The sequence below is a fragment of the Natrinema sp. CBA1119 genome (assembly GCF_002572525.1).
GTDB lineage: Archaea > Halobacteriota > Halobacteria > Halobacteriales > Natrialbaceae > Natrinema.
In genome coordinates this window covers 793,915-848,465 of sequence record NZ_PDBS01000001.1, presented here as the reverse complement: position 1 = coordinate 848,465, position 54,551 = coordinate 793,915, and the positions used below count along the sequence as shown (strand labels likewise).

The window sequence follows — 54,551 nt, the reverse complement described above, 5'->3', positions numbered from 1 at the left end:
CCAGCGCGACGGTGAACGCGACCATGATCGGGAGCTCGAACCGGAGCGTCGACGGTCGGACCTCGATCGGTGTGATCAGCGCCACGACCCCCAGCACCGCGAGGACGTTGTAGATGTTCGAGCCGACGACGTTGCCCACGGCGAAGGCCGTTTTGCCACGGACCGCGCCCACGACCGAGGCCGCCAGTTCCGGGAGCGACGTGCCGAGGGCGAGCACCGTCAGACCGATGACGAGATCCGAGACGCCGAGCGCGGACAGCAGGCTCGTCCCGCCGGCGACGAGCCACCGCGAACCGACGACGAGCGCGACCAGCCCACCGACGACGAGCGCGATGTCTCGCACGGACGCCCCCGACGCCGCGTCGGGTTCGTCGACCATCGGCGGGGACTCCCCACTGACGGAGTACAGGATACCCGCCGTGAACCCCGCGAGGACCAGCAGGAAGACCATCCCTTCGAGGCGACCGATCCGTCCGTTCGCGCCGAGGGCGACCAACAGGATCGCCGCGAGCACCATCACGGGAACGTGCCGCCGGAGCACCCGGTCACTGATCTGCAGCGGTTTGATCAGCGCGGAGATCCCGAGCACCAGTCCGATGTTCGCGATGTTCGAGCCGACGACCGTGCCGAGTCCGACGTCGCTCGAAACGTTCAGCGCGCCGATCGTCGAGACGAACAGTTCCGGCGCGGTCGTCGCGAACGCGATGACCGTCACGCCGACGGTCGCGGCCCGGAGCCCGATCCCCAGCGCCAGCCGCCCCGCGCCCGCGACCAGCAACTCGGCACCACCATAGAGGGCGACGATCCCGCCCGCCACCAAGAGGAGATCGAGCGGGGTTCCGGAGAGCATGGCACCGGTTACTCGAGAGGGGTGTAAAAACGACGCGAAACGGACCGTCGTTCGTGTGTCCAGCCCGTTCGAACGCCGTGGAAGCCAGACCGGTTATGGTCCTGCCGCGTCGAGTGACAGGAAACGATGGCTATGGACGTTTACGGTTTACTCGGCAATCCGGTCGGTCACTCGCTGTCGCCGCCGATGCACGAGGCCGCGTACGACGAACTCGGGCTCGAGGCGCGCTACGTGACCTTCGAGCCCGACGAAGACGAGATCGACGACGCGATCCGGGGGGCCGACGCGCTCGGGATCGCTGGGCTGAACGTGACGATCCCGTTCAAACAGGACGCCCTCGAGATCGTCGCCCCCGAGGATCTGGCGACCCGGATCGGCGCGGTCAACACGATCGACTTCTCGGGGTCGGGTCCGCCGACGGGGTACAACACCGATGCCGTCGGCACGTTGCGCGCGTTGCGCGCTCACGACGCTCAGATTGAGGGTGCGCGAGCGGTCGTCGTCGGCGCCGGCGGTGCCGGCCGAGCGGCCTCCTTCGGTCTCGCCGACGCCGGCGCGACGGTCGCGATCGCCAACCGAACCGAGTCGACGGCCCGCGACCTCGCGGCCGAGGTGCCCCGCGCGACCGACCACGGGCTCGGCGAACTCGACAAACTCGTGGCCGACGCCGACGTGCTGGTCAACGCCACGAGCGTCGGAATGGAATCGGCCGAGACGCCGGTCCCCGCGGACGCGCTCCACGACGAGTTAACCGTCCTCGATGCGGTCTACACCCCGATCGAAACGCGGCTCCTGCGCGATGCGGCCGCCGCCGGGGCGACGACCATCGACGGCGCGTGGATGTTGCTCTATCAGGGCGTCGAGGCGTTCGAGATCTGGACGGGCCGGGACGGACCTGTCGATGTGATGAACAGCGCGCTTCGATCGCGACTGTGAGCCGACGCGGTGTCTGCGGCCGCCGGTGTGTCAGTATCAGGCGAATTTAAGTGGTGGAACCGTCTACGACGAGATAATGGCAATCCTCCAGAAACTGAAGTCCCTGTTGGGGTTAGACGAGTCGGAGTCGGAGCGCGGGGGCACTCGAGAGGTCGGAGTAACAGTCGAACGGGAAGGGACGGCGGACGACGGGACTGCCGCCGACGCAGATCGAGACGAAACGGTCGGCGACGCGAATGTCGAGCCGACGCAGTCGGCTGCGACCGGCTTGCAGAGGGACGACTCGACGGAATCGTCAGAATCGACGGACTCGACGGAATCGTCAGAATCGACGGACTCGACGGAATCGTCAGAATCGACGGACTCGACGGAATCGTCAGAATCGACGGCGGCGGAGTCGGCCGACACGAGTGACGAATCGCCCGTCGAAGAAGCCGAACCCGACGTAGCGACGGAACCCGAGCCTGACGCGGAGACCGCCGACAGCGAGCTGACACCCGAATCGACCGCGGCAGCCGAGGCCGAGGCTGACACGGGGGACGCCGAATCCGAGACGGTCGACGACATCGAATCCGAACCGGAATCAGTGGGCGAGTCGGAATCAGAGGCTGAATCCGAATCCGAACCCGAACCCGAATCCGAATCCGAACCCGAACCCGAACCGGAGACGGACGCCGAACTCGAAGAGACCAACCCGGAACCCGTCGTCGAGATCAAGGGAATCGGTCCGGCCTATGCCGACCGCCTCGCCGGCGCGGGCGTCGATACCATCGGCGAACTCGCCGTCGCCGACGCCGCTGAACTGGCCGAACAGACCGACATCTCCGAGACGCGAATCCAGGGCTGGATCGATCGTGCCGAAGTCAGATAACTGACGGCACGTCGCCCGTTACACTTCCCCTCCGCCCTCTCTTTTCACTCTCTGCTGCGAACCCCGATTTCCGCGTCAATTTCGACCGTTCGCGGCGTCAGTTTCCGGCGCTATTCTGTGCCCCGAAACCGCAAGATGATTACCCCAGCCCTCCTCCCGGGGGACATGAGCGATCCGCGCGTCGTGACGACGCTCGATTCGTTTCGCGCCGCCGCTCGCGACCGCGAACGCGGTGGGTCGGAGACGGACCGCGCCGCGTCGCCGCCGACCGCCGGACGCCGCGTCCCCGTCGAGGCCCGCGTGTCCGTCGCCGATCCGTTTCTCGCCTACCGGCGAGCACGCGACGGTGACGGCTCCGCCTTCCTCGAGACGACCGGCGGCCAGCCCGGCTGGGGGTACTTCGGCGTCGATCCCGTCGACCGGCTGACCGTCGGTCCCGACGCCGTGACGCGAACCCGTAACTCGGAGCAGTCGCCGACGCTCGCCGCACTCGAGGGCCTGCTCGCGAGCGATCGGCTCGCCCGCGGAGACTGCGACGTGCCCTTTCCCTGCGGGGCCGTCGGCTGGCTCTCCTACGACGCGGCCCGCGAACTCGAGAGCCTGCCCGACGCCGCGGTCGACGACCGGGGGCTTCCCCGACTCGAGGTCGCGGTCTACGATCGGTTCGCGGCCTGGGAAGTGCCGGCAAACGGCGATGTGACGCTCCGAATCACGGCCTGTCCGCGGATCGGCGATCCCGACTCCGACTCTCCTTCCGACTCCGATCCCGAGAGCGAGGCGGAACCGACCGATACCGCCCTCGAGGCGGCCTACGAGCGCGGCCGCGACCGAGCGCTCGAGCTCGCCGAGGCCGTCCGCGACGGTGATCCCGGAATCGGGGAGCCACCCGTCTCGAGCCCGGAAGCGACGTTCGAGAGCGACTGCGGTCGGGAGGCATTCGCCGATCGCGTGCGGCGGGTCAAAGAGTACGTCCGCGAGGGCGACACCTTTCAGGCGAACGTCTCCCAGCGGCTGGTCGCGCCCGCCGCGGTCCACCCCGTCGCTGCCTACGACGCCCTGCGGCGTGTCAATCCGGCACCCTACTCCTGTCTGCTCGAGTTCCGGGCGGCCGACCTGGTGAGCGCGAGTCCCGAGTTGTTACTTGAGCGCGAAGGCGAGTTCGTCCGAACGGAGCCCATCGCCGGCACCCGCCCGCGCGGCGAGACGCCCGAGGCGGACGCCGCGCTCGAGGACGACCTGCTCGCCGACGAGAAGGAACGCGCCGAACACGCCATGCTGGTCGACCTCGAGCGCAACGACCTCGGGAAGGTCTGTGCGTACGGCTCCGTCGCGGTCGAGGAGTACCGTCGGATCGACCGCTACGCCGAGGTGATGCACCTCGTTTCGAACGTGACCGGCCGGTTGCGCGACGACGAAACGCTGGCCGACGCCGTCGGGGCGGTCTTCCCGGGCGGGACGATCACCGGCGCGCCCAAACCGCGGACGATGGAGATTATCGACGAACTCGAGGCGACCCGGCGCGGGCCCTACACGGGCAGCGTCGGCATCTTCGGCTTCGACGGGCGGGCCACGCTCAATATCGTCATCCGGACGCTGGTCCGCCACGCCGAGGAGTATCACCTGCGGGTCGGCGCGGGGATCGTCCACGACTCCGACCCGGTCCGGGAGTACGACGAGACCCTCGACAAGGCTCGCGCGCTCATCACCGCGGTCGACGAGGCGTTAGGCGAGCGGGCCGAACTGGGACTCGAGGGCGGCGGTGATTCGAATGAATGAGTGCGCGCCGGTCGACGAGACGCGGATCCTCGTCATCGACAACTACGATTCGTTCGCCTACAATCTCGTCCAGTACGTGGGCGAAATAGCGGACGAGGTGATCGTCCGGCGCAACGACGCGATCGACCTCGCGGGCGTTCGCGACCTCGAGCCGACCGGCATCGTCGTCTCGCCGGGGCCGGGAACGCCCGACGCGGCCGGAATATCGATCCCGCTGTTCGCCGAGACGGCGTACCCGATTCTGGGGGTCTGTCTCGGCCATCAGGCCCTCTGTGCGGCCAACGGCGCGCCGGTCGTCCACGCGCCCGACGTCGTCCACGGCAAGCCCTCGACGGTCGAGCACGATGGCGACGGGATCTTCGCCGCGTTGCCCGAGACGTTTCAGGTCGGGCGCTACCACTCGCTGGCGGTCGACCGCGCTGACCTCCCCGATTCGCTGCTCGAGACGGCGCAGACGATCGACGAGCGCGGCGTCCTGATGGGGGTCCGCCACCGCGAGCGGCCCCACGTCGGCGTCCAGTTCCACCCCGAGAGCATCCTGACGCGGGGTCACGACGACGCGGCCGGCGGCGACGGCATCTCGTTGCGAGTCGGGAAGCGCATGATCGCCAACTTCTGTCGGTTCGCCGCGGAGGCGACGGCGGCGGAGGAGACACGAGATGACTGACGGCGACGACCGACTCTACCACGTCGACGGCGACCTCGTCCCCGCCAGCGAGGCGACCGTCAGCGTCGATGACCGCGGATTCCGGTACGGCGACGCCGCCTTCGAGACGCTGCGGGCCTACGGCGAAACGGTGTTCGCGTGGGAGCGCCACCTCGAGCGCCTCGAGCGAAGCTGCGAGCACCTCTCGCTCGAGCACGGCCTCGCCGCGAGCGACCTCCGCGAGCGGATCGACGAGACGCTGGCGGCCAACGACCTCGCGGACGCCTACGTCCGGCTGTCGATCACCCGCGGCGTCCAGCCGGGGAAGCTCACGCCCCATCCCGACGTCGATCCGACGGTCGTGATCTACCCGAAACCGCTTCCCCGCGGCGGGCTCGAGGGAGAACCCGTCTGGGACGGCCCGGCGACGGTGCGGACGGTCGAGACGCGGCGCGTCCCCGACGAAGCGATTCCCGCCGCGGCGAAGACGCACAACTACCTCAACGGAATCCTCGCGCGGACTGAACTGCGCGCCGAGGGCGGAGACGCGGACGGAGCCGCGACGGCCGACGAGGCGCTCATGTGCGACCTCGAGGGCCGCGTCGCAGAGGGCGCGACGAGCAACCTGTTTTTCGCCCGCGACGGCAGGCTCCACACGCCGACGACCGACGGGGACGTGCTGCCCGGGATCACCCGCGAGATCGTCCTCGAACTCGCTCGCGAGGCCGGGCTGTCGGTCCGCGAGGGGCGCTACGAGTCGGCCGACGTGCTCGAGGCCGACGAGGCGTTTCTCACGAACCGCACGTGGGAGCTCCGACCGATCGCGGCCCTCGACGGGCGGGAGATCGGTGGCGGTCCCATAACAGAGCGACTCTCCCGGCTGTACGACGAGCGCGTCGAGCGCCTGTGTTACGAGTGACGCACTCGAGAAGACCGGGGTCCGTCTCGCAAACGCAGCTGTTCCCGTCAGCGCTCGGGTTCGACGGCCGTTCTATCCGGCTCAGTCGATGTAGTCGGTGCATCGATCAGTTTGCGCTCCGTCCCCGACAGCTCGAGGGCGAACTCGTTCCCGAACGCCGACGCCGGCGTCTGGAAGCCCGCGGAAATCCGTCCCCTGCCCTCGAGGACCCGTTCGGCGGCCGTCACCGCGGACTCGGCGGTCAGTGCGTACGGGTTCGGTGTTCGAAGGCGGGCCCGCGCCCGCCGACCGGTGGCATTGTCGGTGGCCTCGCCCCAGACGACGGCGCTGCCGGCCGCGAGTTGTCGTTCGTCGGGGCCGTCGAGACGGGCGTCGATCAGCCGCTTCAGCAGTCCCTCGACGCGCCGGCGCTCGAGGAGCCATCCCAGCGAATCGACGGCCGACAATCCCCTCGTCGCCCACGACGGCGCGGCGGCGTAGACCTCGATCGACTCGATACCGGTGGTGTGGGCCGCGGTGACGACGTCACCCCACGGAATCGTGACGGCATGTTCGGGCCCGTCGCCGAAATCTATCTCGCGCGTCCGGAAGGCGGTCGGCACCCGAATGAGCCGCCCGTTCCGGCGCACGACGCCGCCGCTGCCGAGGTGCTCGACGAGCGTTTTGGCGGTGCCCCGTGAGAGCCCGCCGCCGCCCTTGATTCCGAGCCGCAACTCGTCGGCCTCGGGGAGTTGCTCCGCGAGAAAGGCAGCCAAACAGTCCGACGGCACGACGTCGAAGCCGACGCCGGGTAGGAGGGTACAGCCCGCATCTCGAGCTGGGGCGTCGCGCTGGCGGAGACACTCGAACACCGAGAACTCGCCCGTGATATCCAGATAGTCCGTGTTCGTCTCGAGACAGGCCGTAACCAGCGCCTCGGCGGTGTCGACGAACGGGCCCGCACAGTTCAGGACGGCGTCGAAACTCCCGAGCTGTGCGGCCGGATCACCCGACTCGAGGTCGAACGTCCGCCCCTCGACACCGAGTTCGTCGCTCTGTTCGGCGACCGCGCGACCGTCGCGGCCGGCGACGACGGGTGAGCCGCCGCGCGCGACGGCTTCACGTGCGATTAACCGTCCCGTGTAGCCGTAGGAGCCGTAGATGAGAAGGGAGTCCATAGGCGCCGTTCGTCGGAGAGGGGGTTAAATCTCAGTCAGACATGTGCCACTCAGTGTCGTAACGTTCAGGACCACCGACCGGTAACGGACGCGGTAATGGACGCAGGACGGATCACGGCGCTGTCGGACGTGCCCGACGATTCGACGGTTTGCTTTCGCGTGACCGACGAGTCGGGCGAGAAACGGGAAGCGATTCTCGTCACGAACGGCGTCGCAGCGACGGACGGCGGGGAACGCGCCGAGGACACGACGGACGACGAGTCGGTCGCCTGCTGGCTGAACTACTGCCAACACCTCACCCACATCAAACTGGATAAGGGGTCGGGCGCGCCGATGCGAGACGGCGAACTCATCTGTGCGAACCACGGCGCGTACTTCGAGGCCGACTCCGGCCACTGTACCTACGGTCCCTGCGAAGGCGCCTATCTCACTGACCTCGCAGTTACCGTCTCCGAGGGCGACGTCTACCTGACCGACGAGGACTACGAGTTCGTCGGTCTCGGCCCGATAGAAAGCGACGACCTCGACCGGGCCTCGAGTTCGAACGTCGAGTTCTAGTCGGCGTTCTCGTCGACCGATGACGGGAGTCGGGGGACGATCGAATATCGTAGCCACTGAACGTCACTGCACACCTGATCGCACGATTGCGTTGCGATCAGTGTGTAACTCGTTTCAGTGGCTACTATCGGTGGCGTGAAATCGGATAGCCCCGGGTAACCGACTGTGTGCTGGCTATCAGGGGTTCTAAGAGAGCCCGTTCGGAGTGACCAGATCCCGTTCCTGATCGTACTCGAGCAGGCCGGCGTCGACCAGCCGTGGGAGGTGATCGTGGTAGAGCGAGAGATAGACTTTCTGGACCTGTTCAGCGGGAATGTCCGCCACGTTGTGTCCCGTTTCACGGATCGCCACCTCCTCGGCCGCGTCCGGCAGCGTCAGTTCCTCGCCGTAGGTGTGCAGGACTGACAGGAGGAGTCGCCGACGCTGATCGGCGAGGAGTGCGAACGCGTCGTCGAGCGTTTCGGCCGATGCGTCGGGTGCGTCGTCTTCGTCGAGCCAGTCGAACGCTGCCCGTACGAACTCGATGGGGTCTCGCTCCGGGGGGGATCTGGAAGTCATGTGTGCTCCGTGCTGTGCCGTTCTCGGGCGAACGTGGCGAAAACCGACCGATAGGCGTTTCATCGGCCCGTGACGCCGCCGTTCGCTCGAGGGTTCCTATCGGGTTCTCGCCTGCACCCTAAATATTAGTGTCGAATCCGGCTGACAATTGTCACTATCACTGGACAATCGGGAGCCGGTGACAGTCTGGAACCTCACTCGATCGTGAACGTCGGCTCGTCGATGGACTCGCTCTTGCAGTCGGGACACCGCGAGGGCAGGTTCAGGAGGTCGTCGTAGTCATCGAACCCGCAGTCTCGACACGTCGGCGGCGCGACGAGCAGTTGCTCGTCCGTTCCGTCGACCGACTTCGAGACGTGTTCGACGTGACGGACTATCGCGTGCGGCGTCAGATCGAGTCGAACGGCCAGCTCGCTTGGCGTCGCCGGCTCCTCGCGGAGCGCGTCGGCGAGTTTCTGCCGCGTCGTTTCGTCGGCCTCGCGCATACGTTTGCTCAAACGGCGCTCGCGCTTTTATACCATCGGACGAGAGTCGCCCACGCTCGGTCCCGAGACCGGTCAAGATCTTATGAAAGGGCAAGTGACTTAGACCCCGCAGGTGAACACCGGCCCATGAAGGCCGTCGTCCTTGCAGGCGGGTACGCGACGCGAATGTGGCCGATTACCAAACATCGGCCGAAGATGTTCCTTCCGATCGGCGAGTCGACTGTCATCGATCGCATCTTCGCTGAACTCGAGGCGGACGACCGGATCGACGAGGTCTACGTCAGCACGAACGAGCGCTTCGCCCCCGACTTCGAGGCTCACCTCGCTGACAGCGAGTTCGACAAGCCCCGACTCTCGGTCGAGGAGACGACCGAGGAAGACGACAAGTTCGGCGTCGTCGGGGCGCTCGCGCAACTGATCGACCGCGAGAACGTCGACGACGATCTCCTGGTCATCGCCGGCGACAATCTGATCAGCTTTGCGGTCTCTGACTTCCTCGATTACTTCGAGGACCACGACGCCCCCACCCTCGCCGCCTACGATGTCGGCTCCCGCGAGAAGGCGAAATCCTACGGCCTGGTCGAGCTCGAGGGGGACCGCGTCGTCGACTTTCAGGAGAAACCCGACGATCCCAAGAGCACACTCGTCTCGATCGCCTGCTACGCGTTCCCCCGCCAGTCGCTGGATCTGCTCCCGACCTACCTCGAGGACGGCAACAACCCCGACGAGCCGGGTTGGTTCGTCCAGTGGCTGCAGAATCGCGAGGCCACCTACGCCTACACCTTCGAGGGCGCGTGGTACGACATCGGCACCCCCGAGAGCTATCTCGATGCCGTCTCCTGGCACCTCGACGGCGAGTCGCTCGTGGCCGACTCGGTGACGCTCGAGGACACCTCGATCGGCGAGAACGTCCACGTCATGGGCGACGCCACGCTCGAGGGAACGTCCCTCGAACACACGGTGATCTTCCCGAACGCGACGGTTCGGAACGGCGACATCCGCCGCTCGATCATCGATCAGGGGACCCACCTCGAGGACCTCGACCTCGCCGGGGCGCTCATCGGCGCGCACACGACGATCACGAACGGCGCGGAGCAATAACGCTGTTTTCTGACGGACCGGCGTCGGCGATACAGCTATCAGTCCCCCGTATGATATGTGTGGTGAGACGCATGTGTCCCGACCAGGCGGTCCGGACGGTCCTCGAGGCGTACGCCGACGGCGTGCCCCACGCGGAACTCGCGCGAGACTTTCTCGAGTATCGGCGCTGGAGCGGCGATGAACCGCTGTTGCTCGTCGCCGAGGCCGCCGCCGCGTCGACCGGACAGGGGTTCGTCGACGGGATCAAACCGACCGTCGAGCGGTTTCGCGACGCGTTCGTCGCGACCGATCGGGTCGACTCGTTCGCGGCGCTGGCCGCTCTCGACCGCGAGGACGAGGCCCTCGTCGCGGCGCTGGGCGCGCAGCGAAAGCGAGAGGTCCTTCTCGAGATCGCTCGCGCCCTCGCTGACCGGCCGGAAACAGACGATCTCGCGGCGCTCGTGGGATGGGCCGCGACGGCCGACCACTACCGCTACGACGAGGAGCCGATCGGCTCGATCTCCGGCGTCGGTCTCGCCACGTTTCAGTACCTGCGCCAGCTCGCCGGCGTCGACACGCCCAGACCGGATCCGACGGCCGAACGGCTGCTCGAGGCCGTCGACGCCGATCTCGAGGACTCGCCGATCGACACGTCGACGAACCGCCGGACGATCGCCTCCTGCGAGTGGCTCGCGTTCGTCTCCGACTACGGCCCCCTCGAGATCGACCGGATCGCGTGGTGGACGGCCACCGAGCCCGCGGATCGCGAGGCGATTCTCGAGGCCGCCCGTAACTGACTTCCTCTTTACCGATCGTTCAGTACAAGAAAATCACGTATCACGCCGAACCGGCCAACCGTCTGCGGTGGCGCGCGCTGTCGGCCATCCGAGTGCTAACGAGGGTGGCCGGCGATATTGCGCGAGGGATGAGCGAACGAAGTGAGCGTTAGCGCGGAACCTCTGGTTCCGCGAACCATGCGAATAGTGCGAGACCGGAGGTCTCGCATACCATGCGAACGGCGGCGGAGCCGCCGTGAGCAGACGGACGCTGCGCGCCCGTGAGCAGCAATCGGCTGGGGAGGGCGTGGCGATTCCCTGGTGCCACGATAGCAGGACGCTTTGTCTCACCCGATTTCCATCAGTTACCCACTTCTATCACATCTCGAACAGCACAACTGTATCGCCGGCTTGTCACCGGAGTCACTCCACAGAACTAGTCCACTGGCTCCTTCGACCGCCGTGAGATCCGCGACCCTCGAGGCATTTTCTACCCCGTGGCTGGTTCACTTGAGGGGAGCAGTCCGCTCGTCCGGGTAATTTCGTCTCGGAGAACCGGCATCATGACACGTCACGCGAGATGGTCCGACCCCCCTAGCTTTACCGGGTTCCGGACGACTGCTCGCCTATGCTCCGCACTGAACGCCGCGTTCGAACGGCGGATTCGAAGCCGTCGGCGACGTCGGGTTCGCTGTCCGTCGCGCTCGCCTCTCCCGCGAGCGGCGACGAGACGCGCCCGCCGGTAACGGCCGCGGGTGATCTCGCGTGATCGCAGACCGGGATCGTCTCGCGTCGACCGCGGCTCGCGAGGTCGCGCTCGAGTGTCTCGAGGCCGGGATCGAGGCCGGCCATCCGCGAACGGTTGTCCGCAACGCCGTCTCGCTCGAGGGGGAGACCCTCCGCATCGCGGACGCAACCTACGACCTCGGCGAGTACGAGGAGATTGTCGTCCTCGGCGGCGGCAACGCTGCGGCACACGTCGCCGTGGCGCTCGAGACGATTCTGGGCGATCGGATCGACGGCGGCGTGGTCGTCACGGACGACCCGGTGGAAACCGAGCGCGTCGCGGTTCGCGAGGGGGACCATCCCGTCCCGAGCGAGCGCGGCGTCGACGGGACGCGGGACGTGCTCGAGGCGGCCGACGCGGCGACCGACTCGACCCTCGTGCTGGCGGCGATCACCGGCGGTGGAAGCGCGCTCATGCCCGCGCCCGCGGGAGACGTCTCGCTCGAGGCCCTCCGGACGACCACCGACGCCCTGCTCGCGAGCGGGGCCGACATCGGCGAGATCAACGCGGTCCGCAAGCACCTCTCGGCGCTGAAGGGCGGGCGGCTGGCTCGCTGCGCCGCGCCCGCGACGGTCGCCTCGGTAGTCCTGAGCGACGTCGTCGGGAACGACCTGAGCGTGATCGCGAGCGGTCTCGTCGCGCCCGACGCGTCGACGTTCGACGACGCGCTCGCGGTCCTCGAGCGCTACGGAATCGACGCGCCCGAGGCCGTTGTCGGTCACCTCGAGCGCGGCGCGGCCGGCGAGAGAGCCGAAACGCCGGGTCCCGACGACCCCGTCTTCGAAACCGTCTCGAATCACGTCGTCGCCGACGGGATGACGGTGCTCGAAGCGGCCCGAGACGCGGCGGCCGATCGGGGCTACGAACCGCTCGTACTCTCCTCGCGCGTTCGCGGCGAAGCCCGCGACGCCGCGACGACCCACATCGCGATCGCGGAGAAAGCGCGGGCCACCGGCACACCCGTCTCACCGCCGGCCGTGCTCCTCTCCGGCGGCGAGACGACGGTGACGGTCCGGGGCGACGGGACGGGCGGTCCGAACCAGGAGTTCGCGACGAGCGCGGCGCTCGAACTCGAAGACGGCGGAGATGCGAACGAAAACGAGGGGGGAATCACGATCGCCGCGGTCGACACCGACGGGATCGACGGCGCGACCGACGCGGCCGGCGCAGTGGTCGACGAGACGACGGTCGAAGACCCCGATACAGCGCGCGAGGCCCTCGCCGAGAACGACGTGTACCCGTACCTCGAGTCACGGGACGGGTTGATTCTCACGGGGCCGACCGGGACGAACCTGAACGATCTGCGGGTGCTGGTCGTCGGCTAGCGGGTCAGTTCCAGGGCTCCGCGTCCACCGTGAGCGCGTCGATCACGCGACAGGCGTTCTTCGAGAACGCACGGCGCAGCAGATCCTCCGAGACGTCGAGGGTGAGGATCTCCATGACGGCGACGTTGGGGTGGCAGGCGGGCGCGCCGCTTCCGAAGAACACCCGGTCGGGGTGCTCGCGGAGCGCGCGCTCGAGTTGCTCGCGATACCGGACGAAACTCGTCTCGAGGTAGCAGTCGTCGTACTCGTCGAGCAGGTCGATCATCTCGTCCATCAGCGAGCGGTTCAGAGGGTGGCCGCCGAAGCGGCCGACGACGACGGGGAACGAGCGCTCGAGGAGGGTCTCGGCGAGCGTTTCGGGGGGTGCGTCGACGCCGCCGCGGACGATCACCGGGAGGTCGACGTCCTCGAGCGCCGCGAGGACGTCGTCGTCGGGATAGTCGTCGATAGCGGGGTCGAGGACGAACCCGTGAAAGCGGTCGTCGTACGCGTACTTCTCGATGTCACTCGGCGACGTGTGACGGTCCTCGCGACGACTGACGGCGTTGCGGAGTCGACCGGTCGCGTTCCGGCCCGGCGTCTGGGAGCCGTTGATCCGGGCGACGGCCACGAACGGTCGGTCGACGCTGCGCCTGGCGACGCCATTGTTCGGCGCGATGTAGCTCGTCCCCGATCGCGACGGGGGGTAGACGATCGATCCGGTGATCCCCGCCTGGTGCATCTCCCGCTCGAGTCGATCGGCCGTGATCGTTCGGCTCCGGGGCCCCCCGCTGCCGTCGGCCGCCGGCAGCCGCGTCGCGACGTCGACGACGCGAAACCCGTGTTCCAGCTCCAGCATTCACAGGTGTGTTCCGAGGCGACCCATATTTCCCTACCGGCTCTCGCCGCTACCGGCCTGTCGACGGTTCACACGCGCAATCGCCAGACGGAACGGCGGTAGGAGGGAAAGAATTATATAGAAGTGCTGACGACATGGTTAGTGAGGATCAACGATGGCACAACAGCGACGCATGGGTGGGCAGCCCATGTTCATTATGAGCGAGGATAGTCAGCGAACGCAGGGCCGGGACGCGCAATCGTCCAACATCATGGCCGGCAAGGCCGTGGCCGAGTCGGTACGGACGACGCTCGGGCCCCGCGGTATGGACAAGATGCTCGTCGATTCCGGCGGGGACGTCGTCATCACAAACGACGGCGCGACCATTCTCAACGAGATGGATATCGAGCACCCCGCGGCCCAGATGATCGTCGAAGTCGCCGACTCCCAGGAGGAGGAAGTCGGTGACGGGACGACGACCGCCGCGGTGCTCGCCGGCAACCTGCTCGGCGAGGCCGAGGACCTCATCGAGCAGGACGTCCACGCGACGACCATCGTCGAGGGCTACCACGAAGCCAGCGAGATCGCCCTCGAGGCGATCGCCGAGCAGGTCAACGAGGCCGACGTCGACGACGAAATCCTCCGGCAGGTCGCCGAATCGTGCATGACCGGCAAGGGAACCGGCGGTCTCACGGCCGAATCGCTGGCCGAGACGGTCGTCGAAGCGATCCGTCACGTGGACACCGACGAGGGCGTCGCACGCGACAACATCACCGTCCACACGCAGGTCGGTGCCTCCTCGAACGCGACCGAACTCGTCCCCGGCATCATCGTCGACGAGGAACCGGTCCACGACGGGATGCCTACCGAGATCGAGGACGCGTCGATCGCGATTCTGGACGTCGAACTCGGCGTCCGCACGGGCGACGTCGATGCCGAGTACGCCATCGACTCGATCGACCAGCTCAACGCCGCCATCGACGCCGAGGAAGGCGAACTCGAGGGCTACGCCGAGACCGTCGCCGAGAGCGGGGCGGACGTCGTCTTCACCACCGAAGACGTCAACGACCGCGTCGCCAACTCCCTCGCCAACGAGGGCATTCTCGTCTTCGAGGGCCTCGGCGACAGCGACGCCCGACAGGTCGCCTCCGCGACCGGCGCTCGCCGCGTCGGCGACCTCGAGGACCTCGAGGACGCCGACTTCGGCTCCGCCGACCGGATCCACACCGAGCGCTTCGGTGACGACGATCTCGCGTTCGTCGAGGGCGGTGCGGCCGCCGAGACGGTCACCGTCTTCGTCCGCGGCGGGACCGAACACATCGTCGACGAACTCGAGCGAGCCATCGGTGACGCGCTCGATGTCGTCGCAACGGCGCTGGAATCCGGCGAAGTCGTTCCCGGTGCAGGCGCAACCGAGATTGCGATCGCGGACAAGATCCGCGAGGAAGCCGCCGGCATCGAGGGCCGCAAGCAACTCGCCGTGACGGCCTTCGCCGACGCGGTCGACATCATCCCCCGGACGCTCGCGGCTAACACCGGCCGCGATCCCATCGACGTGCTCGTGGATCTCCGTGCGGGCCACGAGTCCGAAGGTCGAGCCGGTCTGATCACCAGCGGTGACGAGGTTACGATCGACGATCCCTTCGAGTACGGCGTCATCGACCCCGCCGACGTCAAGCGCGAAGCCGTCGAGAGCGCAACCGAAGCCGCGACGATGATCGCCCGGATCGACGACGTCATCGCCGCCGAATAACGTCGCTGTTCGCGGCAGTCGTTTCGTTTTTCGCCCGTTTTCGATGTCTCAGATCCGTAGCGACGGAGCAATGTCAGATGGCCATCAGTGTTAAGTGTTACCAAACGAAATTCCGGGATAGCATGTCCGGAACTGCTCCGAGAGAGAACCTGCGGCCGATCGGAACGACGAGCGATCGGACCGTCTACTACGACGAGGATCGGGGCACCTACCACACGTGGTGTGAAGACGGCGCGTACGAGCCGGTGAGTACCGCCCTGCTCATGACCGTCTCGTCGGTCCTCGGCGTCGAACCCCACGACCTCGAGGCGCTCTCGGAGTGCATCGAGCCGGACGCGTTGAACGCGCTATTCATCCACTGGCGTGGCGACGAGCCCCGCGTCGGTGACGGCTCTATCTCCTTTACGTTCTCGCAATGTTCCGTGACCGTGCGTTCGGACGGAGAGATCGTTATCGACCCGACGCGACAGCAGGGTACACCGGCGGGCGACTGACGGTCGCGCCAGCGGGGACTGACGAGGACGACTACCGGAGACGCCGGCGGGCGACTACCGGAGACGACTCGAGTCGCGGATCGCGGTCACAGTTCGGTCAGTCGCTGTCATTCTCGGTCGGCTCGAGGACGACTCGATCGCCGGGCTCGAGACCGAATGCGTCGTCGCCGCGGCCTCGATTGACATCGAGTTCGACGTAGCCGTGGCTGCCGACGGTCGCCAATCGCTCTCCGGCGGGGACGGCCGCGAACGTCACTCCGACCGGGACGGACTGGCCGTTCGCCAGGATCCGGTCTCGCCCGTCGAGAGACGATCCGGGAACGTTCGTGATGACGTTCCCGAACCCGTCGACCACCAGCACCTCGCCGATCGCTCGCCCGCCCTCGAGTTCGGCCGCCGGAAGTTCGAGGTCGACGGCCCAAGTGCCGGACTCGAGGCACTCGAGCGAACCGAGCGAGTCGATTTCGGCGTCGTGAACCGCGGCGGCGGCGGGGGCGAAGACGTCCCGTCCGTGGAACGTAGTACTCCGGGTTGTCGACGCCCGTTCGCTCGAGTCGGCCGTCGAGTCCGCCGGCGTCGTCGGTTCGACGGGGCCGATCTCCCGTTCGTCGATCAGCGCGGTCTCGAGTCCCTCCTCGCCGGCGAGTCGCCGAGCGGCGGGAAGCAAGACGCCGTTGTCCGGCCCGACGAGCGCGTGGTCGCCGGCGCGAACGACCAGCGCGTTCCGATCGGTACCGACGCCCGGATCGACGACGACGAGGTGGGTCGCGGGCGGAAAATACGGCAATACCTCTCGGAGCCAGAAGGCCGCCGTTCGAACGTCCTGCCGGGGGAAATCGTGGGCCACGTCGACCAGTCTGGCGTCCGTTCGCTGCAGTATCACTCCTTTCATCGCCGCGGGGTACGGCGTGCCGAAGTCCGACGAGAGCGTGATCATGATCGTCGCTACGAATCGACGGCTGAAGTCAGTCGCCGTTCGAGTCCGAGTCGCTGACCATCTGGATCCGCTCGATGCCGTCCATCTCGCCGACGACCTCGATGACGGCTTCGGGGACGAGCGACTCCCAGTCGCCGCCCGTTATCATTCGCTCGCGGACCTCGGATCCCTCGAGTACGTCGCGGTTGAACATCGGCGACTGGCGGATCTCGATGTCGGCCTCCCGAAAGAGCTGAATGACGAGCGGGTTGTTCGAGTAGGCCACGTCGAAGTCGGGACTCATGCTTTGGACGTGACTCACCCACACCGAGTTCCGTTCCAGATCCTCGATCGGAACGGCGTAGGTCACGATATCGAAGTCGACCAGCGACTTCGTGATCATCATGATCCGCTCGCCGGCGGTAAACGGGTTCCGGACCGTGTGGGAATCGTCGGCGCTCCCGATCCCGAGGACGAGCTCGTCGACGTCGTTCGCGATCTCCTCGACCATGCTCCGGTGGCCGTTGTGAAACGGCTGAAAGCGACCGATGTAAAACCCCCGGGTCATGCCGGACACTGCTCGGGCACGGCGCTTAAGCGTGGCGAGTTTTCGCACGAACCGTCACGGTCCGAGTCGCGGCTGGTTGCGCTGACTACAGCCTACCCGTAACGATCACGATCACTGACTGGTCCCGTAACAGTATATTCCGCGCCAGTTAAAAATGCATTAAATATCCGGTAGCTAACGCTTGATTCGCCCCGTCGACCGCTGTTCCCCCGGTATCAGCGACTGACAGCATCCTCCGCATGGAGAAAGTATATCAGTCGCAATCCCTTCGAATCAGGTACTGAACAGAGTTCTATGAGTAACGATACGAACGTTGACGACCCTCCCGAAGACGCCCCCGACGCTGCTCCCGAGGAGGACCAGCCTGCGGAGCAGCCCGAGCGTCAGGGAGATCAGTCGCCGCTCGAGGAGGACGGCGACCGTCGTCACGACGTCGACGATCCGATCGACGAGTTCGAGTCGTCGTCCGACGAGGAGGAGGGAGACGATATCGAGACCGTCGACGATCTGGGGAGTACGGTCGAGGTCGATCCCGGCGTCGAGGTCGACGAGGAGATCGCCGAGGACGATCTGCTGGGCGGTCTGAAGATCGACTCGACGGAGGACATCGAAGTCCCCGATCGACTCGTCGATCAGGTCATCGGTCAGGACGAAGCACGAGATATAATTATCAAAGCGGCGAAGCAACGCCGCCACGTCATGATGATCGGCTCGCCGGGGACCGGCAAATCGATGCTGGCGAAGGCGATGAGCCAACTGTTGCCCAAGGAGGATCTCCAGGACGTCTTAGTCTACCACAATCCGGACGACGGCAACGAGCCGAAGGTCCGAACCGTCCCTGCGGGGAAGGGCGAACAGATCATCGACGCTCACAAGGAGGAAGCCCGAAAGCGCAACCAGATGCGCTCGATCCTGATGTGGATCATCATCGCGGTCGTCCTCGGTTACGCGATCTTGGCGGGCGGGCAGCTCCTGCTTGGCATCCTCGCAGCGGGGATCATCTGGCTGATCTTCCGCTACACCTCTCGGGGCAGCGACGCGATGGTGCCGAACATGATCGTCAACAACGGCGAGCAGCGCGTCGCCCCCTTCGAGGACGCGACCGGTGCCCACGCCGGCGCGCTGCTGGGCGACGTCCGCCACGACCCGTTCCAGTCCGGCGGCATGGAGACGCCGTCTCACGACCGCGTCGAACCCGGTTCGATCCACAAGTCCAACAAGGGCGTGCTGTTCGTCGACGAGATCAACACGCTCGACATCCGGACTCAGCAGAAGCTGATGACGGCGATCCAGGAAGGCGAGTTCGCGATCACGGGCCAGTCCGAGCGCTCCTCGGGCGCGATGGTCCAGACCGAACCCGTCCCCTGTGACTTCATCATGGTCGCCGCGGGGAACCTCGACGCCATGGAGAATATGCACCCCGCGCTCCGCAACCGGATCAAGGGGTACGGCTACGAGGTCTACATGGACGACACCATCGAGGACACCCCCGAAATGCGGCGCAAATACGCCCGCTTCATCGCCCAGGAGGTCGAACGCGACGGCCGCCTCCCCCACTTCACCGACGAAGCGGTCGAAGAGGTCATCCTCGAGGCGAAACGCCGTTCGGGTCGGAAGAATCACTTAACGCTGCTGTTCCGCAGCCTCGGTGGCCTGGTCCGCGTCGCGGGCGACATCGCCCGCGCCGAGGATCGGGATTTCACCACCCGCGACGACGTCTTGCAGGCCAAAGCCCGCTCGCGCTCGATCGAGCAACAGCTCGCCGACGACTACATCGAGCGCCGCAAGGACTACGAGCTACAGGTCAACGACGGCGGTGTCGAGGGCCGCGTCAACGGCCTCGCCGTCATGGGTGAGGACTCCGGTATCATGCTCCCCGTCATGGCCGAGATCGCGCCCGCGCAGGGCGGCGGTCAGGTGATCGCGACCGGCCAGCTCAAGGAGATGGCCGAGGAGTCGGTCCAAAACGTCTCCGCGATCATCAAGAAGTTCTCCGACGTCGATCTCTCGGAGAAGGACATCCACATCCAGTTCGTCCAGGCCGGGCAACAGGGTGTCGACGGCGACTCTGCCTCCATCACGGTGGCGACCGCCGTCATCAGTGCCCTCGAGAACATCCCAGTCGACCAGTCGGTCGCGATGACCGGCTCGCTGTCCGTGCGCGGCGACGTGTTGCCGGTCGGCGGAGTCACCCACAAGATCGAGGCCGCCGCGAAGGCCGGCTGCACCAAGATCATCATTCCCGAAGCGAACGAGCAGGACGTGATGATCGAAGACGAGTACAAGGAGATGGTCGAGATCATCCCCTGTTCGAACATCAGCGAAGTCCTCGACGTCGCCCTCATGGGCGAACCGAAGAAGGACTCGCTGGTCGACCGGCTGAAGTCGATCACCGGCACTGCGTTCGATCAGGGCACCGTCGGCTCCGCCGGCGGCTCGAACCCGAGCCCACAGTAAATGCCGCAGTGGGCGACGTTCGTCGGCATTACGGGCGTCGTCCTCGTATTATTGCTCGTTTTATCGCATCTCACCCAATCCGCGTTCACCGACGGTGAACCCGACGCCAGCGACGGCCCCGGAGCGTCGGCTGACGGGACGACCACCTCGAGTCACCGACCCCTCGAGTCGTCGTCCGAGTTCGACGGCAACCCGGCGGCGACGGATCGAGATTCGACCCGGAACGCACGGTCCGCCGACGGCCCCGCTACCGCCACTCCACGACCGAACGGAAGCACTGCCGGGGTATCCGACGAGAGTGCTGCTGGCGTGTCCGACGAGAGCGCTGCTGGCGTGTCCGACGAGAGCACCGACGGAATCGAATCCGACGACTCGAGTGCATACCGCGAGGCCACCATCGAGGGAGACGAGCGCCGGCCGACCGAGCGCGGCGTCGATCCGGGCTCGCTGTCGACCGGAATGGTCCTCGCGAACGTCGCCTTCTCCCAGGGGCTGTTCGCGCTCGTCCTGCTCGGTGCGGCGGTCTATACGGCGATTCCGGCGTCGGCGCTGGGTATCGAGTTCTCCCTCGCATACCTCGAGAGGGGGCTGCTCCTGGGAGCGGCCGCCGGAGTCGTCTTTTACCTCGCGAACGAACTCGCCGCGGCGGCCGCGACGCGGTTCGGGTTCGACCACGACGAGGCGCTTCGAGAACTGCTCTCGCCCGACTCGATCGGCGGCTGGCTCATCCTCCTGCTGGGCGTCCTGCCGATCATCGCCGTCTTCGAGGAGTTCCTCTTCCGGGCGGCGCTGATCGGCGTCCCCGCCGCCGGCTTCGGTCTCTCGCCGTGGTTGCTCGCGGTCGGCTCCTCGATCGCGTTCGCGCTCGGCCACGGCATGCAGGGCTCGGTCGGCGTCGTCGTCACCGGCCTTCTCGGATTCGTGCTCGCGGCCGTCTACATCGTCACCGGGAGCCTGCTGGTGGTCGTCGTCGCTCACTACCTGATCAACGCCCTCGAGTTCGTCGTCCACGAGGGGTTCGGCCTCGAGTGGGCCGAGACCCTCGAAAGCTAAGGTCCGAGAGCGAGTCGGGTGGAACATGAACGCGACCGCCGGATCGACGGCTCGGTCTCGAGCGATCGTCGCCCTGATTCTGGGCTACTTCGTCGTCTTGGTCTACGCGACGATCGCGAACGATCCGCTGGCGGCCATCGTCGCGGAACTCGGGTTCGGGGTCATCGCGATCGCCGTCGGGGCGATGCTGTACGAGCAGACCGCGAACCCGCGATCGGCGCTGGCCGCGGCCGCGGCCTGTCTCGTCGCGGGCGGCGTTCTCACGTTCGCTGCCGTCCTCACGAGGGCGGCAGCTATCGACCTGCTTTCGTCGCTCTTCGTCTTTCTCGGGGTCGGCTGCTACGTCTACGCGCTCTGGCGTGCGAACTGAGTGGTATCTTCAGTCGAAGACGGAGGGCATCGATCGACAGTTCTCATGTGAATGGTGCAGCCGATTGTAAGAGGGATCAGATGAAGGAGCGTCCTGCTACCGTGGCAGCAGGGAATCGCCACACCCTCCCCAGCCGATTCGCTCGGTCATACTTCCTTCGCTCATCCCTCGCGCAATACCGTCGGCCACTCTCGCTCGGCTCATGGTTCCCTACGGTCACCGTTCGCTTTCCGAGGTGCTCACTGTGTTTGCACCTCGCGACGCTCGGTCGGCCGACAGCGCGCGCCACCGCACGCCGGTTGGCTGGTCTGGAGTGATACGTTGGTTTCACCCCGATACTGCCCACGTCGTCAGCCGCGAGTCCATCTCGAGCGGTTTTCAAAACTGCTCGAGCCCGGTTTGTTCGGCCGCGGCGAGCGCGTCTTCGCAGGTCGACCACGACTCGCGCGCGAACGGCGGGAGTTCGCGGTGCTCGTCGACGTAGGACGCGAGAAATTCGCGAGTGGTCGAATCGCCGGGATAGCCGCTGCCGATCGGTCCGTACTCGTCGGCGAGGGTCGCGATGTGCGCGTCGCGTTCGACCTTGGCGACGATGCTGGCCGCGCCGACCAGCGGCGACTCGTCGTCGGCACCGTGACGCGCGTCGACGGCAACTCCCTCGAGCGAGCAGGCGTCGGCGACCCGCCGAGCGAAGCGCTCGGCGTCGGTGTCGCAGGCGTCGCAGAGTCCCGAAATCGGATCGTTCGCGTCATCGGCGCGCTCGAGGTCGCCGACCGTCCCCTCGATCGCTTCGGCGTGGGCCGCGACCGCGAGCGAGTTCATGTCCGTCTCGGGGTCGTCGATCCGCGCCGGTGTGATCTCGGCGACGCCGATCGCGATCCGCTCGTCGGCCCGCAGGGCGGCCGCCAGTTTCTCGCGGCGCTCGGGGGAGAGCCGCTTCGAGTCCCTGATGCCGTCGGGGAGGGCGGTGGGCTCCTCCGTGTGGACTGCTGCGGCGAACATCGACCCCAACGCGGGTCCCTTGCCGGCCTCGTCGACGCCGAATGGCATACGCTGCCGATCGGTGGCGGAGCGGAAAATCGTTGTGTTATCGCAGTTTTACGGTGTCGGTTGGCATCGCTCGATAACTGGTCTGCTGATCAACAGGGACTATTTCGAAGCGAGGAAGTGCGGAAGAAACTTTTATACTGGCGTGTAGTATTGTGTCCAATATGGTGGAGATACTTTCCAAAATGTCTGGTAAGCTTGATACCAAGCGAGCGTACGAGACGAATCGCGTCACCTGTGGAAAAAGCGCTGGCACGTACTATGAGTGAATCACAACTGAACTTTTCGCGCCAGAGGCAGAAGGGATACGTACTGGTAGCGGGTGCAGTTTTGCTTTTCATCGGCGGGGCTGCGGTGTTTCGGTACTATGATTTCCCGCCGATCGGTTATTTTGGACTCTTACTCCCAGTTGGAATCCTCTTGTTCTTCGGCTATAGAAACATTTCTGCCGGCCGTAATCGAACGGCGTTACAAGACGAACGATCCGTGGAGTTACACAGAAAGGCCGGCCTCGATTCGTTTTGGATTCTACTGTCGATAGTCTGTCTCAACCTCGTAACTTCCGTCTTTCCAGAAGAGGGACAGAGTCAGATTTATTTAACCGGTGGCATGCTGGCCTATGCACTGACGTTCGGATACTACAGATACGTCAACTAAGGGAATGAAAACGGACCTGAAAGTTTACCGTGCCAAACACGATATCACGCAAGAAGAGCTAGCCAACGAGGTCGGAGTCACCCGCCAAACAATCAACGCGATCGAAACGGGACGCTACAACCCATCGCTTGAGCTTGCATTCGAACTTTCCGATTACTTCGAGTGTGAAATAGAGGACCTGTTCTCGCCCGAGTGAGATCTCGTAGTGTTGTATACGATGTTGCTTCGCCGGGTTTCCGTCATCTTGCTATTGCTGGCGATAGTCAGCCGGTGGCGACGATCGCTATGAACAGGGCGTAGCTCCAGAATAGATTTGCGTGGTCAGCTGTAGACGATGGCCCCCTGATCTGGGACGTTGTCGATACCAAACGAGACAGCAGCCACAGCTACCACCAGCATATCTACACGTTGCTACGAGACACAGGGTGCATTGTAGACCGCTGACACACGCAGTAGCACATCCGGCACACGTTACGCTCACGACGCACAGCTCGGACACGGACCGAATAGAGCGAAACAACCGTCTTCTTGTGTTGATACGTTGTGGTGCTCGTATCGTTCAGCGGGTCCGATATCGTTGTGAAACCGACCGATCGTCTGCTGATCGATTCAGTTGACTGTCTCCGCCGTCTCTTCCTCGTGATCTGCCCGCGGCTCGTCCATGAAGTACTCCTCGAGTTCGAACGGCTCGTCTGCCCCTTCCACGCTGGTCACGTCCAGCGCCGTCACCTCGGCGTCGGTCTCGAGTAAGCCCGCCAGACTCGGCTCGGTTCGGCCGTCGTCGCTGCTGATGAGTTCCTTCACGTAGAGGCCGCCCTCGCCGTGGATCCGGACCTCGGCCTCGGCCGACGATCGCAAGTCGCCGTCGATCCCGTAGACCGTCCGCTCGCGGGTCAGCCCCGCCCGCCGGTGGTCCACTCGCTCCGGCGTGTACTGGTCGACGGTCGTCCCCTCGAGTTCTGCGAGCGCCGTTTCGAAGGCGTCCTCGTCGATCGGCTCCGCGAACTCGACGTCCGCGCGGTAGCGCTTGCTCGCGTCGTGTTCCTTGACGCGCTCGACCATTTCGTGAGTCGCCAGCCGGAGACCGTCGACCTCGACGGAGCCCTCGGCGGCCTCGTTGATCTCGGCCTCGAGCGTCTCGGGATCGGGGTCGCGCACGCGCGGTCGCTTCACCTCGAGGACGAACGGTCGGCCGCCCTCGAGCATGCGGGCGTCGACGTCTTCCCGGCCCGCGCCGTGGAAGGTGCCCTCGTCGCCGTCCATCGCGTCGACGACGTGGGGGCGGACGACCTGTTCGACGCTCGTGTCGTACAGGTAGCCCGAACCGCCGCAGTAGTCACAGGGCTCCTCGCCGTCGTCGCCGAGCTGGATCCCGCTGCCGCCACACTCCCGGCATGGCCACTCCGTCTGGGGAATATCGCGCTCGAGTTTGCGGTAGCGGCCGTAGACGAACGCGGGATTGATCTGGACGTCGACGGCGTGGCTCGTGACGGCCCCCGACTCGAGGGTCTCGCGCGGGTCGAACCCCTCGAGGTCGACGATGGCGAGCACGTCGGGTCGGTCGAAGTCGACCTCGGTTTCGGTCTTCGCGCCGACGCGCCGGCCGACCTCCCGGTTGATCTCGCGCTTCATCGATTCGCCGACGTCGGGCTCGAGGTCGGCGTCCTCTCGGAGCAGTCGTTCGTTCTCTTCGACCAGCGGCGGGATGCGGCTGCCGACCTGATAGGTGGCGAACTCGCACCCCTCGAGGGCGCCGACGATCGCGTCCGCGATGGCGTCGAACGTCCCGCAGTAGCCCTCGCAGACCCAGCAGTCCGCGGGCTCAGTCGGATCGAAGTCCTCGTCGTCGGCCAGCGCGACCGTCGTGCGCAGCGCCCGACCGCGCTCGGCGTTGGTCAGCCCGAAACTCCGTTCGGCGAAGGGCCGTCCGAGACAGGAGTCGCAGACGGGGCCCGTCGCCAGCAACGCGCGGGCGTCTTCCGTGATCATGTCTCGAGAGTGGGGGTGCCGCGGGTAACACGTTTTCCCTTCGCGGGGACGACGCGCTCGATCGGCCGCCGTCGGGGTCACCGCCCCGATCGAACTCCCCGACACGGCCGGAATCGGCCGACCGATGGCCCGGAGGTTCAAATGGGTCGGGTCCAATTCCCGGTCATGGACGACTCCCGACTGGATCGCCGTTCCTTTCTCGCGGCCGCGAGCGCCGGGCTCGCCGGTGTCGCCGCCGGCTGCGTGGAGCCTCGAGCCGACGACTCGATCGAGGGGAACTCCTCGAACGAGATCGATCGAGGAGACCTCGCGGACGGCTCGGCGTTTACGGACCTCTACGATGAGATCATCGGCTCGGTCACGCAGATCCGCGTCTTCGGGCTCCGGGATCCGACCACCGGTACCGAGGGACGCGGGCAGGGATCGGGGTTCGTCTACGACGACCGTCACATCGTCACCAACGACCACGTCATCGGTACCGGCACGGCGGCGGACCTTCAGTACACTAACGGTGATTGGACGGGGACCACGCTCGTCGGTCGCGACTACCACAGCGATCTGGCCGTTCTCGAGGCAGATCACGTCCCGAAGACGGCGTCCCCGCTTCCCCTGACCGAGAAACGGCCCGTCGTCGGGCAGGAGGTGGCCGCGGTCGGCAACCCCTACGGCCTCAACGGCTCGATGTCGTCGGGGATCGTCAGCGGCGTCAACCGGACGCTCGACCTCCCCGAGCGACAGTTCTCCTACCCGAACGTCATCCAGACCGACGCGGCCGTCAACCCCGGCAACAGCGGCGGGCCGCTCGTCGATCTCGACGGGGCGGTCGCGGGGGTCATCAACTCCGGTGGCGGCGACAACATCGGATTCGCCATTTCGGCGGCGCTCACCGAACGCGTCGTGCCGGCGCTCATCGACCCGGGGTCGTACGACCACTCCTACCTGGGGATCGGCCTCCACCCCGTCGACCGACTCGTCGCCGAGGCGAACGATCTCGAGGCGGCGTCCGGGGTCATCGTCACCGGTATCGACGAGGGCTCGGCCACCGACGGCGTCCTCGAGCCGGCCACGGGAGCCGTCGAGCGACGCGGGGAACCGATCCCCGTCGGCGGCGACGTCATCCGCACGTTCGACGGGGAACCGATCCCCGACCGCCACGCGCTGTCGACGTATCTCGCGCTCGAGACCAGTCCTGGCGACGCACTCGACATCGGTCTCCGGCGGAACGGGCGCGCGATCACCAGAACGCTGACGCTCGACGCCCGGCCGTCGGTCTAGGTGGTTAGCCGCCGACTCGAGCCGTCTGACCGGGACGGAACGACACGTTAGGTCGTTCGAAACGAGTTATTATGCCGCCGCTTCGCCCGAGTTTCCGGTTTCGATTCGTCATAGCGATATCGTACACATCAGCGCTCATTTAGTTCTTTATCGACGGATTGAACCGTCTGAATCGGGGCGGAACCGATCGCTATGGACCGAATTGATCCGATTAGCAACGTGATAACAATAATATCCCCTCCGGTAGCACAGTCCGGCGCGAGTATTCGTCGCCCGATAGCCCATGACCGATGCCGACTTCCACACGCCGGACACCGAGGGACCGACCGCCGAGCTCGATCACGTCACCGTCGAAAACGACGGGGCCCCGGACGAGTGCGCGATCTTTCCGTCCGAGGCCAGCGAGGAGGAGCTGATGACCGCCTGGATCTCGGCGTACGACGACTCGTTCGTCGGCCTCGAGTCGATGCGCTAGTTCCGACGATGCACCTACGGCACTCCGTCACCGCCGCCGGTTTCTGGCTCGGCACCCTGTTACCGATCGTCTACGTGCCCGTCATTCTCGCCGGGATCGACTCGATGAGCCGGCTGTCGCTGTTCGTCGCGCTCCTAGCGGTCCACGCGCTCGCCCTCGTCGTCGGCCACGACTACTCGGGATCGCGATCCCGGTGATCGCCGCCCCCGGTCTTCCCCTTCGGTGCTCCCTCGACTATTTCCGTTTACTCTTCCTATGGGAGCCTTCTTTCGGCGGATACCAGTCGCGTTCGCGACCGGTCAGCGCTGCACCGAAAAGTGGTATCTGTCGAACCGTGGTAGATACTAGCATGCAGTCCCGCTGTCCGCTCTGCCGACGGTCCGTTCCCGGCGATGCACAGCACTGGTGCCAGTGTGGTCAGGTGATGGACTCGCGCTGTCACGACGCACACCGCGAGTGGTGTACAGTCAGCAGCGGCGACGCCTGGATCGGCGCGCTCGAGTACTAGTCGAGCGACGCCGACCAGACCTGAACGCGCGGCGTCCCGCAGCTATCGCAGACGATCGCCCTGTTGTCCTTGTATGTCCCCCGCTCGAGCTCGCCGTCCGGACAGTGGTGACAGGACCGTCCCTCGAGCATCGCGAGCAACTGTTGTTGCCCGTTCGACTGCGCCGACTCTGATTTCGCCATGTAGTGACTGGATACCGGTGACGAGGGTAACGGTTGGCCATGCCTATGCAGCGGTGCCATCGCGGTATGCAGTCCCACCGTCGTCGCGTCGAGCCGAAGCATCTATGCCCGCGTCCGGCGAACGCTCGAGGGATGTGGCCCTGGGGACACCTCGCCGTCGCCTATCTGCTCTACACCGTCGTCACGCACTCCCGGCTCGGCCGCCCGCCGCGCGCCGTGCCGGCGATCGCGCTCGCGTTCGGCTCGCAGACGCCGGATCTGATCGATAAGCCCCTCGCGTGGAATTTCGGCATCCTGCCCGGCGGTCGCACCCTCGCACACTCGCTGTTCGTCGTCGCCCTCCTCGTGCCGGTCGTCCTCCTCGTCGCGGATCGCCTCAAGGGCCGCGCGATTGGCGTCGCCTTCCTGATCGGCTACTGTTCGCACCTGCTGGCAGACGTCCCGCCGCGGATCCTCTCGGGGGAGTTCGCACACGCCGCGTACCTCCTCTGGCCGGTGCTCGAGCAGCCCCCCGAGGAACCCGTCGCTGGCATCCTCGACGCGTTCCTCCACTACTACGAGCTGGGGACCTACCAGTGGGTCCAGTTCGGCCTCTTCGCCGTCGCCGTCGTCGCCTGGTACCGCGACGGGATGCCGGGGCTCGAGTGGGCCTTCGACTCGCTCGAGCGGCGGCTCGGGATCGGATCCTGAGCGTCCGCGGGAGCGCCGGCCGACGGCGAATCGTGGCGGCTATCCCGTCGGCCCCCCACGCTCCGGTATGCGCCAGTTCGTGCTCATCGGTCACGACGTTCCCACGGAGCCCGACTTCTCGCTCGACGACCTCGCGGGCGGGGCCGGTCGCCTCGACGCGCTCTGTCGGTCGATCACCGCCGCGTTCGTCACTTCCCACGGCATCCGCGAGGACGTGCGGGTCCACCTGATCGCCCAGGACGAACTCACGATCACCTTCGACGGCGGGACGCTCCAGCGGCTCAACCCCGACGAGCGGAGCACCGCCGCGCTAGTTCGCAAGGCCCTCGAGCACCGCGAGGACGCCATCGGCGCGCTGCCCGCCGAACCCAGTCCGGGGATCGAGGTCTATCGCCGCGGGTTCGAGGGGACGCTCGAGGAAATCGCCGACGACGGCCCGATCGTCCAGTTGCACGAGGACGGCGAGGCGGTGATCGACGTGGGTGCCGAGACGCTGGGGGACGCGATTTTCGTGCTCTCGGATCACCGGGACTTCACCGACGAGGAGGCGGAGTTGCTCGAGGCGTTCGCCGATCAGCGGCTCCGGCTCGGGCCCGAGTTGTTACACGCGGATCAGGCGATCACCGTCGCGCATCACTACCTGGATACGGACGGCTACGAGCGGTTTTGAGGCCGGTTTTGGTGGGAGGTGGCTCGAGAGATCGGGCCTCCTGCTGGCGGTTCGACGCCGGCATTCGGAAGCGTTAAACGACCGGATCCGTTCACTCAGCATGTGCGGGCCGGTGGGGTAGCTTGGTATCCTTCGGCCTTCGGGTGGCCGTAACCGCAGTTCGAATCTGCGCCGGCCCACTTTCTCCCGCATTTCACGACGACGAGCGGAGCGAGGAGTCCGTAATGCGGGAGAAATGGACCCAAGCAGATTCGAATCAGGGAGGAGCTTTGCTCCGACCGTGGTTCGAATCTGCGCCGGCCTCTACTATTCCCACTAAGATTCAAATATGCAAGCCGCAGCGCTCGAGCGTAGCGAAACCGACCATCTCGCGACTGTTCGACATCTGCGCTGGCCTACTTTAGTCTATCCCCATTTCGAATCCGGGAATAATCGCCACACAGCGACGGGTTCGGTATAACATTCGCGCTCCCGCTGGGGTTGAACTGAACTGCATCGCAACCACGGGTTCCCAATGTCATGTGATTCCTGCTGGAGTCGAGTAGCTGTCGCGCGCCCCTCAAAATAAAACCTCGAACTAGCCGAACAGCCGCGCGCGCCACCGCACAGTCCAATACACTCTCGCATGACGTGGGAGCCACTCCAAAACCTATCAGGAGAGGATGAACAATCTTATTACCGGTATAGACGCCAAGTTCAAGACAGAACGCAGCACGACCCACAGATACACTCGCTACCACGGAGTACAATTTACATGGACCTTGACCCCACCTCCCTCGAAGGAAAAACCACACGGGAGGTACTTCACAAACTCATTGACTACGTCGTCAAATCCGACGAGGAGATGGATGAAAAGACGACACGAAGCGGGGATCAAACCGACCTCAACATCTACATCTGCGATAACGAAGGATACGAGATCGGTACTCTTGACGAATGGGTCACGCATCTCGCCGAAAGCGACCGCATCACTGGCCACGCCGCGAATTACGTCTCCAACCACACCTTCAACGAGGAAGTCGCTGACGACAATGTCTCTCTCGTCACTATCACAACACCGAGCAAAGGCCGAGAAGACGAGTTCGTCTTCGTCACGAACGACGGCTATCTTTGGATACTAACGACCATCCATTCCGATTGGCGAGAGAAAACAATCGAGAATTTTATCAAGTACCTTCCGTCCGTTGAACGTCTCTACCTATCGGCAGACCACTTAGAGGACCTCACAGAACGCATTCGCGATTCCCGTATCAGTGGATTCACTGCAAAATACCATGCTCCGAACAGGGAGCGAGACGCAACTCTCACATTCTCCGGTGCAGAACCTGGCGACCTCCAAAAAGCCGAAGACACCTTCGACGCGAAACCAACACGCATTGAATTCGACCAGAAGAATAGCCCTACCACAGCTATCCAAGGAGCGAATACAAACAAAGGCCGGCTGACAATGCGTTCAGTTCGCGACGGCTCAGAACCCAAAGCGGTCGATACTCTACTCGGTCTCACGGAAGGCTATCAAGAGCTGGATCGGCAGAGTTTCAGCGTCGAACACCCGCCAGTACACGACAATCTCGGCAACGGATTTACTGTCGATGGATTCACTGCCGTTGAACTCACCAACCCCGACCGTAATACCGCAGAAGACCTCGTCGGAGAAATCGAGGAGTCAGTGTTAAACGGAAATCAATACCGCTACGGTATCCGTGACGGTGGACGGAAAATCCGCGTGTTCGACACCGAATATGACGAAGTATTCGATGTCGCAATAGAGGAGCCAGATATCATTCTGTATGCTCGAGACAGCACAACCGCGCTAAGTCTCCGTAGCTTTGTTCGCCAAGTGTACGATGAACTCGACTCGACATACTCGCTAAGTAAATCGCAGAGCCCGGTGGCTATCCAATAGACATGGTAGGGGGAGAGCTGACGGAGGGGGAGCGCCAACGCCGCGAAGTCAATACTTACAACTTGTTTTACTCTGCAACGACGGCCCGTGCCGATCCGCCTCTTGCTTCCCATGGTGTGCGTATCCCTGTGATGTTCCCGGTCATCGAAGACCGGTCCGATGGTGTGCGTTCGGAGCCCGATTTCGTTTTATACGATAGTGAGACATGTGTACTCGCGGAAATCAAGAGTGGGAACAACATCAACGCTCATGACATCAAGCAGATGCGCAAGTGTGCTGATGTCGATATTGAGGCTGCTGAGGATGCGCTCAAGGCTGCGCAGGTTCGTGAGAAAACTGGATATGACGGTACGGTGTCTTCGGTTGAGCCGGTTATCGTCTACCAGGATCTTGACGAAGAATATATTGAGGAAGCGTGTGCGGAGTCTGATTCATTCCAAGATGTGTGGGACGAGCTCACGGAGTATGCGGTTGTGATGACACAGGATTATGGCGATGAGTTGCGTGTTCTCGGTGGCGAGTTCGTCGATAGTGGGAACCTTCAGTCGCTTCTTCGGAATGGTGTCGAACTGCCAGAGAATCCGCCAGACGAGATTATGCTCACAGAAGGGATGGAACATGAGGTCCTTGCCATCGCAATCTGCGATATCTGGGGTGAGCAAGCTGTTGACCATGATGATGGAGTAGAAGTGACTCGGACCCAGGTGCGTGACTACTTCGCACCACGACACAACGTCGATCTTAGCGATTTAGACTTCGTTTTCAAATTCTTAGTTGAGTTCGAAGCATGCGATCATGTTGAGAACCAGCACTACAGATTCAAACGTGAGCATATGAGCAATATCCTTAGTGTTGAGTCGCAAGTGATGGGTGAGTCTGTAGAGGACTACTTACACGGTCCAGATCAGTCATCACTTGATGACCATTTCGGGGATAATTCAAACAATTCAGATGGTTCAGGCGACTCTGATATCTCAGACGACCAGTAACTGCGGTACCGTTGCGAGTTGACGCCGCCCCGTGGTTCTCCGACAGGGCTTGTTGTTTCAGCTGTACTCTCCCAACCCTTATCCCTGCACCCTTTCTTTTTGACTTAATGGATGGCCCAAAAGAAATTGGAGATGTACTCTTAATCGAGGACAATCCCGGCGATGTTCGTCTCACGAAAGAGCTACTCGAGGAGGCGGGTATCCACAGTACCATCCATACCGTTACCGATGGCGGTGAAGCCCTAGACGTCCTCCAGCAGCAAAATGGCTACGAGGACGCACCCCGTCCCGACTTGATCCTCATAGATTGGCATCTCCCAAAAATGACCGTCGGAGAGATTTTGGCCGAGGCGCGGGAGGCCACCGATCTATCGGATATTCTAATAGTCGTGCTAACTGGTTCGGGAGCGAGGGTCGAGCGCATCGAAGAGGAGACAGCGGCGGCAGACGAGATCCTCACGAAACCGATCGACCCGAGCGAGTTCCCCGAAACCCTGGAATCCCTGTAGCGGCGGCTATTGTCCGTTTCCGTCTCTGATGGGTCCAGCCGTGATTTGGCAACTCAACTTTCGCCTGGCTCGAGGCCGTCCGCATCCAACTCCCCAGCCAGATACTGTTCGCCGGCGGCCGTAATCTCGTAGTATCCTCGTTTGACTCGGGTAACGACTCCGTATTCAACCAGTATCGAGAGCCGTCGGTTCACCTCGTCTCGAGACTTGTCGATATTGATCGCGATAACCGCGGGAGACAGGATCATCCCCGACGACTCGAGCGACTCGAGAATCCGGTCATCGATTGGCAACTGCATCCACGACCCGGGTTGTCGCACTCGCCTTGACACCTTGTCTACAGTCATTCGTGCTCCAATATATCAGATTTGAATAATGAATATGGGTGGATAACCACATTAATTCATGTGAACAATTATGGTGACACAGTCACGATAGAGTACATGCGGAAGTTCCGTGCCGCTCTGATCGACTAACAGAGTCGCACTGAGAAGCGGGCCGATGTCACTACCACCGGCCCGCGCGGCTTCCGTAACCCGCAGAAAGCCATGTCAGACGACGATTCGCGGGACCTTCAACATCCCGCTCGAGCAGACGCATCGCTCCCGAGTCACCTCGCGAGGAACGGCCGCAGCGCCTGGGTCGAACTCACCGCCTTCCAGCGCGACTGTCTCGAGGCCGTCGCCCGCCGCGAGCGCGACGACCGGCCGTGCGACGAACTGGGGATCATGTGCACGCTCGGGTGCACGTATCCCACCGTCACCCGCACCCGACTCGAGCCGAACCTACGAGTCCTCGTCGGGCGCGGCCTCCTCGACGACCGCGACAATTCCGACGGGGCGAGCGAGTATCGGCTCACCGACGCCGGGCGCGCGCTCCTCCTCCAGCGCGCCGAACGCGTCGCCGACAGCTGCGGGATCAGTGCGGCCCGCACCGGCGCGGACGAGGCGACCGCTCGAGGGAACGGGACCGAAGACGGATAACCGGGGCTCGAGCCAAGGCGTCCGAGCGGTCCGAGACGCCGGTTACAGCTTCTCGGCGTCCCGTGCCTGCTCGGAGCGCCGGTCGGCCTGCTCGAGTCGCTTCTCCGTCGCGTTCGAGAGCGACGGCGGAACGTCTCCCTTCGCCTCGGCGAGCCGGTTCTCCGCCCGCTCGAGGCGCTCGCGGACCACCTCCAGTTGCCTATCGGCGTTCCCGCGCTCACTCGAGCGCGCCCGCTCGGCGGCTCGCCGCGCGGATTCGACGACGGCCGCGAGGGACTGCTCGAGTCCCGTGACGGCGTTCGACGACCCGTTCTCCGCGTCATCGCCATCGCCGTCGGTCTCACTGTCGCCGACCGCCGCGACCGCCGCCCTGGTCTCCTCGGAGACGGCCGCCACGAACTCCGCGAGCGATTCCTTGCCGGTCTCGGGCCGCTCGATTTGAACCGGCGATTCGGCCGCGGGATCCGGGTTGACCCGATAGGCTCCGACGGCGTCGTCGCCGTCCCGAACCTCGGTCGTGTAGGCCCCGCCGCCGTGCACGTAGACGACGTCGGACCCGTCGACCGCCGACTCGTAGAGCCGCCCGGCGAAGTCGTCTTCGACGGCCACCGACGCGAGGTCGGTCGCTCCCGTTTCGTCGCCGAGTTCCAGCTTCGTTGCCCGGTCGCGGGCGACCAGCGGGATTTCGCCGTCGACGCCGGCCGCCGTCGCGGCTCCGTCATCTGAAACGGTGACGCGCTCGCTGTGTGGCGCTCGCCCCGCGCTGTTGACTGTCAGTCGATGGTCGCCGGCCGGAACGTCCTGCGCGACGGCGACGCCGCCGAACGTCGGGACCGCCTCGGGATCGCTCTCTAGCAGGACGACCGACTCGAGGTCGCTCTCGATCGTGGTCAGCCCTTCGTCGTCCGGCGCGTCGTCGGTCGTCACCGCTTCCGTGACGCGGCTGATGACGGTGTTGATCGGTGCCGCATCACCGATCGCGTCGTAGCGATCGGCGAGCGTCGTCCGATGGTTGGGAACGGAGATATCCGCCGCCGGATTCTCGTAGCGGGACTGGTCCCACGGCGTCCCGGTCGTCGTGATGTGTCCGGCGACGGCGTCCTCGAGGAAGTCGGGGACGCTGAACTCGAAGCTCAACTGCGGCCCGGTGAACGCCGTGATGTGCTCGAGTTCGCCGCTCGGAACGAGATCGTACTCGACGTCGGCGTCGGACGCCCGCTCGCGGTGCCGGAAGACGAGCCCCGTTTCCCGCGTCGGGAGGTCCGATGGTGGCGCTGTCAACGCGTCGAACGACCGGACGGTTAGCTCGTTGGGGATCAGTGACTCTCGGCTGACGGAGGGTAACCGCTCGTGGTCGTAGAGCGGTTCGCCCTCGTACTCCGGAACGAGATAGGGGAGCGTCGACCCCTCGTCTCGCGGCAGTCCGTACGCCAACGGGATGTCGGCGAGGTCCTCGACCCCTTCGATGGCCGTGTTCGTGATGTCCGCGAGCAGGTTCTCGACGGCGACCCGCTGGAAGCGGTCGGGAACATCGTTGACCGAGAGCGTACTCGAGTGCGAGCCGAGTTCGGAGAGGATACGGGGAACCGTCTCGGAATCCGGATCCAGAAATTCGTTATTGGGGACGTTCCGGGAGTGTGAACTGGCGACGTACAGCTGTGGCTCGTCGGTCTCCGTATCGACGAAGACGTGCATCACTTCCCAGTCGTGCCAGTGAAAGTTGGTCGTGAACTGATCGAAGACCGAGTAGAACCAGAACTGGACCACGGCGAGGGGCGATTCCTCGTACTCGACGGCCCGATAGAACACCGTCGGCTCGGGCGGACTTCCCTCGCGATACCGTTCGTGGTAGCCGTCGAGCGCGTCGAAGCCAGTGACGATGGTCTCCCCGTCGCGCTCGCTGGTGTACGACTGCGGATCCGTCGGAAACCACGGCTCGCGCGCGTCGAAGTACAGCGTCGGGGCGAACCGCGTCGCCAACGCTCGAGCCCTGTCGTCGTCCACCTGATTCGTCTGACCGTCGCTCTCCCGTTCGAACGCCGAACAGCCGGCGACGGCGGCCCCGCCGACGCCGGCGAGCGCGCCGAGTACCGCCCGCCGGTTCACGCCGTCCGTGGCGTCGCCGGTCACGATCCGTCACCGCTTATCGGGTACTCCGGTACCAATACGCGGACGATCACTCCCGTGCTGGTCATACCCCCCGATGCGGCTATCCGCTCAAGAAGCTTCTGTCCGCGCCGTCCGATCGTGATCTCCAGGCGACAGCTCTCACAGCCCGTCAGTAACGGTTCTTCACACCTGGCGTCTCACAGTCAAACGATGACGTCCCCGTGCGTTTCCCTGCAGTGTTCGTCCGGAGTGTGTGACGAGAGCGTCCACCGGCCGATGGAGGCTCACCGCTCGAGCAGACGCATACTTCCAAATCACCTCAGACGGAACGGCCGACGCGCCCGGATCGAACTCACCCTCTTCCAGCGTGACTGTCTCGAGGCCGTTGCCCGCCGCGAGCTCGACGACCCGTACCGACTCACGGACGCCGGGTGCGCGCTCCACCTCCAGCGCGCCGAACGCGTCGCCGACAGCTGCGGGATCGGCGCGGGCCACGCCGGCGCGGACGGGGCGACCGCTCGCGGGGACGGATAATTGGGTCTCGCCGCTCACTCGAGGCGGCCTGTCCAATCGTACGCTCCGGTACCGGCCGACCCGTGCCGACCGTTCGAGGCTACGGCGGCTGGAAGCCGCCCGGATCGGTCGTCTCGTTTTCCGCCGGCGTCACTCGCGGGACCGCACCGGGGTCGGTCGTCCACGTCGCCGAGGTGTTGTTGTACGTGATCGTCACCTCGGGAGTCTCGGTCGCCTCGATGGTCCCGACCACCCACCCCGAGATCGTCGCGTCCGGAGCGATGCCGGGTCGCGTCTTCGCAGCGGGGTAGGTCTCGAGGTCGCGACCGCCCGCGCGGAGCTCGTAGTTCCCGTTGTCGACCGCCATTCCCAGCTCCGTGCCCACGGACGGGAAGTAGCCGGCGTCGCCGGAGCCGACGACCATGATGTCGTTGACGCCGGTCGTCGTGACGACGTCGTCGCCCTCCTCGAGCACGTCGTAGTTGGACGGATTGAGCGTGGGCCCCTCCCGGACCGATCCGGCCGTATTGTGGGCCCGCACCAGGAACAGCGCGTGCACCGATCCCGCCGCGGGAGCGACCGCCTCGCTGTCGTCGACGGTCGTCCCGACGAGCGTGATCCGCTCGGTCCGCATCGCGCTCACGACGGTGATGTCGACGTCGCCGTAGCCGACCGTCTCGCCGAGCGACTGCGCGCCCTTCGACCGCGATAGCAACGGTGTCGAACAGCCCGCGCCAAGTACCGCGCCGGCGACCGTCACGAACGTCCGTCTCCGCATTAGTATCGGACACTAGCGTGTAGAATACTATATATCTTCTCGAAACCGGGTCGCCGACGTCCCGTCGGCCCGACGACTCGAGGACCGCTGCGGTGGCCCCAGTCCGGTGCCGACAGCGTGGGATCCTCTCCCTCGAGCGACGCCGATCGCAGCGTTCTCGCCGGCTCGCCGATCGCAACGAATCGGCCCATCCGGTTCGATGAACCGGCGCGAACCTCCCGTCCGAATCGTCCGCGGGCCTCACTCGAGCCGAACCTCAATCAGCGATAACTCGTCGGACGGCACGGCCTCGTCGAACGCCGACTCGATCTCGTCCCAGCCCTCGGGCCGGTAGGCCTCGAGCCCGAAGCTCTCGGCGAACGTCACCAAGTCGGGGTTGGTCAGCTCGGTACCGGTGTGCTCGCCCCGATGATCCTCTTGCTTCTCGGAGATCAGCCCGTAATCGTCGTCGTTGAAGACCACGGTCGTGAAACTGCAGTCCAGCCGACTCGCGGTCTCGAGCTCCGCCGCGTTCATCAGGAAGCCGCCGTCACCCGTGCCCGCGACCACGTTCCCCTCGACAGCCAGATCAGCCGCGAGCGCGCCCGGGACGGCGATCCCCATGCTGGCCAGCCCGTTCGAGATCACGCAGGTGTTGGGCTCGTAGGTCGGGAACGACTGCGCGATCGCCATCTTGTGGCTGCCCACGTCCGAGACGAGCACGTCCGAGTCGGCCATCGCCTCGCGCAGGAGGGGCAGGGCGTTCCGCACCGTCACCGGATCGTCGTCGGCCGGCGGCTCCGTCACCGCCTCGAGCAGCCGCTCGTGCAGATCGCCACACCACAGCGAACAGGCCCCGTCCGACAGTTGCTCGTCGATGGCCTCGAGCGCCGCGCCCACGTCGGCGACGATCTCCACGTCCGGGTTGTAATGGCGGTAGACCTCCGCGGGCTCGTAGTCGACGTGGACGATGGTCTTCTCGAGATCCGGGTTCCACCCCTGGGGGTCGTGCTCGGCGATGTCGTAGCCGACCGCGACGACGCAGTCCGCGCGCTCGATCGCCCGCGCGGCCTCGCTCTCGGGTCCCGAATCGAGCGTCATCAGCGAGGCCGACTCGCGGTCCGAGATCGCTCCCTTCCCCATGTACGTCTCGACGACCGGAATCCCGATGCGGTCGACGATGGCGCGGATGTGCTCCGACGCGCGCGTTCGGACCGCGCCGTTGCCCGCCAGCAGGATCGGTCGTTCGGCCTCGGTGATCAGCCGCGCCGCCCGTGCGGCCGACTCGTCGTCCGGGTCCGGTCGCCGAACCGGATCGCGCGTCTCGATCGGCTCGCTGTCGACCGCCGACGCGGCGACGTCCTCGGGGAACTCGAGGTGGGTCGCGCCCGGCTTCTCGTACTCGGCGAGTTTGAACGCCTTGCGCACCGACTCCGGTGCGATCTCCGGCTCGGCGATCTGGGTGTTCCACGCGACGATCGGCTCGAAGACGTCGACCACGTCCAGCGCCTGATGGCTCTCCTTGTGGAGTCGCTTGCGGCCGCCCTGGCCGGTGATCGCGACGACCGGGCTCTTGTCCAGTTGGGCGTCGGCGACGCCCGTCATGAGGTTCGTGGCGCCGGGGCCGAGCGTCGAGCAGCAGACGCCCGCTTCGCCGGTCAGCCGGCCGTGGACGTCGGCCATGAACGCCGCGCCCTGTTCGTGGCGCGTCGGGACGAACCGGATCGGTGACTCCCGAAGCGAGAACAGCAGGTCCTCGATTTCCTCGCCCGGGACGCCGAAGACGCGCTCGACGCCCTCGGACTCGAGACAATCGACCAGCAGATCCGCGGTGGTAGCCATGGATGTCTCCTCTACACCGCTGGCATTAATGATCACCCCTGCTGGGTCCGGAAGCTGGTCTCGAGCCGGACGCGGCGGTCTCGGTTCCCCCGACGTTCCCGCAGCGGCGTTCGAACCACCGTCCGATCCGACGAACGAGCGATCGTGATCCGTGACTGGCGGTCTGCGTTTCGAACGGACGGGAGCGGTTAGTTCGTGACGGAAAGCGATCTAGGTCCGTCGATCTTGCCGGCGAGCCAGCCACCGACGAACCCGCTGAATCCACCGACGAGCCCGAAATAGACGATATACAGTCCGACAACGAGTGCTGTAGAGAACCCTGCGAGAACGGACGTACTGAGACCGAACGAGTACTCGGGAATAAGCGTTAGAAATCGAAACCCGCCCCATGACAGCGCGAGTCCACCGATCAACCCCGCTCGCCAACCGGCGCGACGACTCGATATCGGCCGCTCGGCAACGAGGTATCCAGCTATCACGCCTGCGGAAAGCACGGGCGCGAGAACGTAGTCCCCGATTGAAAGCCGTTGAAAGAGGAGCGTGACCGGGATCGATCCGAGTCCGACAGCAATCGGATAGAGCCACGAGGGTTCGGCGATTGGTTTCCCTTGCTCCATACTAGATTCTATCCACATTCGAATATAAAACCCTCCATACTGTGCTACTGAACGCCTCTCACTGTCTTCCGTAGAAATCCCTCTCATCCCCGTCGAACCGGGCTGACCGGCGCTCGAGACGGATGCGAGAATCGGCTCAGACGCCGGACAGGATCCAGCGCTGCGTCGGATGGCCGTTGGCGGACCACTGCTGGACGTTCGCGCCGTCCGCCGTCGAAGCGTTCGCTACCTCGAGGCGCTTCCCGCTGTTGACGTTGCTGAGTTCGTACTCGCCGTTACCCAGCTCTCGAACCGTCCAGCGCTGCGTGGGATGGCCGTTGGCGGGCCACTGCTGGACGTTGGCACCGTCGGCCGTCGAGGCGTTCGCCACTTCGAGGAGCTTCCCGCTGTTGACGTTGCTGAGCTCGTACTCGCCGTTGCCCCGGTCCTGTACGTCCCAGTGTTGTGTCGGGTGGCCGTTGGCGGGCCATTGTTGAACGTTGGCACCGTCCGCCGTCGAAGCGTTCGCCGCTTCGAGGACCGTGCCGCTGTTGACGTTCTCGAGGACGTATCGGCCGTCAGCCACGCCGCCGGACGCTCCGTCGTCCGGCGGTTCCTCGCCCGTCAGCACGTTTCCGCGCGTCTCCGTGCTCGAGGCGGAGACCTCGAGATCGGTGACGGTGCCGGCGTTCCTGAGGTCGTTGTTCAGGATGGCGTTGTTGGCCGTACCGGGGCCGGTCTCGCGGATCCCGTAGGGCTGCTGTGGCGTCGCTCGATCGTCGACCACGCGCAGGTTCTGGACCGTCACGTTCTCCGCGGCCGGGTGGGAGCCGCCATCGCGCGAGTCGATGCGGACCCCCTCGCTGTTGCTGTTACGGATGATGCCGCCGTTGATGGCGGCGTTCTGGCAGTCCTGAAGCAGGATCCCCTGGCTGGTGGTGCCCTCGATGTCGACGTGTTCGACGGTGAAACCGCTGCTGCCGGAGACGCCGAAGACGCCGCGGGCACCGCCGCGGACGATGACCTCCCGGACGGTGACGTTCTGGCCGCCGCCGTTTGCGACCCGGAACCCGGCGTACCCGCCCCCGGGGTCGGGGTTCGTCGCGTCGACCGTCCCCACGGTCGCGTCGGTCGTATCGTTCAAGAGCAGGCCGCAGCCACCGGTGTCGGCGGTCGTTACGGTGCCGATGCCGACCCCGTCGACGCCGTAGGTTTCGATCGCGTGGTGGGCACAGCCCTCGATGGTTGCCGAATTCAGCGAGACGTTCCGCGAACGGTCGCCGTCGTCGTCGTCGATTCGGACGCCGAGACCGATGCTGCTGGTTTCGTAAAGCGCCATCTCGACGTTCCCCAGCGTCACGTCTGCACAGCTCTGGACCCAGATTCCGTATCGCGGATTTCCGTTTACCGTGATGTTCGGGATCTCGATCGACTCGACGCTCCGGGCGCGAATCGGAACGACGAGGTCGTCGCCAGTGTCCTCGACGGTGATCGGTCCGCGAACGTCGAGCGTCGTGTAACTGGGTAGGTCAACCGCATGGACCTCGCTCGTTGGGCCGACCGTCCCGCCGTTTTCGACCACGACCGTCTCCTTCGTCGTTCGGCCCGGCGTGAGCCCGTCGACGGCGGCCTGAATCGCGTCGAGCATGTCGCCGCCCGCGTAAACGCCCGAGCCGTGAGCGTCGGCGTACCACGTCCCGCCCGACGACCAGACCGCCGCGTCGTGGCTGCTTGCGTTGACAGGTGCGCCGAGTCCGGCGACAGCACCCGCACCGAGTGCCGTCAGAGCGGCTCGTCGGGTCCAGTCAGTTGTCTTCGATTCGTCGCGTTCGTCCGTCGCGGGTACCGCATCTGGCTGTGACACGATCGAACGAAGTCGATGCGCCCACCTATCGTTTCATCCTCATTTGTGATGCAATCTAAACCCCATCGGACGGCGGTCCAGTTCGAGCGACCATCACGCGGCGCTCGTCGGATCGACGGCACGCTCGCGTGCCGGCACCCGTACTAGCGGCGTCAGAGGACCCGGTCCGGCCGAATTCGCAGGATGACACGCTCCGATTCGATCGGCGTCTGATACTCGTCGTTGTCCGTGTACCGCCGCGCGAGCTCGTCGATGTGTTCTCGAGCGCCCTCGGTCGTAATCTCGTCGACCTCGCCGATCACCGAGAGAAACCGGTAGGGGTCGTCGGGATCAGTCATGCTGACGCCGACCGCGGAATTGCGTTCCGCGTTCCGCGCCTTCTGGCGGTGGCGTTCGGTGTTAACCAGCAACCGGTTGTCGTCCGCGTCGTAGTCGATCCAGACCGGCGTGACGTGGGGGAGGCCCTCCTCGGTCAGCGTCGCGACGTGGGCGAACGTTTCCGTCTCGAACAGGTCGTGGAACTCTTCGGGTATCGGAGCCATGGGTGTCGTTCACCGGCCCTCGGTTTGGATGTGTCGCCTACACTGATCGCGAGCGAGCGAACACCTCGTCTGCCGGAATCGATCCCGTGAAGTCGAAAGTTAGCACGTGCCACGGGATGTCAATCCCCACGCAGCTGACGGCTGACGGCTTATGGATATTGACAGTGTCCTCACCTGTATGACCGATCAGCAGCGATCGACTCGCCGACGAGTACTGCAACTAACGGGTGTCGCGGCGTCGACTGCGCTCGTCGCTGGCTGTGGCGGCCCCGGTGGCGACGACAACGACACGGGTAACGGAGACGACGAGACCGAAACCGAAGAGGGGACCGGAAACGGGCAGGACACCGAAGACGAACCGGTCGGCGAGAACGAGACCGAAAACGAAACCAACGAGACTGGAAACATGACTAACGAGACCGGAAATATGACCAACGAGACCAACGAGACCGGAAACGATAGCGAGAACAACAGCAGCATTTTCGACTGACTTGCCTCTCGTCACCGTCCGACGACGGCTGCGCGTTCCCGTCGTGATGGCGTAACCGTTACCGGGTCTCGCCCCCTTCCTCGAGTGATGACCGACGGACTCGAGGCGGACGTCGAGGAGATGGACGAAATCGCCGAGCGGCGGGACGAACTGGCGGCTCGCGTTCGCACACACGCCGGCGAGATCGCGCGCGAACTCGCCGTCTTCCAGGGCGGTGACTACGGGCAGGAGACGTTCAACACCGACGGCGGGAGCTGGACGCTCAAGTACGAGGCCGGCGACGTCCAGTACCTCAGATTCGACCCGAAATCGGGGTCGGAAATCTACGTCGTCTCGAGCAAGCAGCCGCCCGAACCCGAGGCCCTCGAGACGGCGATGGCCGACTACGGGGCGTTCGTCGCGGCCTACAACGAGTACGTCCGCTCGTTCGAGGGGATTCTCGCGGATGTCTCCGACGAATTCCCGGAGGCCGAATCGACGGCAGAACTGGTCGCCGAGCGGGACCGAATCGTCGAGCGCATCCGCGACGTCTGCAACGCGATGGCGAGTCAGCTCCACCGCTACGACGGCGAGTACGGTACCTACGCGACGACGATTTCGGGTACCCGATGGGAACTGAAGTGGGAAGAAGACCTCGCCTCGTATCTGCGGGTCGGCGGCTCCGACGGCGTCTACCTCCTCTCGCAGTACGGCCCGCCGGCGGCACCGGAAGTCCGCCGACTGGCCGGCGACGTTCCCGCGTTCGTCGCCGACTTCAACGAGCACGTCGCCGACCTCGAGGCGGATCTCGCGCAGGTCAGCTTCGGTGACGATTAGCCGTTCGTCGACCGGACGGTTCGGTTCATCTGTGGATACCCGACGACTCGAGTCGATCTCGTTCGACGGCTCCGGCGCCGGTCGATCGTAACCGCCAGTCAATTGCCACTGCCAATCGATCGCCACCGCGAGCCGGCTCGCGTAGCGGTTCGGGAGCGGTACACAGTCGACCCAACCGCTCTATATGACACCTAGCAGTCGTTTTGTACCGGTCGCGCCTACGTGACGGTGGCGATGACGCTCGCCTGGACTACTATGGATGGCTCTGCCGACGGGATCGACGACGGAACTGCCCACGAGGACGCTGCTCCCACCGACGAGGCCGATGCGGTACTGTTCGACGCCGTCGTCGTCCGATACGAATCCGGCGACGATCGCTGTACGCTCGTCCCATGCGACGGCACCACGACGGAGAAACTGAACGCCTGGCTGACCGCGGATCTCGAGGCGGTCGTCGATCTCGACGACGCCCGGTGACGGCGGTCGCGTGCGTTCGCAAACCGGCTCCCAACGCAAGCCGATCCCACCGCGAAGCGAGGCGCTACCGGTGAAACCCTCTCGAGAGGAGGCCGCCCGGAGTTACACGTCGACGTACTGGTCGACCCACTCCTGGCGACGCTGGAGCGCGCGTCGGCCCTTCGGCGTCAGCGCGTAGTAGTTCGTCCGCCGGTCGAGTTCGCCCTTCTCGACGAGTTCCTTCTCGACGAGCGTGTCGAGGTTCGGATACAGTCGACCGTGTGTGACGGGCTGGTCGATGTAGTTATTGATGTCGTCGAGAATCTCCTGCCCGGACGGCCGGTCTTTCCCTGCGATCACGTACAACAGGTCGCGCTGGAAGCCAGTTAGCTGATCCATGGATCACCCTCTGAGTGAGGACGTTCACCGCTCTGTGGCTTTGTTATAGAGCGGATACGGCGTCGCTCGAGCCGGAATGCGACCCGTAGGACCGCTATCGACCGAGCACGCTCGGTGCCAATAGTCCACCGTCGACCGCGCGTGACGCCGTAGCCGTGACGCCGCGTTTTTGACGTTCACCGCCGTATCGGCCGCTATGCCAACCGATCCACTGGCCTGGGACACTCGCGATCGTCGAGTAGCCTACTCCTGTCCGGGGTTCGATATCGTTAACGAATCCGTTCGACTCCCCGACGGCACGGAATCCGAGTTCGACTACCTTTCGGACGCCCCGAGCGTCTGCGTCCTACCGTTCACGCCCGACGGCGACGTCGTCTGCATCGAGGAGTGGCGACAGGCCGTCTCGCGAATCAGCCGCGGACTTCCCGTCGGCGGAGTCGAGCCCGATGACGACGATCTCGAGGCCGCGGCTCGGAGAGAACTCGCCGAGGAGACCGGGTACGAGGCCACGGAACTCGAGGCGCTGGTGACCGTCGAGCCGGCCAACGGGATCGCAGACTCCGTGCTACACTTCTTCGTCGCCGACGGCTGCCGACCGACCGCCGAGCAGCGACTCGACCACAACGAGAGCATTCGTCCGATGGAACTCCCCCTCGAGGAACTGACCGACGCCGTGGTCACCGGCGAGATCCGCGACGGTCGGACGGTGCTCGCCGTCTCGTATTATCGACTCATCAATCCGGATCGCGGTATCGACTGATCGATCCGGATCGCGGCTCGACCCGAAACGAACTGATCGCGTTGGAACGCGGCACTCGACCGGCTCGAGCCGGTCACGCCGCTCGGTTCCTCACGGCGTTTGGTTCGGTGCGTCGGCCTCGATCGTCACCCCGTTGTGTTCGTCTCGTTGTCGGTCTCGTTCGTAGTCGCGTTCGTTTCATTCCCGGTCGCGTTCGTTTCGGTTGCCGTTTCGTTCGCCGCACCATCGGCCGGTTGTCCGAGCGCTCCCTCGAGGCCCTGTATTTCGCCGAGGGTGAGGGTATCGACGGAGCTGTTCTCGACCGTCATCGCTCCCGCGGAAACCGACGAGACGGTTTCACCTGCCGCCGTTTCGTTGCCGCCCGCCGCCGTTTCGTTCGCGGTCACATTGTCACCCGTTTCGTTCGCGGTTTCGTTTTCGGTCGTCTCGTTCGCAGTCGCGTTTTCGCTCGTCGCGTTGTCCGCCTGCTGACTCTCGAGGGAGCCGACGGTCATGGATTCGAACGTGATCTCGCCGACGTCGAACTGCTCGATGGTCAGCGACTCGATCTCCTGGACGCTCTCGTTCCCGTCGGTTGCGGTCTGATTCTCGCCGTCACCGTCACCGCCGTCATCGTCACCGCCGAACAGGTCCCCGATGGCGTCGGAGATGCCGGAGAGGATTCCACCGCCATCGCCGCCTTCGCTGACGGTCAGGTCATCGATCGTCAACTGGTCGGCGTTCATGGACTCGATCGTCATGTTCTGTACTATCACGGTGCTGGCGTCCTCGTCGATCACTTGCTGGAGTCCCGTCGACGATTCGTTTCCGGTCTCGTTGCCCGTTGCGGACTCGTTTCCGGTCTCGGTGGCGGCCATGCCCTCGTTCCCACCGCCGAGTTCGTCGAGGCTGACGTTCTCGAGCGCCAGCGATTCGAAGGCAACGTTCGAGAGTATCACCTCGCCGGACTGGTTCCCCACAGATTGGTTTTCGGTAGACTGGTTCTCGCCGGTCTCGTTCAGTTGTTGCTCGAGTTCGGCTTCGCCGCCCTGCACGTCTAGCTGCTGGACGGTCAGTTCCTCGATTGTCGCGTTCTGGACCGTCACGTTCTCGAGTTCCAGCGTGCCGACCTGTACGTTCTGCAGTGTCGCGCTCGGTTCGCTCATGTCTTCGGCGTCGTCGGTCGCGGCTGTTGTCGTTGCGCCGACGAGGGCGGGACCCCCCGAGAGCATCACCAACAGCGCGACGAACGCGACACCGATCGTTTGCGGTCGTGAAACCATACGAACCGAGAGACGACGGTTTCCGGGCTAAAACTGGCAGACTGTTACGAGATTAGATCGAAGAAAACGGCCGTTGTGACCGGCCGCACGTCCCGTCCCGACTTTCTGTCCGGGTCCCCTGCGATTCCGGTACTCTGCCGGCTTCCTAGCAGTTGATTACCTGCCATTTCGCGTCGAAACCGTCGATTGGTGGCCCGAAAGATCACTGCGCTCTCGAGTCGTCGACGCCGCTCGCGCTGCCACGCGCGTGCGGGTCGTCGCGCGATCGCGGACACGTCACTGCTCAAGTCGTAGTTCCCGCGTCTCGACCGCGTCGCAAGCCGGACAGACGAACTGATAGCGGACCCGTCCGCCCGAAGTGGTCACGCGCCAGCCACCGTCGGTATCGACGTAGCCACACGCCGGACACCGGAGCTCTGATTCGTCGAACTTCTCCCGGAGTTGCTCGAACGGCGAACGGTATACTGACATGTGTTACCCTACACCGTGGCAGACTATAACATTCTAGCCCCTCGGCGAATCGCGTTCAGAGACGGACGGCCGAGAGCAGCGTTTATCGATCCGAATCACCGGTTCGTCAAGCACGACGTGATCCGGAACCGCGTCAACTGCCGTCTGTAGATCACACTCGAGACCCACTCGTGGACCGTTTTTCGACTGCAATCGACACCGAACGGTTCGAGTTCTCGAACGGTATCCGAACGCGATGATGCAGCGAGAGGGAGCCGATACCGAACGCCAGCAGCCGACGCGGTGTCCGCTCTCACTCCACGAAACGCGAGCGGATCCAGTTGTGACAACCGCTGGGGCGGTCGAGTGATGACAGACCGAACCAGAAAGTCACCCCGTCTCACTTTGGCGGTCTCGTGAACCAGTACTCCTGTGGAAAGCGAAATACGCACCCTTATTTCGACTCGAAGGAGAGATGTTCACATGCCTCGAGAGTACGATCGATCCGAGATTCCGTCAGTGTACAACTTACGAGACATCGATCCGTATCGCGAGGAACCGGGACTGAGTCAGGTGATCTTCCGCGGCATCGATCAGATGATCGGGTTTACGCGGATCGATCCCGAGAAACCCGACAGTGAGCCCCACACGCACCCGTACGAACAGACGAATATGCTCGTCGACGGCGAGCGAATCGAACTCGAGCCCTACGATACGCTGACGATCCCACCCGAGATTCCACACACTTCGCGAACGGTCGACGGAGAGACTGCGACGCTGCTGGCCTTCTGGCCGCTCCGAGAGGATCGACTCGAGGGAACGGCCTATCAGCGGGAGTTCCCCGACCTGTAGTCACTGCAGCGAGCGATCGAGACGGCCATCGGTACCCCGTTCGAACGGGGGAGTTCTACGGACCGGGCCGCCAGCCTGCTGTCCACTCGTTCGATCACAACGATTCTTAGTCGTCACCACGTAGAGGAGACTATGGATGATGTCGACGCGAAGCACGGTCGAACCGTCGGCGACGCCGCCGGAGCGGCGCGTGCGCTCGAGCGCGTGGTCGATCCGGTCGTGGCGGTCGCCGACGGCACGATTACGTACGCGAACGCCGCCGCCCGCGACGCCTTCGGGCTCGGCGACGCCGACCGCGACGCGGCGACCGCACTCGGCACCCGCTGGGATCGGCTCGCGGCGGCGATCGACGAGACGGCGGTCGGGACCGCCAGACGGATCGATCTCGAGGGCGACGATGACGGTGTACGAATCCACCGGGATGCCGACGGCGCGACGATCACGTTCGATCGCAGTGTGGTCGGCCCCCAGACGGATGCCGACGAGACGGACGGCTCGCTGACGGACGCGAGCGACCGACTGATGAAAGACCGCGCGATCGAGGAGGCGCCCGTCGGGATCACCATCTCCGATCCCGACCGCGAGGACAATCCGCTGGTCTATGTCAACGAGGCCTATCAAGAGATTACCGGCTACGAGTTCGACGAGGTCGTTGGTCGGAACTGTCGATTCCTGCAGGGTCCGGAGTCGGACGAGGACACAATCGCCGAGATGGCGGCTGCGATCGACGAGGCGCGGCCGGTCACCGTCGAACTGCAGAACTATCGAAAGGACGGCACCGAGTTCTGGAACGAGGTGACGATCGCCCCCCTCCGAGACGAGAGCGGCCGCGTGACCAACTACGTCGGCTTCCAGAACGACGTCACTGCACGCAAGGAAGCGGAACTCGCGCTCGAGGAGCGGACCGCGGAACTCGAGTACATCCTCGATCGCGTCGAGGGACTGATTCAGGACGTCACCGACGTCGTCGCCGGTTCGACCAACCGCTCGGCGCTCGAGTCCGAGGTCTGTGACAGAATCGCGGCCGAAGACGCCTACGAGGGGGCCTGGATCGGCGAACGCAATCCCGCGACCGGTGCGATCAACGTTCGCTCGAGCGCCGAGACCGATCCCGAGCGTGGCGGGATCGAGACGGACGGCGACCATCCCGCTGCTGCGGCGCTCGCGACGGGCGAGCCGGCAGTCGGCACCGTCGAGGGGGCGACTCACGCCGCGTTCCCGCTGACGTACAACGGGATCGAGTACGGTGTCCTGACGATTCGAACGAATCGGGATCGAGCCATCGACGACCGCGAAACGGTGATCCTCTCCGCGCTCGCCCGCGCGGTTGCCAGTGGGGTCAACGCCCGCGAAACCAGCCGAGTGCTCGCGACCGACGCCGTCGTCGCCGTTGAACTCGACTTGACGGATCGAGTCCTCGCACCCGTCGCCCTCTCAGCCGAGGCCGACTGTCGGCTCGAGTACCGCCGGTCGGTCCACCGGACCGACGACGAGACGGCCTCACTGTTTACCGTCACCGGCGCGAGCGCGGACGAACTCACCGCAGCCGGCGCTGAGTTGCCGGACGTCGATTGCCGAGTCATCGTCGAACGAGACGAGGAGTGTCTGATCGAACTGACCGGTTCGGACGACCTCGTCGGCTGGCTTTCCGAACGCGGTGCCCGCACCCAGGCGATCGAAAGCGAGGACGGGCGAGCGCGCGTCACCCTCGAGATCCCCCGGTCTGCGAACGTCCGGTCGGTCGTCGAAGCCGTCGAGGATCGCTACGCGGGAACCGACGTCGTCTCGTTCCAGCAGCGCGACCGCGACGGCGAGACCCGCGAGGAGTTCGCCGCCGGACTCGAGGCGGCGCTGACCGATCGCCAGTTCGGCGCGTTACAGCGGGCCTACCTCGGCGGCTACTTCGAGTGGCCCCGACCGACGACGGGCGAGGAACTCGCCCAGACGATGGGCGTCTCGCGGCCGACCTTCCACGAGCACCTGCGGACGGCCGAGGCGAAACTCTGCCGAGCGTTCTTTGGCGATGCATAGTGCCGATCCCGTGACAGTCGCGCCTCGAGACCTGTAGTTCCGGCTTAGCCTCGAGAACGGCCGTGGACGGTCGCCGACGTTTATGTGGTCAGTCGTGGGAGTCGGTGGTATGCTCGCGCTCGCAACGCCGCTCCAGACCGGTGGTGGGTTCCTGTACTGGGCGATCATCTTCTTCGTCCTCGCGATCGTCGCCGCCGCGGTCGGTGCCCGCGGCGTCGCCGGGATCTCGATGGAGATCGCGCGGATCTTCGTGCTGATCTTCATCATTCTCGCGGTGGTCGCACTCCTGTTGTGATCGTCGACGCCGACCGGCGGTTGGACGGCCACGCGCTCGCAGTGAGTCGCTGCCCGGTCGGCCCGCTATGAAACACCAGACGTGAATGTCGACGGTTACAGGTCCGCAATATTTGACAGATTGTGCAGGTAAGATATCCGAATTAATCGCGCTTCCCTCCTGCGGTTATCCGAGCGATTCTACTCCGGCGACGAAACCGAAACCGGTTTCGTGCGGATGAGAATCACTAACACTCTGGGCGTCGTAGATAAGGGTGAGCACTTACCATGACTGAACTCGGCGGATTCCAAGACAGGGTCGCCCGCATCGATCTCTCGGACGGGGATGTCGCGTACGAGTCGATCGACGACGAGGACGCGGAGAAGTATATCGGTGCGCGGGGACTCGGGGTAAAGTACGTCTTCGACCAGGGGCCGGACGTCGAGCCGATGGGCCCCGAGAACCTGCTCGCGTTCATGAACGGGCCGCTGTCGGGCACGCAGGTCACGATGAGCGGTCGGATCGCCGTCTGTACGAAGTCGCCGCTGACCGGCACCGTCACCGACAGCCACCACGGCGGCTGGTCGGGTGCCCGGCTCAAGTGGGCCGGTTTCGACGGCCTGCTGTTCGAGGGCGAGGCCGACGAGCCGGTGTACGCCGTCGTCGAGGACGGCGAGGTCGAACTGCGGGACGCCTCCCACCTCTGGGGGGAAGGGTTCCACGACACGCGCGACGCGATCGAGGAGGAGGTCGAGGGCTCCTACGGCAAGAACCTCAGCATCATGGGGATCGGTCCCGGCGGCGAGAACGGCGTCAAGTACGCCTCCATCATGAACGAGGACGACCGGGCCTCGGGCCGGGGCGGCACGGGCTGCGTGATGGGGGCGAAGAATCTCAAGGCCGTCGTCGTCAAGTCCACGACGAAGATGCCCAAGCCGGCCGATCCGGAGACCTTCAAGGAAGGTCACCAGCAGGCGATGCAGGCGATTCAGGAATCGGAAGTCACCGCACCAAACGAGGGTGGACTTTCGATGTACGGGACGAACGTCCTGATGAACATCGGTGAGGAGATGGACGGCCTTCCGACGAAAAACGGGCGCTACACCTCGACCAAAGCCATGCGCGACGCGGAGGATGTCGACATCGACGCCGAGCGCGTCTCCGGCGAGAACGTCCGCGAGAACATCCTCGTCGACGAGCCGACCTGCCACTCCTGTCCGGTCGCCTGCAAGAAGGAAGTCGAGGTGACGACGATGCACAAGGGCGAGGAGATGAACGTCCGCACTGAGTCCTACGAGTACGAGTCGGCGTACGCACTCGGGCCGAACTCCGGCCACACCGACCGCGACGCCGTCGCGCTGATGATCGACCGCTGTAACGACATGGGCGTCGACACCATCGACGCGGGTAACATGATGGCGATGGCCATGGAGATGTCCGAGGAGGGCAAACTCGAGGAAGGCAATCTCGAGTGGGGCGACTACGAGACGATGATCGACATGATCGAGCGGATCGCTCACCGCGAGGACGACCTCGCGGACCTGCTCGCGGAGGGACCGCGCCGGGTCGCAGAGGCAAAAGACGCCGAGGAGAACTCCCTCGCCGTCAAGGGCCAGACCATCGCGGCCTACGACCCGCGCTGTCTGAAGGGGATGGGCATCGGCTACGCCACCTCGAATCGCGGGGCCTGCCACCTGCGAGGGTACACCCCCGCTGCCGAAATTCTGGGCGTCCCAGAGAAGGTCGACCCCTACGAGTACGAAGGCAAGGGCGAACTCACCGCCCAGTTCCAGGATCTCCACGCCATCAGCGACTCCTTCGACATCTGCAAGTTCAACGCCTTCGCCGAGGGAATCGAGGAGTACGTCCTGCAGTACAACGGGATGACCGGTCGCGACGTCACCGAAGACGAACTGCTCGAGGCCGGCGAACGCGTCTACACCCTCGAACGATACTACAACAACCTCAACGGTTTCGACGCGGCGGACGACTCGCTGCCCGCGCGCTTCCTCGAGGACGGCATCCGCGGACAGGGCGCGAGCGAGGGCGAGTACTGCGAACTCGACGAGATGAAAGAAGAGTACTACGACTACCGCGGCTGGGTCGACGGCGTCGTCCCCGACGAGAAACTCGACGAACTCGGGATCGATCTCGGGCCGGGCACCGGCGTCAGCGGCGACACCGGTGCAGCGGTCTCGAGCGACGACTGATCGCGGACCCGTTTTTCACGGTCGTCTCCGTATCGTCGGCGATCGATCAGACGAGCCCGATTCCCACGGCGAGCAACGCGACGCCGCCGAGACCGATGACCGCCGCGGCCGCGTATGCGAATCGATACGCGCCGAGTTCCGAGACCAGTTCGTCCTCGGATCGGTCCGAGACGATCGCCGAGCCATCGCCGCTATCGGGGGCCGTCACGACCACGTCGTCGGGACCCAGCGGGTACGTCGCGTCCGACGCGGCCTCGGCCGTTCCGAGGAGGTAGACCTCCCGTCCGGGTTCGATCGTTCCCTCGTAGTAGCGCCGCTCGCCGTGTGCGGTGCCGACGTCGATGATATTCGTGATCGAGTCGGTCTGTTCGGAGACGCCGGACTCGCCCCGGACGAAGTCGGCGATGTGATCGGGGGGCTCCGCGTCCGGCGGCACCGTCGTCTCCACGGAAAAGTCCTCGAGCGAACAGAGGACGTTGTCGACGGAGACGCCGCTCGAGAGCAGTCGATCGAGATCCACCGCGCCCAGTTCGATATCGGTGTGCCCCCCGTCCTCGCCGGTGACGCGGGTCTCGAGGTCGACCCGGACGTCGCCGGTTTCGTCCGAGAGGACGAACGGGGCCGCGTAGATACCGGTCGCGCGCGTCTCCCACATGTCGGTCGTCCCGCTCTCGTCCCACTCCTCGATCTCCCACACCGAGAGGACGCTCTCTTCGTCCCGGATCGGCGATCGGAACGTCTCCTCGGCGTCGACGACGCCCTTCAGCTCGACGAGCCCCTCGTCGTCGAGCGTCCGGATCTCTGTCGTCGGCGTCTCCGTGACGAGCGCGCGACGCCGGTGCTGTCGTCGGCCGCGTCGACCGAACAGTCCGGCGAATCCGAGCAGTACGATCCCGATGAACAGCGCGGCCACGTTCGACATGTTGGATAAAAACCATTACTGCAGTAGACACTTAAATTACCGGCACTCGCCGGGGTCCACCGGCGAACGCGCTCGACTCAGTCGTCGGCAGTCACGGGCGACGACGCGTAGCCGGACCCCGGTTCGGCGTCGGCCGCTGGTTTCGTCATCTCGATCTCGATCCCCCCGCCGGCGACGGAGACGAGCACGTTGTCGAAACTCTTGCAGTACTCGGTCGCGTGCTTGCCGGAGGTGTTGATCCGGACCCGTTCGTCGACCAGATCGGCCTCGGTCAGCATTTCGACCTTGCGGTAGGTCGTCGACATCGGAATGTCACACTGCTCGGAGAGTTCCGTCGCCGTGAGAGAGTCCTCGTCCGTCGCCTCGAGGATAGCTCGACAGTCGTCGTCATCCAGCGCGGCAATGACGGTCTGCGGGTCGACGGCGTCGTCGTTTTGCCCCCCTCGGTTTCGAATAGTGGAGTTCGTCGTGGACATCTGTTATACACCATAGTACTGGCCCCGTCACCTCCAAATGAGTCCCACTAAATACAGGGTGCTTTATATGCGGTGGCGAAAACCACCGGTTCGAACCGGTATCGAGCGTCTTTTCGGATGGCACACGGGCCGACCTCACATCCCAAATCGTCTCTTATTGCACACCGTGAGCACCATTTTTGGCGTACCTCGCAGGCCGTGGGCGGTGGGTTTAGGAGGCCGGCACCCCCAGCAGTGACTGATGGCTTCGGGGATACGCGCAGAGGTAAAGATCGACGACCCGCCCGACTGCGTCGTCGCGCAGGCCTCCGCCGAGACGGGCGGTCGGGTCCACTCCGTCTCGCGGAGCACCAACCCCGCCGCGCCCGAGCGCGTGATCGAGGAGTTCATGCTCGAGGCGGAGTCCTATCCCGACGAGTTCGATGTCGACGCGGACCTCTCGCCGATCTTTTCGTACGGCTCGAGCACGGTCTACCGCTTTGAACGCACACTCGGCCGTGGCTGCCCCCGCGAGTGTATCGAGCGACACGACTGTCCGGTGGTCGACATCCGAACGCGGGGTGCGTCGCTGTATCTGACCTTTCACGCGCCGGATATGCACGGACTGCAGGCCGTCATCGGCGAGCTGCGCGAGCGCTACGCGAATCTCGACGTCCAGCGGCTACTGCAGTCCCAGCAGGACCACGACGAACGAAACCTCGTCTTCGTCGACCGGAGCATGCTGACCGACCGCCAGACCGAGGTGCTGGAGACGGCCCACCGGATGGGCTACTTCGAACACCCCAAACGGGCCAACGCCGGCGAGGTCGCCGCGGAACTCGGGATCACCGGGACGACGTTCACCGAACACCTCGCGGCGGCCCAGACGAAGCTCCTGGACGCAATTTTGGATCATGAGTGACCGACCGCGATCCGGGGAGTCGACGATCGAGGATGAGCGGACTGTGGCGGCCGCCGTCGACTCGAGCCCCATGAACGTATCGGGTCCTACGGGCCGATGGCATCGAACCGCAACCCTATATATACTGCCTCCACTGCTAGACGGTAGACAATCGACGGCTCACCGACTTGCCCCCCGATATGAGTAGATACGAGTTCACGTGCCCGGAGTGCGGGCAGGAGATCGAAGTCAACGAATCGATGCGCGAGGCCACGCTCACACACGGCTGTCCGGTCTGTGCGGCGTCGGTCACGGACGCGGACTTCATCGCAGAACAGCAGACGAACTGAACGCACGCCCTGCGTTATCGATGGCGTCGACTCGACTCCGTTCTCACTCCTCGCGATCGACTTCCGTCCGCCGCCCGTTGAGCGTCGTCGGCGTGAGCCGGTAGAGTTCGATATTTAGCGCGTCCTTCCCCTCCGCCCAGATTTCGAATAGCGGCCGCTTCGCGTTCCCGTACTGGGCGATTTCCTCCGGCGTCAGCTTCGACGGCTCGATGCTCTCGAGGCTCCCCGTGGCGATGACGCTCCGGTAGGTCGAATCCGCTTCGTCGTAGACGACGAGTCGCGCTTCCGGCGCGGACTCGAGGAACTGCCGCTTCTCGCTGTCGGGCGTCGACACCATTCGCATGTAAAATTCCCGCTCGCCGTCGTCGTAGCCATACGAGATAGGGATCGCATAGGGTTCGTCCGTCCGTGCGAGCGACAACACCCCGGTCTCCCGACGACTGAGGAAGTCGTCGATCTCCGCGTCCGTCATCTCGGTCTCCTGGTCGATAGCCATCGTCTCAGTAGTTTGCCAAAGGTGCAACGTGATCTTTATAGTTGCCATCGACAGCGAGGGGCGTCGCCGATGCGTCGGCGGCGGTGAGAGCCGTCCGGCGTCGCGTCCTATCGGCTCGGCGACTCGTGTTCGCCGTCGATGTCGTCGGTGTGTTCGCCGTCGGTGTCGCCGG

The 54,551-nt window shown here is 64.8% G+C and carries 62 protein-coding genes and 1 tRNA gene (2 of these 63 only partly in view); 39 read left to right on the top strand and 24 right to left on the bottom strand.

Annotation, left to right across the window (positions count from 1 at the left end):
• Positions 1–850: the 5' portion of a calcium/sodium antiporter gene (locus CP556_RS04115; protein WP_098724471.1), read on the bottom strand. It extends 95 nt beyond the left edge of the window; the window shows 850 of its 945 coding nt (coding positions 1–850); the start codon lies at positions 848–850; its stop codon lies off the left edge, out of view.
• A 132-nt stretch (positions 851–982) separates the two neighbouring features.
• Between CP556_RS04115 and CP556_RS04110 the strand changes: the two genes are divergently transcribed.
• The 5 genes from CP556_RS04110 to CP556_RS04090 all read left to right on the top strand — a co-directional run bounded on the left by CP556_RS04110 (position 983) and on the right by CP556_RS04090 (position 5,998).
• A complete protein-coding gene (locus CP556_RS04110; RefSeq protein WP_098724470.1) occupies positions 983–1,786 on the top strand; it encodes a shikimate dehydrogenase in 804 nt (267 codons plus the stop codon).
• A 76-nt stretch (positions 1,787–1,862) separates the two neighbouring features.
• Positions 1,863–2,657, top strand: coding sequence for a helix-hairpin-helix domain-containing protein (locus tag CP556_RS04105; protein WP_098724469.1), 795 nt, complete (start codon positions 1,863–1,865; stop codon positions 2,655–2,657).
• Between the two features lie 165 nt (positions 2,658–2,822).
• Positions 2,823–4,433: an anthranilate synthase component I family protein gene (locus CP556_RS04100; protein ID WP_098724468.1), complete on the top strand. Its 1,611-nt coding sequence runs from the start codon at positions 2,823–2,825 to the stop codon at positions 4,431–4,433.
• A complete protein-coding gene (locus CP556_RS04095; protein ID WP_098724467.1) occupies positions 4,426–5,100 on the top strand; it encodes an anthranilate synthase component II in 675 nt (224 codons plus the stop codon). Before CP556_RS04100 ends, CP556_RS04095 begins: the two co-directional genes overlap by 8 nt.
• On the top strand, positions 5,093–5,998 hold the full coding sequence (locus CP556_RS04090; RefSeq protein WP_098724466.1) for an aminotransferase class IV: 906 nt from the start codon (positions 5,093–5,095) through the stop codon (positions 5,996–5,998). The genes CP556_RS04095 and CP556_RS04090 overlap by 8 nt, the downstream gene beginning before the upstream one ends.
• 47 nt (positions 5,999–6,045) lie before the next feature.
• Here the strand turns inward: CP556_RS04090 and CP556_RS04085 are convergent, their stop codons facing one another.
• Positions 6,046–7,155 (bottom strand): saccharopine dehydrogenase family protein, encoded by a 1,110-nt coding sequence (locus CP556_RS04085; protein WP_098724465.1) that lies wholly within the window; start codon positions 7,153–7,155, stop codon positions 6,046–6,048.
• A 96-nt stretch (positions 7,156–7,251) separates the two neighbouring features.
• Between CP556_RS04085 and CP556_RS04080 the strand changes: the two genes are divergently transcribed.
• A complete protein-coding gene (locus CP556_RS04080) occupies positions 7,252–7,713 on the top strand; it encodes a Rieske (2Fe-2S) protein (RefSeq protein ID WP_098724464.1) in 462 nt (153 codons plus the stop codon).
• Positions 7,714–7,899: 186 nt separating this feature from the next.
• Here the strand turns inward: CP556_RS04080 and CP556_RS04075 are convergent, their stop codons facing one another.
• Complete coding sequence (locus CP556_RS04075) at positions 7,900–8,271, bottom strand: DUF7344 domain-containing protein (protein WP_098724463.1); 372 nt, start codon at positions 8,269–8,271, stop codon at positions 7,900–7,902.
• 194 nt (positions 8,272–8,465) lie between these two features.
• The gene (locus CP556_RS04070) at positions 8,466–8,756 is read right to left on the bottom strand and encodes a transcriptional regulator (protein ID WP_098724462.1); all 291 of its coding nucleotides are present in this window, start codon (positions 8,754–8,756) and stop codon (positions 8,466–8,468) included.
• A gap of 126 nt (positions 8,757–8,882) precedes the next feature.
• Between CP556_RS04070 and CP556_RS04065 the strand changes: the two genes are divergently transcribed.
• The 4 genes from CP556_RS04065 (at position 8,883) to CP556_RS04055 (ending at position 12,724) form a co-directional block, all read left to right on the top strand.
• The gene (locus CP556_RS04065) at positions 8,883–9,857 is read left to right on the top strand and encodes a nucleotidyltransferase family protein (protein ID WP_098724461.1); all 975 of its coding nucleotides are present in this window, start codon (positions 8,883–8,885) and stop codon (positions 9,855–9,857) included.
• Between the two features lie 71 nt (positions 9,858–9,928).
• A complete protein-coding gene (locus CP556_RS04060; protein WP_098724460.1) occupies positions 9,929–10,633 on the top strand; it encodes an ATP-binding cassette domain-containing protein in 705 nt (234 codons plus the stop codon).
• 607 nt (positions 10,634–11,240) lie between these two features.
• Entirely contained in the window at positions 11,241–11,381 is a 141-nt protein-coding gene (locus CP556_RS25785) for a hypothetical protein (RefSeq protein WP_176548116.1), read from the top strand.
• Positions 11,378–12,724: a glycerate kinase type-2 family protein gene (locus CP556_RS04055; RefSeq protein WP_098724459.1), complete on the top strand. Its 1,347-nt coding sequence runs from the start codon at positions 11,378–11,380 to the stop codon at positions 12,722–12,724. The genes CP556_RS25785 and CP556_RS04055 overlap by 4 nt, the downstream gene beginning before the upstream one ends.
• Before the next feature lie 4 nt (positions 12,725–12,728).
• Here CP556_RS04055 and CP556_RS04050 read toward each other — a convergent pair whose 3' ends face one another.
• Positions 12,729–13,562, bottom strand: a complete 834-nt coding sequence (locus CP556_RS04050; RefSeq protein ID WP_098724458.1) for an amidohydrolase family protein — start codon at positions 13,560–13,562, stop codon at positions 12,729–12,731.
• Positions 13,563–13,749: 187 nt separating this feature from the next.
• Between CP556_RS04050 and thsA the strand changes: the two genes are divergently transcribed.
• Positions 13,750–15,294 (top strand): thermosome subunit alpha, encoded by a 1,545-nt coding sequence (gene thsA / locus CP556_RS04045; RefSeq protein WP_098724457.1) that lies wholly within the window; start codon positions 13,750–13,752, stop codon positions 15,292–15,294.
• Between the two features lie 122 nt (positions 15,295–15,416).
• On the top strand, positions 15,417–15,788 hold the full coding sequence (locus tag CP556_RS04040; RefSeq protein WP_098724456.1) for a HalOD1 output domain-containing protein: 372 nt from the start codon (positions 15,417–15,419) through the stop codon (positions 15,786–15,788).
• Between the two features lie 97 nt (positions 15,789–15,885).
• Here CP556_RS04040 and CP556_RS04035 read toward each other — a convergent pair whose 3' ends face one another.
• On the bottom strand, positions 15,886–16,725 hold the full coding sequence (locus tag CP556_RS04035; RefSeq protein WP_098724455.1) for an SAM hydrolase/SAM-dependent halogenase family protein: 840 nt from the start codon (positions 16,723–16,725) through the stop codon (positions 15,886–15,888).
• Between the two features lie 28 nt (positions 16,726–16,753).
• The gene (locus CP556_RS04030) at positions 16,754–17,272 is read right to left on the bottom strand and encodes a nicotinamide-nucleotide adenylyltransferase (protein WP_098724454.1); all 519 of its coding nucleotides are present in this window, start codon (positions 17,270–17,272) and stop codon (positions 16,754–16,756) included.
• Positions 17,273–17,566: 294 nt separating this feature from the next.
• Here CP556_RS04030 and lonB point away from each other — a divergent pair, with 294 nt between their 5' ends.
• Genes lonB through CP556_RS04015 form a run of 3 tightly spaced genes read left to right on the top strand, consistent with a single transcriptional unit; the run spans position 17,567 to position 21,152 of the window.
• Complete coding sequence (lonB, locus tag CP556_RS04025; protein WP_098724453.1) at positions 17,567–19,729, top strand: ATP-dependent protease LonB; 2,163 nt, start codon at positions 17,567–17,569, stop codon at positions 19,727–19,729.
• The gene (locus tag CP556_RS04020; RefSeq protein ID WP_098724452.1) at positions 19,730–20,782 is read left to right on the top strand and encodes a CPBP family intramembrane glutamic endopeptidase; all 1,053 of its coding nucleotides are present in this window, start codon (positions 19,730–19,732) and stop codon (positions 20,780–20,782) included.
• A 25-nt stretch (positions 20,783–20,807) separates the two neighbouring features.
• Complete coding sequence (locus CP556_RS04015) at positions 20,808–21,152, top strand: hypothetical protein (protein WP_098724451.1); 345 nt, start codon at positions 20,808–20,810, stop codon at positions 21,150–21,152.
• A gap of 378 nt (positions 21,153–21,530) precedes the next feature.
• On the opposite strand, the gene rnhB is transcribed toward CP556_RS04015, so the two are convergent.
• The gene (rnhB, locus tag CP556_RS04010; protein WP_098724450.1) at positions 21,531–22,202 is read right to left on the bottom strand and encodes a ribonuclease HII; all 672 of its coding nucleotides are present in this window, start codon (positions 22,200–22,202) and stop codon (positions 21,531–21,533) included.
• Between the two features lie 258 nt (positions 22,203–22,460).
• Here rnhB and CP556_RS04005 point away from each other — a divergent pair, with 258 nt between their 5' ends.
• Together CP556_RS04005 and CP556_RS04000 are read left to right on the top strand one after the other, a co-directional pair.
• Positions 22,461–22,856, top strand: a complete 396-nt coding sequence (locus CP556_RS04005) for a hypothetical protein (RefSeq protein ID WP_098724449.1) — start codon at positions 22,461–22,463, stop codon at positions 22,854–22,856.
• Positions 22,857–22,860: 4 nt separating this feature from the next.
• Complete coding sequence (locus CP556_RS04000; protein ID WP_098724448.1) at positions 22,861–23,052, top strand: helix-turn-helix transcriptional regulator; 192 nt, start codon at positions 22,861–22,863, stop codon at positions 23,050–23,052.
• Positions 23,053–23,465: 413 nt separating this feature from the next.
• Here CP556_RS04000 and CP556_RS03995 read toward each other — a convergent pair whose 3' ends face one another.
• Positions 23,466–24,845 (bottom strand): tRNA pseudouridine(54/55) synthase Pus10, encoded by a 1,380-nt coding sequence (locus tag CP556_RS03995; RefSeq protein WP_098724447.1) that lies wholly within the window; start codon positions 24,843–24,845, stop codon positions 23,466–23,468.
• A 165-nt stretch (positions 24,846–25,010) separates the two neighbouring features.
• Between CP556_RS03995 and CP556_RS03990 the strand changes: the two genes are divergently transcribed.
• The 4 genes from CP556_RS03990 (at position 25,011) to CP556_RS25780 (ending at position 27,103) form a co-directional block, all read left to right on the top strand.
• Positions 25,011–26,120, top strand: coding sequence for a S1C family serine protease (locus tag CP556_RS03990; RefSeq protein ID WP_098727276.1), 1,110 nt, complete (start codon positions 25,011–25,013; stop codon positions 26,118–26,120).
• Between the two features lie 283 nt (positions 26,121–26,403).
• Positions 26,404–26,595 (top strand): DUF7511 domain-containing protein, encoded by a 192-nt coding sequence (locus CP556_RS03985; RefSeq protein ID WP_098724446.1) that lies wholly within the window; start codon positions 26,404–26,406, stop codon positions 26,593–26,595.
• A gap of 8 nt (positions 26,596–26,603) precedes the next feature.
• Positions 26,604–26,792 (top strand): DUF8028 family protein, encoded by a 189-nt coding sequence (locus CP556_RS03980; RefSeq protein WP_098724445.1) that lies wholly within the window; start codon positions 26,604–26,606, stop codon positions 26,790–26,792.
• A 152-nt stretch (positions 26,793–26,944) separates the two neighbouring features.
• Positions 26,945–27,103, top strand: coding sequence for a hypothetical protein (locus CP556_RS25780; protein ID WP_176548115.1), 159 nt, complete (start codon positions 26,945–26,947; stop codon positions 27,101–27,103).
• Here CP556_RS25780 and CP556_RS03975 read toward each other — a convergent pair.
• Entirely contained in the window at positions 27,100–27,285 is a 186-nt protein-coding gene (locus CP556_RS03975) for an HVO_A0556 family zinc finger protein (RefSeq protein WP_098724444.1), read from the bottom strand. The genes CP556_RS25780 and CP556_RS03975 overlap by 4 nt on opposite strands.
• Positions 27,286–27,417: 132 nt before the next feature.
• Here CP556_RS03975 and CP556_RS03970 point away from each other — a divergent pair, with 132 nt between their 5' ends.
• The 6 genes from CP556_RS03970 to CP556_RS03945 all read left to right on the top strand — a co-directional run bounded on the left by CP556_RS03970 (position 27,418) and on the right by CP556_RS03945 (position 32,049).
• Positions 27,418–27,975 carry a metal-dependent hydrolase gene (locus CP556_RS03970; protein WP_098724443.1) on the top strand — a complete coding sequence of 186 codons (558 nt, stop codon included), beginning with the start codon at positions 27,418–27,420 and terminating at the stop codon, positions 27,973–27,975.
• A 67-nt stretch (positions 27,976–28,042) separates the two neighbouring features.
• A complete protein-coding gene (trmY, locus tag CP556_RS03965; RefSeq protein ID WP_098724442.1) occupies positions 28,043–28,645 on the top strand; it encodes a tRNA (pseudouridine(54)-N(1))-methyltransferase TrmY in 603 nt (200 codons plus the stop codon).
• Positions 28,646–28,751: 106 nt separating this feature from the next.
• Positions 28,752–28,824 (top strand) — tRNA-Pro (locus CP556_RS03960).
• A gap of 575 nt (positions 28,825–29,399) precedes the next feature.
• Entirely contained in the window at positions 29,400–30,551 is a 1,152-nt protein-coding gene (locus CP556_RS03955; RefSeq protein WP_098724441.1) for a hypothetical protein, read from the top strand.
• Positions 30,552–30,553: 2 nt separating this feature from the next.
• Complete coding sequence (locus CP556_RS03950; protein WP_098724440.1) at positions 30,554–31,540, top strand: hypothetical protein; 987 nt, start codon at positions 30,554–30,556, stop codon at positions 31,538–31,540.
• Between the two features lie 107 nt (positions 31,541–31,647).
• Entirely contained in the window at positions 31,648–32,049 is a 402-nt protein-coding gene (locus CP556_RS03945; protein WP_098724439.1) for a response regulator, read from the top strand.
• Positions 32,050–32,102: 53 nt separating this feature from the next.
• Here CP556_RS03945 and CP556_RS03940 read toward each other — a convergent pair whose 3' ends face one another.
• Complete coding sequence (locus CP556_RS03940) at positions 32,103–32,348, bottom strand: helix-turn-helix domain-containing protein (RefSeq protein WP_098724438.1); 246 nt, start codon at positions 32,346–32,348, stop codon at positions 32,103–32,105.
• A gap of 249 nt (positions 32,349–32,597) precedes the next feature.
• Between CP556_RS03940 and CP556_RS03935 the strand changes: the two genes are divergently transcribed.
• The gene (locus CP556_RS03935) at positions 32,598–33,032 is read left to right on the top strand and encodes a PadR family transcriptional regulator (RefSeq protein ID WP_176548113.1); all 435 of its coding nucleotides are present in this window, start codon (positions 32,598–32,600) and stop codon (positions 33,030–33,032) included.
• A gap of 42 nt (positions 33,033–33,074) precedes the next feature.
• Here the strand turns inward: CP556_RS03935 and CP556_RS03930 are convergent, their stop codons facing one another.
• The gene (locus CP556_RS03930) at positions 33,075–35,162 is read right to left on the bottom strand and encodes a hypothetical protein (RefSeq protein ID WP_098724437.1); all 2,088 of its coding nucleotides are present in this window, start codon (positions 35,160–35,162) and stop codon (positions 33,075–33,077) included.
• A 189-nt stretch (positions 35,163–35,351) separates the two neighbouring features.
• Between CP556_RS03930 and CP556_RS03925 the strand changes: the two genes are divergently transcribed.
• Positions 35,352–35,675: a hypothetical protein gene (locus CP556_RS03925; protein WP_141551627.1), complete on the top strand. Its 324-nt coding sequence runs from the start codon at positions 35,352–35,354 to the stop codon at positions 35,673–35,675.
• Between the two features lie 79 nt (positions 35,676–35,754).
• Here CP556_RS03925 and CP556_RS03920 read toward each other — a convergent pair whose 3' ends face one another.
• From CP556_RS03920 to CP556_RS03895, 5 genes are all read right to left on the bottom strand, one after another.
• Positions 35,755–36,432 (bottom strand): hypothetical protein, encoded by a 678-nt coding sequence (locus CP556_RS03920; protein ID WP_098724435.1) that lies wholly within the window; start codon positions 36,430–36,432, stop codon positions 35,755–35,757.
• Between the two features lie 240 nt (positions 36,433–36,672).
• Positions 36,673–38,253, bottom strand: a complete 1,581-nt coding sequence (locus CP556_RS03910; RefSeq protein ID WP_098724433.1) for an acetolactate synthase large subunit — start codon at positions 38,251–38,253, stop codon at positions 36,673–36,675.
• A gap of 188 nt (positions 38,254–38,441) precedes the next feature.
• Positions 38,442–38,870, bottom strand: a complete 429-nt coding sequence (locus CP556_RS03905) for a DUF5518 domain-containing protein (RefSeq protein ID WP_098724432.1) — start codon at positions 38,868–38,870, stop codon at positions 38,442–38,444.
• 136 nt (positions 38,871–39,006) lie between these two features.
• Positions 39,007–40,713: an RICIN domain-containing protein gene (locus tag CP556_RS26540; RefSeq protein ID WP_255291400.1), complete on the bottom strand. Its 1,707-nt coding sequence runs from the start codon at positions 40,711–40,713 to the stop codon at positions 39,007–39,009.
• Positions 40,714–40,865: 152 nt separating this feature from the next.
• The gene (locus CP556_RS03895; protein WP_098724431.1) at positions 40,866–41,255 is read right to left on the bottom strand and encodes a pyridoxamine 5'-phosphate oxidase family protein; all 390 of its coding nucleotides are present in this window, start codon (positions 41,253–41,255) and stop codon (positions 40,866–40,868) included.
• A 178-nt stretch (positions 41,256–41,433) separates the two neighbouring features.
• Here CP556_RS03895 and CP556_RS03890 point away from each other — a divergent pair, with 178 nt between their 5' ends.
• From CP556_RS03890 to CP556_RS03880, 3 genes are all read left to right on the top strand, one after another.
• Positions 41,434–41,745, top strand: coding sequence for a hypothetical protein (locus CP556_RS03890; RefSeq protein ID WP_098727274.1), 312 nt, complete (start codon positions 41,434–41,436; stop codon positions 41,743–41,745).
• An 87-nt stretch (positions 41,746–41,832) separates the two neighbouring features.
• Positions 41,833–42,561 (top strand): profilin-fold protein, encoded by a 729-nt coding sequence (locus tag CP556_RS03885; protein WP_098724430.1) that lies wholly within the window; start codon positions 41,833–41,835, stop codon positions 42,559–42,561.
• A gap of 228 nt (positions 42,562–42,789) precedes the next feature.
• Positions 42,790–43,038: a DUF7511 domain-containing protein gene (locus CP556_RS03880; RefSeq protein ID WP_098724429.1), complete on the top strand. Its 249-nt coding sequence runs from the start codon at positions 42,790–42,792 to the stop codon at positions 43,036–43,038.
• Positions 43,039–43,140: 102 nt separating this feature from the next.
• Here CP556_RS03880 and CP556_RS03875 read toward each other — a convergent pair whose 3' ends face one another.
• Positions 43,141–43,416 (bottom strand): PadR family transcriptional regulator, encoded by a 276-nt coding sequence (locus CP556_RS03875; protein WP_098724428.1) that lies wholly within the window; start codon positions 43,414–43,416, stop codon positions 43,141–43,143.
• 196 nt (positions 43,417–43,612) lie between these two features.
• Here CP556_RS03875 and CP556_RS03870 point away from each other — a divergent pair, with 196 nt between their 5' ends.
• Complete coding sequence (locus CP556_RS03870; RefSeq protein ID WP_098724427.1) at positions 43,613–44,176, top strand: NUDIX hydrolase; 564 nt, start codon at positions 43,613–43,615, stop codon at positions 44,174–44,176.
• 125 nt (positions 44,177–44,301) lie between these two features.
• Here the strand turns inward: CP556_RS03870 and CP556_RS03865 are convergent, their stop codons facing one another.
• A complete protein-coding gene (locus tag CP556_RS03865; RefSeq protein ID WP_098724426.1) occupies positions 44,302–45,438 on the bottom strand; it encodes a hypothetical protein in 1,137 nt (378 codons plus the stop codon).
• Between the two features lie 276 nt (positions 45,439–45,714).
• Positions 45,715–45,909: an HVO_0649 family zinc finger protein gene (locus CP556_RS03860; protein WP_098724425.1), complete on the bottom strand. Its 195-nt coding sequence runs from the start codon at positions 45,907–45,909 to the stop codon at positions 45,715–45,717.
• 462 nt (positions 45,910–46,371) lie between these two features.
• Between CP556_RS03860 and CP556_RS03855 the strand changes: the two genes are divergently transcribed.
• The 4 genes from CP556_RS03855 to CP556_RS03840 all read left to right on the top strand — a co-directional run bounded on the left by CP556_RS03855 (position 46,372) and on the right by CP556_RS03840 (position 51,255).
• Entirely contained in the window at positions 46,372–46,740 is a 369-nt protein-coding gene (locus tag CP556_RS03855; protein WP_098724424.1) for a cupin domain-containing protein, read from the top strand.
• 132 nt (positions 46,741–46,872) lie between these two features.
• Positions 46,873–48,771: a bacterio-opsin activator domain-containing protein gene (locus CP556_RS03850; protein WP_098724423.1), complete on the top strand. Its 1,899-nt coding sequence runs from the start codon at positions 46,873–46,875 to the stop codon at positions 48,769–48,771.
• Positions 48,772–48,880: 109 nt separating this feature from the next.
• Positions 48,881–49,066, top strand: a complete 186-nt coding sequence (locus CP556_RS03845; RefSeq protein ID WP_098724422.1) for a DUF1328 family protein — start codon at positions 48,881–48,883, stop codon at positions 49,064–49,066.
• 266 nt (positions 49,067–49,332) lie between these two features.
• A complete protein-coding gene (locus CP556_RS03840; RefSeq protein WP_098724421.1) occupies positions 49,333–51,255 on the top strand; it encodes an aldehyde ferredoxin oxidoreductase family protein in 1,923 nt (640 codons plus the stop codon).
• Between the two features lie 46 nt (positions 51,256–51,301).
• Here CP556_RS03840 and CP556_RS03835 read toward each other — a convergent pair whose 3' ends face one another.
• Positions 51,302–52,177 (bottom strand): hypothetical protein, encoded by an 876-nt coding sequence (locus tag CP556_RS03835; protein ID WP_098724420.1) that lies wholly within the window; start codon positions 52,175–52,177, stop codon positions 51,302–51,304.
• A 77-nt stretch (positions 52,178–52,254) separates the two neighbouring features.
• Complete coding sequence (locus tag CP556_RS03830; RefSeq protein ID WP_098724419.1) at positions 52,255–52,653, bottom strand: winged helix-turn-helix domain-containing protein; 399 nt, start codon at positions 52,651–52,653, stop codon at positions 52,255–52,257.
• Positions 52,654–52,894: 241 nt separating this feature from the next.
• Between CP556_RS03830 and CP556_RS03825 the strand changes: the two genes are divergently transcribed.
• Together CP556_RS03825 and CP556_RS03820 are read left to right on the top strand one after the other, a co-directional pair.
• Positions 52,895–53,554, top strand: coding sequence for a helix-turn-helix domain-containing protein (locus CP556_RS03825; RefSeq protein WP_098724418.1), 660 nt, complete (start codon positions 52,895–52,897; stop codon positions 53,552–53,554).
• Between the two features lie 179 nt (positions 53,555–53,733).
• Entirely contained in the window at positions 53,734–53,883 is a 150-nt protein-coding gene (locus CP556_RS03820; protein WP_098724417.1) for a DUF7560 family zinc ribbon protein, read from the top strand.
• A 43-nt stretch (positions 53,884–53,926) separates the two neighbouring features.
• On the opposite strand, the gene CP556_RS03815 is transcribed toward CP556_RS03820, so the two are convergent.
• Positions 53,927–54,379 carry a pyridoxamine 5'-phosphate oxidase family protein gene (locus CP556_RS03815; protein ID WP_098724416.1) on the bottom strand — a complete coding sequence of 151 codons (453 nt, stop codon included), beginning with the start codon at positions 54,377–54,379 and terminating at the stop codon, positions 53,927–53,929.
• A gap of 107 nt (positions 54,380–54,486) precedes the next feature.
• On the bottom strand, positions 54,487–54,551 hold the end of the coding sequence (locus CP556_RS03810; RefSeq protein WP_098724415.1) for a DUF8048 family protein. It continues 370 nt past the right edge of the window; the window shows 65 of its 435 coding nt (coding positions 371–435); its start codon lies off the right edge, out of view — the gene reads right to left on this strand; it ends in the stop codon at positions 54,487–54,489.

Bases quoted from the DNA above. Each gene is read 5' to 3' on its own strand.
- CP556_RS04110 (WP_098724470.1), top strand. From the start codon at position 983: ATGGACGTTTACGGTTTACTCGGCAATCCGGTCGGTCACTCGCTGTCG.
- CP556_RS04105 (WP_098724469.1), top strand. From the start codon at position 1,863: ATGGCAATCCTCCAGAAACTGAAGTCCCTGTTGGGGTTAGACGAGTCG.
- CP556_RS04100 (WP_098724468.1), top strand. From the start codon at position 2,823: ATGAGCGATCCGCGCGTCGTGACGACGCTCGATTCGTTTCGCGCCGCC.
- CP556_RS04095 (WP_098724467.1), top strand. From the start codon at position 4,426: ATGAATGAGTGCGCGCCGGTCGACGAGACGCGGATCCTCGTCATCGAC.
- CP556_RS04090 (WP_098724466.1), top strand. From the start codon at position 5,093: ATGACTGACGGCGACGACCGACTCTACCACGTCGACGGCGACCTCGTC.
- CP556_RS04085 (WP_098724465.1), bottom strand. From the start codon at position 7,155: ATGGACTCCCTTCTCATCTACGGCTCCTACGGCTACACGGGACGGTTA.
- CP556_RS04080 (WP_098724464.1), top strand. From the start codon at position 7,252: ATGGACGCAGGACGGATCACGGCGCTGTCGGACGTGCCCGACGATTCG.
- CP556_RS04075 (WP_098724463.1), bottom strand. From the start codon at position 8,271: ATGACTTCCAGATCCCCCCCGGAGCGAGACCCCATCGAGTTCGTACGG.
- CP556_RS04070 (WP_098724462.1), bottom strand. From the start codon at position 8,756: ATGCGCGAGGCCGACGAAACGACGCGGCAGAAACTCGCCGACGCGCTC.
- CP556_RS04065 (WP_098724461.1), top strand. From the start codon at position 8,883: ATGAAGGCCGTCGTCCTTGCAGGCGGGTACGCGACGCGAATGTGGCCG.
- CP556_RS04060 (WP_098724460.1), top strand. From the start codon at position 9,929: ATGTGTCCCGACCAGGCGGTCCGGACGGTCCTCGAGGCGTACGCCGAC.
- CP556_RS25785 (WP_176548116.1), top strand. From the start codon at position 11,241: ATGCTCCGCACTGAACGCCGCGTTCGAACGGCGGATTCGAAGCCGTCG.
- CP556_RS04050 (WP_098724458.1), bottom strand. From the start codon at position 13,562: ATGCTGGAGCTGGAACACGGGTTTCGCGTCGTCGACGTCGCGACGCGG.
- thsA (WP_098724457.1), top strand. From the start codon at position 13,750: ATGTTCATTATGAGCGAGGATAGTCAGCGAACGCAGGGCCGGGACGCG.
- CP556_RS04040 (WP_098724456.1), top strand. From the start codon at position 15,417: ATGTCCGGAACTGCTCCGAGAGAGAACCTGCGGCCGATCGGAACGACG.
- CP556_RS04035 (WP_098724455.1), bottom strand. From the start codon at position 16,725: ATGATCACGCTCTCGTCGGACTTCGGCACGCCGTACCCCGCGGCGATG.
- CP556_RS04030 (WP_098724454.1), bottom strand. From the start codon at position 17,272: ATGACCCGGGGGTTTTACATCGGTCGCTTTCAGCCGTTTCACAACGGC.
- lonB (WP_098724453.1), top strand. From the start codon at position 17,567: ATGAGTAACGATACGAACGTTGACGACCCTCCCGAAGACGCCCCCGAC.
- CP556_RS04020 (WP_098724452.1), top strand. From the start codon at position 19,730: ATGCCGCAGTGGGCGACGTTCGTCGGCATTACGGGCGTCGTCCTCGTA.
- CP556_RS04015 (WP_098724451.1), top strand. From the start codon at position 20,808: ATGAACGCGACCGCCGGATCGACGGCTCGGTCTCGAGCGATCGTCGCC.
- rnhB (WP_098724450.1), bottom strand. From the start codon at position 22,202: ATGCCATTCGGCGTCGACGAGGCCGGCAAGGGACCCGCGTTGGGGTCG.
- CP556_RS04005 (WP_098724449.1), top strand. From the start codon at position 22,461: ATGAGTGAATCACAACTGAACTTTTCGCGCCAGAGGCAGAAGGGATAC.
- CP556_RS04000 (WP_098724448.1), top strand. From the start codon at position 22,861: ATGAAAACGGACCTGAAAGTTTACCGTGCCAAACACGATATCACGCAA.
- CP556_RS03995 (WP_098724447.1), bottom strand. From the start codon at position 24,845: ATGATCACGGAAGACGCCCGCGCGTTGCTGGCGACGGGCCCCGTCTGC.
- CP556_RS03990 (WP_098727276.1), top strand. From the start codon at position 25,011: ATGGACGACTCCCGACTGGATCGCCGTTCCTTTCTCGCGGCCGCGAGC.
- CP556_RS03985 (WP_098724446.1), top strand. From the start codon at position 26,404: ATGACCGATGCCGACTTCCACACGCCGGACACCGAGGGACCGACCGCC.
- CP556_RS03980 (WP_098724445.1), top strand. From the start codon at position 26,604: ATGCACCTACGGCACTCCGTCACCGCCGCCGGTTTCTGGCTCGGCACC.
- CP556_RS25780 (WP_176548115.1), top strand. From the start codon at position 26,945: ATGCAGTCCCGCTGTCCGCTCTGCCGACGGTCCGTTCCCGGCGATGCA.
- CP556_RS03975 (WP_098724444.1), bottom strand. From the start codon at position 27,285: ATGGCGAAATCAGAGTCGGCGCAGTCGAACGGGCAACAACAGTTGCTC.
- CP556_RS03970 (WP_098724443.1), top strand. From the start codon at position 27,418: ATGTGGCCCTGGGGACACCTCGCCGTCGCCTATCTGCTCTACACCGTC.
- trmY (WP_098724442.1), top strand. From the start codon at position 28,043: ATGCGCCAGTTCGTGCTCATCGGTCACGACGTTCCCACGGAGCCCGAC.
- CP556_RS03955 (WP_098724441.1), top strand. From the start codon at position 29,400: ATGGACCTTGACCCCACCTCCCTCGAAGGAAAAACCACACGGGAGGTA.
- CP556_RS03950 (WP_098724440.1), top strand. From the start codon at position 30,554: ATGGTAGGGGGAGAGCTGACGGAGGGGGAGCGCCAACGCCGCGAAGTC.
- CP556_RS03945 (WP_098724439.1), top strand. From the start codon at position 31,648: ATGGATGGCCCAAAAGAAATTGGAGATGTACTCTTAATCGAGGACAAT.
- CP556_RS03940 (WP_098724438.1), bottom strand. From the start codon at position 32,348: ATGCAGTTGCCAATCGATGACCGGATTCTCGAGTCGCTCGAGTCGTCG.
- CP556_RS03935 (WP_176548113.1), top strand. From the start codon at position 32,598: ATGTCAGACGACGATTCGCGGGACCTTCAACATCCCGCTCGAGCAGAC.
- CP556_RS03925 (WP_141551627.1), top strand. From the start codon at position 35,352: ATGACGTCCCCGTGCGTTTCCCTGCAGTGTTCGTCCGGAGTGTGTGAC.
- CP556_RS03920 (WP_098724435.1), bottom strand. From the start codon at position 36,432: ATGCGGAGACGGACGTTCGTGACGGTCGCCGGCGCGGTACTTGGCGCG.
- CP556_RS03910 (WP_098724433.1), bottom strand. From the start codon at position 38,253: ATGGCTACCACCGCGGATCTGCTGGTCGATTGTCTCGAGTCCGAGGGC.
- CP556_RS03905 (WP_098724432.1), bottom strand. From the start codon at position 38,870: ATGGAGCAAGGGAAACCAATCGCCGAACCCTCGTGGCTCTATCCGATT.
- CP556_RS03895 (WP_098724431.1), bottom strand. From the start codon at position 41,255: ATGGCTCCGATACCCGAAGAGTTCCACGACCTGTTCGAGACGGAAACG.
- CP556_RS03890 (WP_098727274.1), top strand. From the start codon at position 41,434: ATGACCGATCAGCAGCGATCGACTCGCCGACGAGTACTGCAACTAACG.
- CP556_RS03885 (WP_098724430.1), top strand. From the start codon at position 41,833: ATGACCGACGGACTCGAGGCGGACGTCGAGGAGATGGACGAAATCGCC.
- CP556_RS03875 (WP_098724428.1), bottom strand. From the start codon at position 43,416: ATGGATCAGCTAACTGGCTTCCAGCGCGACCTGTTGTACGTGATCGCA.
- CP556_RS03870 (WP_098724427.1), top strand. From the start codon at position 43,613: ATGCCAACCGATCCACTGGCCTGGGACACTCGCGATCGTCGAGTAGCC.
- CP556_RS03865 (WP_098724426.1), bottom strand. From the start codon at position 45,438: ATGGTTTCACGACCGCAAACGATCGGTGTCGCGTTCGTCGCGCTGTTG.
- CP556_RS03860 (WP_098724425.1), bottom strand. From the start codon at position 45,909: ATGTCAGTATACCGTTCGCCGTTCGAGCAACTCCGGGAGAAGTTCGAC.
- CP556_RS03855 (WP_098724424.1), top strand. From the start codon at position 46,372: ATGCCTCGAGAGTACGATCGATCCGAGATTCCGTCAGTGTACAACTTA.
- CP556_RS03850 (WP_098724423.1), top strand. From the start codon at position 46,873: ATGGATGATGTCGACGCGAAGCACGGTCGAACCGTCGGCGACGCCGCC.
- CP556_RS03845 (WP_098724422.1), top strand. From the start codon at position 48,881: ATGCTCGCGCTCGCAACGCCGCTCCAGACCGGTGGTGGGTTCCTGTAC.
- CP556_RS03840 (WP_098724421.1), top strand. From the start codon at position 49,333: ATGACTGAACTCGGCGGATTCCAAGACAGGGTCGCCCGCATCGATCTC.
- CP556_RS03835 (WP_098724420.1), bottom strand. From the start codon at position 52,177: ATGTCGAACGTGGCCGCGCTGTTCATCGGGATCGTACTGCTCGGATTC.
- CP556_RS03830 (WP_098724419.1), bottom strand. From the start codon at position 52,653: ATGTCCACGACGAACTCCACTATTCGAAACCGAGGGGGGCAAAACGAC.
- CP556_RS03825 (WP_098724418.1), top strand. From the start codon at position 52,895: ATGGCTTCGGGGATACGCGCAGAGGTAAAGATCGACGACCCGCCCGAC.
- CP556_RS03820 (WP_098724417.1), top strand. From the start codon at position 53,734: ATGAGTAGATACGAGTTCACGTGCCCGGAGTGCGGGCAGGAGATCGAA.
- CP556_RS03815 (WP_098724416.1), bottom strand. From the start codon at position 54,379: ATGGCTATCGACCAGGAGACCGAGATGACGGACGCGGAGATCGACGAC.